Source organism: Paenibacillus sp. FSL H7-0940, from assembly GCF_037979415.1.
GTDB lineage: Bacteria > Bacillota > Bacilli > Paenibacillales > Paenibacillaceae > Paenibacillus > Paenibacillus amylolyticus.
In genome coordinates this window covers 5766859-5824529 of the sequence record NZ_CP150280.1, presented here as the reverse complement: position 1 = coordinate 5824529, position 57671 = coordinate 5766859, and the positions used below count along the sequence as shown (strand labels likewise).

The window sequence follows — 57671 nt, the reverse complement described above, 5'->3', positions numbered from 1 at the left end:
TTGATTCACTGTCAGATCATTAAGCACTCGATTTGCTTCATTCATCGCATCTTTGAGTGCTTCCCAGCTCTCTACCGTATATTCCGTTTCAGTTAGATTTTCACCCTTGATTCTATCATGTTCATTTTTCAGCACTGACGTGTCGACACCAGTACCAGGCTTTTTGGTAAGCCCCTTCCGGGCATCCACCAAATCCTGATAAGCCTTTTCTACTTGTTCCGGTGTTGCATTCTCGTCGTCGAACACGGATTCAGCAACTCCTAACGCTTCTTGCAGCGTTTGCCATGTTTCTGGTGTGTACTCCTCTTCGTCCAGTTCGCCTGATTCGATCTTACCGTTAATCTCATCGGCTTTAGCTTTCAACTTCGACTTATCAATAGCAACAACATAACTTTTCGAATTCGACTCTTCTGAATCTGAATAGGCTGGATTGTTCGTCTTCGCTGTTACTGTCACTTTGTAGGTGCCAACTTCTAGCGATGGTACCAATTGCGACAGGTTAAGCGCCATTCCGGTTACTTCCACCGTCCGCTTCCTGCCGTCTTCCAGTTCGATTGTTACTTCATATTTATCTGCATGCGCAACTGCTTCCCATGTCAACTCATCGTCGGTCAGTGTGACGTCCGGTACCGTCAAAGGAGTAGCAGCAGTTGCAATGGTAAAGTACGAGTTCGGACCAAAACTAGAGGTATTCAGGGTTAATTGGCCATTCTCAATTAAATGTAATGAGTTTGGATTACCAAATTTAGCATCATCGCTGATCACAACATATTGAGGCAACGCCGGGTTACCTCCCGTTTCGTCTACCTGAAGTGTAATCTGTGATTCAGTCCAGTTTGCTTTCTGTACCTTGTAGATACGCTCCATCCCAAGCATTTTTTTCTCATCTTTCGTAATCGGTGTTTTGAATTCAGTACTTGCTCCATTGTCACCAAACGTAAAGAAAGAAGAATCCTTTAAGAATTCATTTTTATTTGCAGAATTCGTATCCTCAACACTGTTGCCCAATGCAATCGTCAACGTAGATCCCAGTTCCTGCGCTTTGGCTTGTTTCTGCATCAATCCGCTCTGATCATCTCGACCGATGCTTGTAATGCGATGGGTATAGACTGCGTTCTCCTGGGCATCCCAGATCGTAGCCATGTTTGAATCGACATATGAATTTGCTGTCGTATGATCCATCGTGTAGCCATATTTGATCGCCAGATATGTGCTGACTTTTTGGCGTTCTGCGTCCGTAAGAGCATGGTCAAATACGATAATTTCTTCAATCGTACCCTGCCAATGTTCAATGCCCGTAGCTGCTGGGATCAGCTTACCGACTACTGCTCCGCCAGAGTTACCAGTATCCCATAGCTTAACATTATCTTTTCCCCAGTCATTTAGTTGCTGTACCTGCTTCATTTTACTGTACAATCTAGCTTGGTTTATACCAGTATCTCCGCCTGTCCAAGTAACAAATTGCTCGTTCGGGAAAGTCGTGCCCAAGAATCCTTCAGGGGTGTATAATGTTTGGTTTCTATCACTGTTAAATGTCGTCAAGCCGCCCCTTGTATTATTCTGAAGCATCCCCATACCCGTATAAGCATTCGGTGTTTGTACTCCCCATGAAATAATATAATTGAGGCCTCCCGTTTTATTGGTTTTGCTAACGGTAATGATCGATCTGGGGCTCTTCCCTTGAGGAAGCTTACTTACATCCAGATTCATAAAACTACTCGTGCCGTTATATTCCAATACCGGATTGAAATTGATATTATGATTTTTATCATCCCAATAGGTCGGTTGATTAGCTTCCGTACTTTGGGTTGCGTTGTTTATTTTACTGCCTTGATCTTCCCAGATACTCACCTTTTCGCCGCTGGCAACTCCGCTTACCCGCTCTGGTCGTAGCCATAGTGAAGGGGATCCAACTCCGCCCGGACCAACAGGAGTCTGGTTAGTCGCATCCGCTTGAGCCAAACTCATGGGCAACGTTCCAATCGCTAGAATAAAGGAAAGAACCAGCATGGAAATTCTTTGCCATGGTTTCTTCCGGATTTTTGCTGTGTACATAGTTTCCTCCTACTTAATATGTTATTTTTGGACTGCTTATTGACTCAAAACATCATATCTACCTTCATCTTGCTTATTCTACACATAGCCTCTTACCAAACTCTTACCAGACTCCTCGCTAACAAATACAACAAAAAACAGCCTTGCAAATGAAGCTGCAAGGCTGTATATTTCCAATTAACTATTCGAATTTTTCCATTGTTGGTACCATAACTCAACTTCCAGGCCAGGACGTATACCTGCCTCTTGTTCTAAAGCGATAACCAACTGATTATATTGAGCGACCACAGGATCTTTATTGCCTAATCGATCGTAGGTCTTCATTAAGGCCAGTCCGACTTCCTCCAATGATGGCTCGAATTGCTGTACCCGGTAATATAACGTGAGTGCTTCCGTATTCTGTCCCAGTTCGATGTAATATTGTGCGAGTTGCATGGCATGATTACGCCATAGCGCATGCAAGCGCTGACGCTCCAGTTCAGCCCATACGTAATCGTCCTCACCATAATATTTGCCTTCATATTGATCTGAGGTCTGCCGATGTTCAGTTATTGTAGACGAAGATAATAGAGGCAATCGGGTAAGACGACTCTCCCATTCTTCCGCATCAATCCTGAACTCACCCGTTTCCAATAGATAACCAAACTGTTGATAACGAATGACCATCTTGTCCTCACCCATAAATTCGTTCATCATGCTGCGTAAGCGATGGATCCCACTGTGCAGATTGGATATACCTCTCCGCTCATCCAACTCTGGCCACAACAGTTCAAGTAGCGTATCCCGCTTAATCGGTTTGTTCCGATGGTGGAGCAAATAGGCAAATAACTCTCTAATCTTGGTTGTTCTGAACTTCATATGTTTTGGTGGCTCATTGGGGTGCACTTGGACTTGGAGCATCCCCAGACAACGGATCAACATGGATGGCCCTTCTGTTATATTCAGACTTGCTGACACCGTTCGGCGTTGATACATCTTCATCGTTTTTTCCAAACGGTCACGCGTTACAGGCTTCATAATATAGTCCAGCACTTCAAGCCCATAGGCCGTCAGTGCATGTTCGTTATATGCGGTTGTGAAAATAACTTCTGTTCCAGGAGAAACCTCATGGATACGTTCGGTCGCCTCGATCCCGTTCATCCCCGGCATTTGAACGTCCATGAAGACGATTTCCGGCAGATGAATTTCGATCTGATCTATGGCTTCCTGTGCCGTCAGAAAAGAGCCGATAACTTCGCAATCCTCTCTCTCTAGCAACAGTTTGTTCAACCTGCTCAGAGCGAGATATTCATCATCTACCAAAATCACTCTCATATGCACAACTCCTCTGGCTCACTGATCACCCTTTAATCTATAATTTTACCATAAATCCTGACGTGGGACCGCTATCATTTAAATATAGAATCTATGTTCCGGAATTCAAAAAAATGTTCATCTTTGGCAGAGGGCATGCAGGAATTTGAAGTAAACTGTCGAAAACTAAAGTCTGCCATGAAACCAATAACCTATAAAAAGATACCCCGATATGTAGTGCTGTCGATTCTATTCCTGACTATTTTGCTTGGCTTTCGCTGGATATGGTCCGAGACTTTCACTATACCCGCACATCCTGAACCCATTGAAGGCTTGTTGGACCTTCGAGGCTGGGACCTCGCCAACACTTCACCCATATCCCTGGATGGAGAATGGGAATTTTATCCCCAGGCGTTAATCTCTAATCGTGACGCGAAAATAACGGATAACCTATCCACACGGATTCAAGTTCCTGGTGACTGGCGTAATGCATTACCACAATCCTCATCATCGTTCGGATATGGGACTTACCGTCTTCGCATACTTTTAGACCCATCTGTGGAGGAAGTCTCTCTCTGGGCTCAGAAAATCCAGACATCATCGATTATTGAGATGAACGGGACCATTGTTGCCGAATTCGGCCAACCTGCCACTCATGCCGAAGCCTATCGACCAGAAAGGACTGCATTTACAACTTCCTATGTGCTTGACGGTTCTACCGAACTCAATCTTTTGGTGCAGACAGCCAACTTTGACGATCCTTATAGCGGAGGGATCACACGCTCTCTCTATTTTGGTTCTCCAGAAGCCATTGGAAGTGAACGAGGACTATCCATTGACTTGCAAAAGATTACATTCGCTATACTGATTTTGCACAGCCTATACGCTTTTGTCATGTTTCTGTTTATCCGGAAGGAACGAGCTCTGCTGACGTTCTCGATGCTAACACTGGTAGCTGCCCTAACGGTCGCTTCCGACCATGACAATCTGTTATTAAGTTGGATTCCTCTCAACTTCACTTGGATCGTTAAGGCCAAAGCGTTGTCCTATCCGTTGTTCGCATTCTTTCTTTTACAAATGGCTAAAAGCTTCTCCCATAATCTACAATGGCGTAAACTGTTCCGTATCTATGCCAGCGTGCTTGGCGTTTACTGTTTATTTTTGCTCGTCGCACCAGTGACCCTGATCTATCATGTACTTGAGATTGGGCTTTCTGATTTCCTTTATCTGTTTGCCATCGGCTGGTCTGTGTACCTATTCTTCCGAATGGCAGCCGAGAAACGAAGCGACGCAAGCTTTTTGCTCTTTGCGGCTACTAGCAGCCTATCAAGCGTGTTATGGGGAATTGTGAACTCACATAGCGAAATTACCAACGTGTATTATCCGATCGATGTGATTGCGGCCATGTTTGGCTTCTCCGCCTATTGGTTCAGAAAATACTTCCGCAATTCAAGTGAGATCGAGAAGTTGTACGAACAGCTCAAAGAAGAGGATCGCCAGAAGGATCAGTTTCTTGTGAATACGGCTCATGAATTGCGTACACCGCTGCACGGGATCATCAATATCGCCGAGAGCATCGCGGTCCGTGAACGGCGTAAATCAGGTGGGCAGCAGGCAGAAGACATGAAGCTGTTAGTTACCATCGGCCGACGCATGTCCCAACTGGTGGATGACCTCCTGGATGTTATTCGTTTGAAGGAAAAACGTATTACGCTTCAGAAGAAACCTTTATCTCTTGCCTCTGTCATTCCAGGCGTGATCGGTATGTTCCGATTCATGGCAGAGGGCAAGCCCATCCATATGCAGGTGGATATTCCAGATTCACTGCCGTTGATTCAAGCCGATGAGAGAAGACTTGTTCAGGTGCTCTACAACCTGTTGCATAATGCACTCAAATTTACCGATGAGGGTACCATTACCGTGTCCGTTCGGGAACATGGAGAGTACGTCTTGATTCAAGTTTCAGATACGGGTGTTGGTATGAGTGAGGAGATACAACAGCGAATATTCGAGGCGTATGAACAAGGGACCCCAGAGGCCCGTTTAAGCGGAGGAATCGGCCTCGGTCTCAATATCAGCAGGCAGCTCACCGAACTCCATGGCGGCCAACTCACCGTGCAATCCGTATCTGGGCAAGGATCGACCTTCCAGATCTCGCTTCCACGGGAAGACACCGCATCGCTATCGGACCAGACTGAGCAGCAATGGGATGCTCACAGCTTCGATGAAATTGCGATTGCAGAGCCACAGCAGCAGACCGTCTCTCAAGATAAGACTGCCGCAAGAATTCTTGCCGTCGATGATGATCCTGTAAACCTGCGAGTACTGATCTCCATGCTGGCGAATGAACCGTATCATATTCAACCCGCGGCCTCGGCGCTTGAGGCACTCGAGTTACTGGATAAAGAGCCGTGGGACTTACTGATTGCCGATGTCATGATGCCTCATATGTCCGGTTATGAATTGACCGAGAACGTACGCAAGCGTTATTCGGTATCCGAGCTTCCCATCCTGTTGCTGACGGCCCGTAACGAACCAGCGGATGTATATGCCGGATTCATGGCCGGTGCTACAGACTATGTCACCAAGCCCGTGGATGCCGTTGAATTAAGGCATCGCATCGGGTCTCTGATCGTACTGAAACAATCCATTGATGAGCGACTGCGCATGGAGGCTGCTTATTTACAAGCACAGATTCAGCCCCATTTTCTTTTTAATACGCTCAATTCAATCATGGTTCTTAGTGAGATGGACACGGAGCGAATGCAGAAACTGGGCGATGCTTTTATCGAGTATCTTCAGACCAGCTTTCATTTTGTCAATTCGGAGAAAATGGTTGAGGTCACTCATGAGTTGGATCTCTCCCGCGCCTATCTCTACATTGAGAAAGAACGATTCATGAATCGGTTGAACGTCATCTGGGATATTCCCGATGATCTTGATCTATCCCTGCCGCCACTCACCATTCAACCGCTCATTGAGAATGCTGTTCGACATGGTATTCTCAGCAAAGTTGAGGGTGGAACCGTGCATATCCGAATCATCAACCAAACAGCGTCCACCTTGATTGAGATCGAGGATGACGGTGTGGGGATGCAGCCCGAGCAGATCGAACGGGCACTAGCGTGGCCCAAGAAAGGTCCCGGTGGAACTGGAGGCATTGGATTAACCAATACACATCGCCGGTTGACCCAGATGTACGGACAAGGTTTGACCATCGTCAGCTCGCCGGGCCAAGGTACGAAAGTTTCCTTTGTCATCCCTTTGGACCGCAGTTGAGAGCCTGAGCAATAAGATCGTTCTATAACTCTACAGCGGCATATTGTACGATCCATATCCGTTTGCTCTGTGTAAGGTCTACGGGGAGCGCTGTGATAGCGGATATGTTCAAGTTCAGGTTCAAGTTCAAGCTCAAGTTCAGGTTCTGACATACCAAATAAACCAAAAGAGAGCTAAGCACGGGTTTCGACCCGGCTTAGCTCTCTTTTCTATGACTTCATTATGATCTAATACGATAAACTAAACGTTATACGTGCATGACATGTTTTTCATCCGATAACCCCAGCGCCTTGGCTGTTGAAGAATGAACCTCTTTGAGGAGATCCAGATTCTCCACAAGGGATATACCGTAGGAAGGAATCATTTCCTTGATCTTTGGCTCCCATGCCTCCATATGCTGCGGGAAACACCGCTGAAGAATCTCAAGCATGACCTGAACTGCCGTGGATGCACCCGGTGATGCACCTAGCAGAGCCGCAATCGTTCCATCTGCAGACGTGACCACTTCCGTACCAAATTGGAGCGTACCCTTGCCACCCTGGACGGTATCCTTGATCACCTGCACACGCTGGCCCGCCAGAACCATATCCCAATCCTCGCTCTTGGCACCCGGAACAAAGTCACGCAATTCTGCCATACGTTGTTCTTTGGATAACATCAGTTGTTGGATCAGGTACTTGGTCAAAGAGATTTCTTTGACACCTGCTGCGAGCATCGTAAGCAGATTATGCATCTTAACAGACGTGATTAAGTCGGCATTGGAACCCGTCTTCAGGAACTTCGGCGAGAACCCGGCAAACGGCCCGAATAACAGCGACTTTTTATTGTCGATAAATCGAGTATCCAGATGCGGAACCGACATCGGCGGAGCTCCTACCGAAGCCTTGCCGTATACTTTGGCATGATGCTGTTCCACGACTTTTTGATTTTTGCACACCATAAAGATCCCACTGACCGGGAATCCGCCGATATGTTTACCTTCCGGAATGCCCGTCTTCTGGAGCAAATGTAGACTTCCGCCGCCCGCGCCAATGAAGACAAATTTCGCCTTATGGCGTTCGACTGCACCGCTCTTCAGGTTTTTCACGGATAATTCCCATTGTCCATCGCTGGTGCGTTTCATATTCTTCACGCTATGTTGGTAGTGGACGCCCACTTGTTGTTCCTTCAAATGTTTGATCAGCATACGCGTTAAAGCACCAAAGTTAACGTCCGTACCGGAGTCAATTTTGGTCGCTGCAACAGGTTCATTACTGGTACGATCTTTCATCATCAGCGGCATCCATTTCGCCAGCTCTTTCTTGTCATCCGAGAATTCCATGCCTGCGAACAGCGGGTGATTCGACAAGGAGTCATAACGTCTTTTCAAAAACTGGACATTGCTCTCTCCGTGTACATAACTCAAATGAGGAATCGGCATAATGAAGTCCCGCGGATTACGAATCAGACGGCTATTGACGAGATAGGACCAAAATTGCTTTGAGATCTGAAATTGTTCATTCACTTTAATCGCTTTGCTAATATCTACGGTTCCGTCTGGTCGTTCAACGGTATAGTTAAGTTCGCACAATGCAGCATGCCCGGTTCCGGCATTATTCCATTCGTTGGAGCTTTCCTCTCCTGCAGTGGCTAGCTTTTCGAAAACCTTAATATTCCAGTCTGGTGCCAATTCTTTTAGCAAAGTTCCCAAAGTTGCACTCATAATTCCGGCACCAATCAAGATAACATCTGTACTCGTTTGTCCCTGGCTCATGTCTACCGTCCTTATATCCTATATTTGCCAAAAGGATGTAAGCGTTATCGATTTGGCATTTGCAGCAAGCCCATTCTTGAACGGGATCGCACCTTCTCTGAATGATTATAACCTTGATCTAGTGTATCAATAATATAGAGCAATTTAAATATGCAATTTCAAGATATTTGCTATTCCATCAGTATACGCTAGTTTACATCGGAACGTTAGCCCGGTTATAGGCCTGAAAGATATATTTGTTCAAAACAAAGAAAGGAACCCGGTTTTAGGGGAACTTTGGTGATGAAATGGATGCACTAAAAGCCGCTCTCGAATCTCTTCGTAAGGCGGCTTCATATTTATAATTAACGATTACCACCCCCGGCGTCTCCGGGAGTACTCAGAAGATCGAAATTAATTCTTTCGTATACGGATGGCGTTCTTCAGCGAACAACGCTTCTGCGTCAAAGCGGTCAACGATCTGACCTTCCCGCATAACGATGATACGCTGGCTCATGCGATGTACCGCGGCCAAGTCATGCGAGATGAACACGTATGAAAGACCAAGCGATGTCCGCAGATCGGTGAGCAACTGCAAAACTGCTCCTTGCGAGATCACGTCCAGGCTGGCCGTCGGTTCATCCAGAACAACAACGTCAGGCTCAATGCCAATGGCACGCGCGATCGTGACGCGCTGACGCTGTCCACCACTTAACTCGTGCGGATATCGTCCAGCCATATCGCTTGGAAGCTCGACCGCTTCAAGCAACTTTTGGACGTAAGCCTCCTTCGACGTGTAGGTAAAGTGGGACAGCTCGGCGTTCCGTCCAAGTTGTTCGTACGGATCGATTAACGAATCGGCAATCTTGAGCTTCGGGTTTAGTGCTGCCATTGGATTCTGGAAAACAATCTGAATCTTCCGGCGATGTGGCCGCAACCTTCGGCCGCTCAGCCGTGCAATATCCTGTCCACCCAGTGTAATCGAGCCTGTATCTGCATCTTCAATCCGTAGCAGACAGCGGGCGAGCGTACTCTTGCCGCACCCGCTCTCGCCAACCAGGCCAAGGCATTCGCCGTGGTTCAGGGTGAAGGAAATATCGTTCACAGCCGGTCGGTCTGCACCTGCATACGTTCGGCTCAGATGTTCCACGTGAAGCACAGGATTGCCTGGGATGCTGAGCGATGAAGCATTGCCTGTACCCGTGGTATCTATATCAGCATCTGTATCTGCATGATCTGTTTCGGTAGTAGTTATGACTGTACTGTCTGTGTCTGTATGGTTTAAGTCTTTAGCAAAATCGTGGCTTCGCACACCAGATTCTTCTTCGGACTGCACGAGTCCACGGCGTTCAGCATCTGTGGTTTTCTTCATTCCGTTCCTGCCTCCTTCAATCCCGACTTCAGTGAGCGACTCAGAACGGGAGCCGCATCAATTAGCTGGCGCGTATATTCATGCTGGGGATGGTCAAGAATGCGATGCTTCCCGCCAGATTCGACGATCTGGCCTTCCTTCATCACAGCCAAGCGGTTGGCATAGCGACGTACATGGCGCCAATCATGTGTGATAAACAGAATGGCACATCCCGTCTCCGCTTGTTTGCGTGCCAGCAGTTCCAACACGCGATGCCCAGACACACTGTCCAGTGCCGTTGTTGCTTCGTCAGCAATCAACAGGCGAGGAGACAGCATCAGCGATGTGGCAATTGATGCCCGTTGAAGCTGTCCACCGCTCAACTGGAACGGATAGCGGCACAGCAATTCAGCGCCAAGGCCAACCGATTCCAGCGCTTCCTCCGCTCGTTTCTTGCGGATGGCAGAAGACTTTTCCCCGTGTACCTTCTGGTATTCATCAAAGTGCCCACCAATACTGCGAAAGGGCGTAAATGCTCCCTGATAGTCTTGAAAAATATATGAGATGCGGCTTCCCCGCAGGGCGCGCATCTCCTTTGGCTTCCGTTCGAGCAGGTTGCTGCCCTCGAACATGACTCGCCCCGACGCATGCAGGTTGGGCGGCAGCAGACGACCAATCGCTTGCGAGAGCAAGCTTTTGCCACTACCACTCTGTCCAACCAATGCCATGAACTCGCCTTCGCGAACAGCCAGAGAGACTTGATCTACAATCGTACGATCCCGACTGGAGATACTCAGTTCCTCAATGGAGAGAATCATGGCTGCACCTCTTTCTTCACGTCAAACCGGTCTCTTAGATAGTCGCCCAGCATGTTGGCAAGCAGCACTACCGAGACAATCGCAAGACCCGGATAGATCATCAGCTCCGGCCGAGACTGGAAGTAAGGCCGTGAGTCGTTCAGCATCGCACCCCATTCAGGTGTTGGCGGCTGTGCGCCAAGGCCAATGTAAGACAATGATGAGATGAGTAGAATGATTTTACCCAGATCAAGACTGGCCAGCACGAGCACATGGCCTGCGATATGTGGAAGCAGATGTTTTCTCATGATACGACCGTCAGACAATCCGTTGGTCCGGGCGATGCGGATGTAATCCTTTTGTGACTCCGATAAAACCGTACTTCGAACAAGACGCGCATAACTGACCCATTTCACGATCACAATTGCCAATACCAGATTGCCGATTCCCGCGCCAAGCAGGCCACTGAGCACAATCGCCACGATGGTATCAGGGAAAGCGAGAAAAGCATCAGCGATGCGCATGAACAGCTTATCGACCCAGCCACGTTTGTAACCCGCGATCAAACCAAACGGAATGCCAATCAGCAGGGCAGCACCGAGTGCCAGCAGGCTATAACCCAGTGTTTGCCCGCCGCCAAGCAGCAGACGTGTCAGTACATCGCGGCCCAGATGGTCGGTTCCGAACGGATGAAGAGCACTTGCGCCCTGCAATCGTCCGCGCAGATCCGTTAAGGTGTGATCATGTTTCAGAACTAAAAAGGCATATACGGAGGCCGCGATGACCAGAAGTGCAAACAGCAGACCAACGATCGCCTGCCAGTTATGTTTTTTAGATTTTGTAGGTGGAATGGGCAGGGAAGTGGTTTTCATCGGTGGGCCTCCTTTTCCTTGAGTTTCATTTCAGGATTCAAATAACGATAAGATAGATCAACCGCCGTATTCACGAGGAATACCACGATAGCCATGATCAGGATGTAACCCTGGATCAATGGATAATCACGCTGGCGGATGGCGTCAACGACAAGCTTGCCAATACCCGGATAAGCGAACAACACTTCAATCACAACAACTCCACCAATCAGGCTACCGAGACTGACACCGAATACCGTAATGACAGGGGGCAGACTGTGCCGAAACGCGTGAAGCATGAAGATCCGGCCTTCAGATAACCCTCTTGCCCGGGCGGAGCGAACGAACTCCTGGCTAAGAGAATCCAATAGGCTGGAACGCAAAAGACGCACATAAACGCTGGAGATGGCAAGTCCCAGCGTCAGAGATGGCAGAATAAGTGAAGTAAATCCATCCCGGCCCATGGTCGGCAGATTGCCAAAGCGTACGCCGAACATGTCGATCAGGATCAGACCCAGCCAGAAGCTTGGCACCGCCGCACCCACAATGGAGAGCATCCGGCTGCTGCGGTCAACCCAACTGCCACGATGGAGCGCTGACAGCGAGCCGAGCGGGATCGCTATCACGAGCATGACCAGCAGTGCGCCAATCGTGAGTTCAGCCGTAGCTGGCAGCGCACGCATCAGTGTCTGCATGACGGGCTGGCCTGTCGAGTACGATACGCCGAAGTCGAGTCGAACAAAATCGAGTAACCAGTTGCCAAACTGGACAGGAAGCGAATCATTGAAGCCCATTTCCTCGCGTACAGCTTCGACCTGCTCCTGACTAACAGATAGTTCGTCCACATTCAGGATCGTCAGCACGGGATCACCCGGAGCCAGACGAATGAACAGGAAACTCATAAACATAATGAACAATAGAAAGATAAATACCTCAAGAAACTTCCGAAGCAAAATGCGAAACATTACATCACATCCAGCTTATTGGTAATCATGTAATATTCACTGCGAGTGGTAACCCAGTTATTGATCTTCTTGCCGTTGTAGGCAACGATCGTACCTGGATGCAGCACGAATGAATTCAGTACGTTATCATGCACATAGTTGGCTGCCTTCTCGGCAAGCTCTGCGCGCTTCTCCGGTTCAACTGTGAGATTCAGTTCGTCGATGATCTTGGTCAGCTCTGGATCTTCCGATCCGCTGAAATTAAGGGCACCCTTCGGATGGTATGTTGCATTCAGGTAATAACCAGCATCTCCACGAGGGGCCGTCAAATTACTGTACGTTGCAATATCCCAGTCGCGATTAGACGCCATATAATCTTCTGGCGTGTCAATCTGGCGAATCTGCACGTCGATACCGATCTTCTTCGCATCAGACTGGAACACTTGAGCGATCAGTGGTAGATCGGCACGAGCTGAATATGTCAGCAGCGTCAGCTGCAATGGTTTGCCATCCTTGGTCATCACGCCGTTTTGCTGCGTGTACCCTGCTTCGCCCAGATATTTTACAGCGACATCAGCTCCGGATTCCGTTGCTGTATCCGTATAGGTTGGCGCAAATGGCAGTGATGGCAAGAACGGTCCGATAGCAGCTTCACCGTAGCCGAGCAGGATCGTGTCCACGATACCCTGACGGTCAATCAGCGCGTCCAGTGCACGACGAACATTGAGGTCCTTCATACTCTCCCGCTGCATGTTCATCGTTAGCTGATGCACGCGGAATGTCGATGTGGACTCAACCTTCATGCCGTCCAGCGCTTTGAGCGATTCGAGGCTTTCGACTTCCGGACGGTATACGATATCTACCTGCCCAGATTTGAGCGCTAGTGTGCGGGCATTGGCATCTTCATTGAATGAGAACGTGATGGAATCCAGAGGCGATGCTCCGTCCCAATATTCATCATAGCGATCCAGTTGCAGCTTGCTGCCTGGGGTAAAAGAGGTCAGTTTGAACGGACCCGTACCAATAGGCTTGTTCACAATGTCCGGCTCACTCACGTCGATAATCGCCGTGTTCGGATTCACCAGTTCCGAAGCGAACTCCGGGAACGGCTGAGTTGTGGTAATCTCCAGCTTGTCGCCCTCGGCTTCAATTGTATCAATCTTGAGTGCGTTCTGGATGGCTACATTCTCCTCAAGCGCCCGCTCAAGGGATGCCTTAACGGATTCACCCGTCATTGGCTTGCCGTTCTGGAAGGTCACATCATCTCGCAGGTCGATCGTCCAATGCTGACCGTCCTCGCTCTCCCAGCTCTCGGCGAGCCATGGAGCAACTGTCAGATTCTCTTCATCGAGACGAACCAGCGTCTCCGTAATGCCCGCGCGCAGCGGCACATAGCTGGAATCCACATGTGGATCTAGCGAACTGGTGGAGAAGTTATATAGGAAATGAACATTTTTATTATCGGTGGATGGTTGCGCAGCGGGACTGGACTCAGATGATCCGCAGGCGCTCAACAGTCCAGCGCTCAAAGCCAAGGAGACCAGCGCTAGCAGTGGCGTCTTTTTATTCAAGGTAATGCCCCTCTCTCTTAATCGTAATCATTATGATCTAAACAATGAGTATTATCATATCGTAATGATTACGTTTTGACAAGAGTTATATTGGTGTTAGAACGAGAAAGAATCCGACTCTCGGATGAGAGCGGATTCTTCATGTTTTTTGTTACATATAAATGATTGATTAGTGGGCATTTCCTTTGCGATCCGGGATTGTTTACAGGTAGAACCATGCAAGATTCCTCGAAGAGTTACAATCCAGTTTCGTAGTCTTCCAGCAAATGTGACCAGTAACCTCGATGTACTTTAAGGATTGGACAGAATAGAGCTTATGCGGAACATTTCAAATACAAAATTCGTTTAGGGACTATAGAGGGGGATTTTCATGAGAAGATATTCACTTATCGTCTTAATGATTGCTACAGTTATGATCCTGATTCTTAGCGGCTGCCAAAGTTCTAATCAGCCCGATCAATCTAGAGTAAGTAAAGTACTGAAGGAATTACACACCTTCTATCCTGGCGATATTACACAGGTTGATTCTATTGAAATGATGAGTGGCAGTGATGGTACTAAAAAAGTAACTACAGATCAAGTACTGATTCAGGAATGGATTGAAAAGGTACGTGATTTAGAAATCGTACTTGATCCGGACCAAGAAGATGCTACAGGGGTATTGTTCCATGTCACGATGTTTGAGCAGAGAAAAGAAGTGCTGTACATGACACCTACCGATATGAATCATCAGCCAATAGAGCCGCAGTTGGAATTGGCTGACCGAATGTCGGAACTTTATGATGCCATAGAATAAGAGTGTTCTTATATCCTGTATTCAAAGTGACTACATGCTTAAAAGTTCGATTTGAAATTATCCTTCGTAATCCACATTTTCAGCAAAGTAGGTTCTCTATGAGTTCAGTCGCTTTACATCGGTTAACTTTTCCTGAAGTAGTTGAATACTCGTACTCTGCAGTATGTCAGGATTCAATTCAGTAACAAAGTCCAGAAACTGATGCGCATTTTTCATAATTTCTTCTGTAAAGGAAGTCGAACTTACATTAACATCCTTCCAAGTTGAGTATCTAAATTCCTCAAGTGGTTCAGTAATAAATAGGTCCAGAATAACTTCCCGATCAATATCTTCTACTAAACTAACTTGTAGTTCCACTCCCTGCTGTTTAAACTCCAGCCACAAATTAGCACTATCAGGAATTCGATAAGCAACATATTGATGTATTCTAATCTTCTGGACTATAGTCAGTAAGTCCACAAACCATCTAATAAGTCTTTCATTACCAAATGGACAATCGTCAAAGAACATACCGTACTTACTTCCGTTAAAGTCCAATTCAATAATTCCCTCGATATCTTGTTTCGTTAGATCAAACTGCTTTGCAGACATTTGTTTAATTTCATCAAAGTTATCGATAGCCTTGAAAGATAAAGTGAACATAATCAGGGCACTCCCCCGCTCTGTAGTCGCTACTAACCTCAGAATATATACAGAATTGTAGTTTCACTAATAAATGCGCTAGGTAATATATCAAGTAAATTTTCAATTCTACCCGTCATATAATTTAACCCACTTCCGTTTAAATGTTCCTTTGCCCACTCACTTAATCGTTTTAACTCAACTACAGCAGCTTCTAATTGGTGAAAATATATTTTAGATCCATCCCGAATCAGGGCTATTCCTAATTAATGTATTGCTGCCTCCCAGTACTCATCGTAAAATTCCTGAGTAGCAATATTCTCACTGAGTGTAAGTTCACAATTCCGGTCTTCTATATCCCCGTTATATCTGTATAGACCTACGGACATTACTATCCCCCCCAGTTTGATCTACATGATCCTATTAGATGTCGCTAATATCTTGAACTGAAATATTTAAATGTCTCCAATACTTAAGAGGATAAGCTGAACTACCTACAACCATTTCGCCTTGTCTTATGATGAAACTCCCACCTCGTTCAAAGAATTTTATCATCGGTTCGTAGAGGTCGATGTATTGAATTGCTTCACCCACTCCTTGATCTGCTAATTCGGAAACTTCTAAATAACCGTAGCAAATTACCTTCACATAAGGTTTTCCTAGCGTGTCCAGTTTTGAACAAGCCCGATATACCTTTTCATCTATAGCTTTTCCAAGAATTTTAGCAAAACTAAATAGGGGATATTGATCTATTGAAGCATCCATCTCATTTAATAATTGATTAACGCGTCTAAGGTATTCTTTAATCAAAACATGAGAAGAAGATTCTAGTGAGCTATCTTCTGTATCCTCAAATGAAATAGACGATAAACGTCCAATAGCTTTGGTTAGTAGCTGCCCCATGTGTTGCTCTCCTCTCGATTAACTATTAAACCTATTTAGAGTTATGTACAAGGTAACGACTAAATAACGCAGCCCTGGCAACTGCGTTATCGTTTTAAAGTATGTTCTTTAATCTCAATCACTTTGTCCGAAATCCTCCATTATTTCTGCGGCTATAATACAACCAGCCAAGGACAAGAAAATAAAGTCCTAGACTGTCACCGTTTCTTGAATCTATCGTACCCGATAGTTAAGTCACTTATAACGAACTATACCCGCATGCCAATGATTCTTACGACAAGATAGCCGGCCATGGCTAGTTCTTCAATGCGTTGATTTCATCACTCATCAGTTGAATGAGATCTTCGCGAGCATCTATTATGGCCGGGTTATACAACTGAATGAAATCATTCGAGTCTATCTCTATATGGATCTCTTTCTGTTCTTTCCCCGCTATAGGCTTTTTAATCTGATTGCGTTCATAAATATACTCTTCTATATACTGTTCAGTCGATATTCTGCTAAGACTTGATTGGTACTTATCAATGGCTGCATCAATTTCTGGTCCAAACATTGCTTTGGCCATATAGAAAGATCCGTTTAACTCTATCGTTGTTCTGTCGAATTCGTCTGCATATTTATATGCCAACGGAAAATCTTTTTCCATTTTTTCATATAACTTCCCATTCTGCTCAGTCGTCAAACTTTTCCCGTAGGATTGAACGCTAAACGTTAATGCAATAAGCAACTTAGAGTGGATCAGCGACTGTTGCTTGGACATGTTTGCGGAAATGTCCTCAAATATAGCGAATTTCCTTTCGTCAATCTTATTTTTCAGATTATCTTGTTGCGTCGCTTTGTACTGTGTTTCCCATGAATTTTGTGTAGTCTCGGCAATTACCAGAGCAGAAATTATGGCCGTCAACATCCCTCCTAAGATCGTGATTAGATGCAAGATCAATGGATTTCGCTCTGTCCTCCCATTAACCTTGTTACCAGAAATTCTAGATCTACTTTTGTTCTCAGTGTTATTGCTTCGAATCATTCTTGATCTCCGACTCATGTTCTTCTCCTTTTATCTAGTTGTCTTATCAACAATAACAAACAGATTCCTATTCTTCACAGTCGTCGACACCTACGATACCCCTGAAGGAGAAATCGGAACTACTGTCGGTAGCTAATGGCGTTTTCAGTCTAACACTTTAATTTCCTAGTCTACAACTTTATTTTCTTCGAACCGCTGCAGCTGCCTAGCCATCTGCACCGCCTGCCGTCCGGGAACCAGGAATGTGATCGGGATCAGCATGTGCTACTTTCTCCGGATTGTATGCGGAGCTGCACCTGCGCTGCTTGGGCAACTTCACCAGTAGATAATTAGCAGGACTATTCTCGTATATATGTAACGTCTCAGAATAGTTCATTAATAATATATAAGAACTGAGACATGGAATGGAAATCCATGTTGTTCAGACTAAGATTATCAAAATTACAGCTAGTCATATACGATTGTTCCAAACACACACCAGTTAACTCATAATGTTGAAAATCAACTTCGTGTAATCGTAGCTTCTCACCTTCTTGAGCACTAGTCTCTACCCACTTTTTGTGAAGTTCAAATTTAAGATCTGAATTTTGTTTCATAACTTTAAAGGCCAACCTTTTTCAAAAAAAGTTCTAATAACACAGCGTACTCTTCCTGATCTTCTTCATCAGCCCATTCGAATTGAGAAAAACTACTCTTGATAGTCTGGAGTATTCTTTTTAATTGTGACAAGTCTCTGAAATTATTCGTTTCAATAGTATAAAGAAGCTTCAACAGATGTCCATCATACATCTCCCCAGCAAGAGGATCTTCTGATAAAATTTCTATAGCCTTTTCTATACCAAGATCTATAAGCACATGTTGGCCCAACATTCTACTAACATCTTCTAAGTCAATCTCATTCACGTTCTTATTAATAAGTCTATCGTACCAATGATCCAAAGGTGAATCAGACATATCAGTCTGAATATTTTGATCTATTGAATATATTTCTTTAATTAATTTACTCATTTATTTTGTTCAGCTCCTACATTTAAAAAGGCCTATCTACGATCTTATAGGACGCAGGTAGGCCACTTCATTTAAAAATCGCCTCGAAGGGCAAGGAAGTTATTAGTTTGCCCAAGCTTTCAAGCCTTCTTCACTAATATCTATAGGTGCCTGTTTTGACATGTAGTCAGCGTTTGCCAGAGGAAATGCATAGCCCCCAGCAATAATATCGCCATGCCGTCTTCTGAGGGTTCCTCCTCTTTCAATCAGAAGAATTAGAGGTTCGTACAAATCATGGAATTTCAATGCAATATCATTTTCAGTATCCTGCAAGTTTAACCACTCTAGATAGGCTTCACACGTTCCTTTCATAAACGTATTTTTTAATCCTGCCAACTCAGGACACTTTTCTGATAGACCCAGATCACTATCAAATCCAATTGCATGAGAAGCTTTAAAGAAAGGATACGGTGTTTCTAGATCATATAATGTAATTAGCACTGCTGCTCGTCTTATATATTCTTGTATTAGCGCCATATGTGAAGGCTCGTCTACAGTACCAGATAGATTCCAATCTATATTATTTATTCTTTCTATTCCTTTGAAAAAATAACTCATCATTGCCTCCACTTTTCCGATTTTTTGTTTAGTATTTTTGCGATTATTTAAATGGATCAAAGCCTTCAAATGTACCATACTCCGGTTGCTCAGGTGCCTTTCTGTGTGCGCCATCATTCGGAGGTTGATCAGTATACGTTCTCTTATCATCTGACCATGACTCTATACGTCTGTACGGAATTCCCTCCCTCATTAATTTTGCTTCAGTAAGTTCATGATCGGCTAATTGTTTAAACCAATCCTTCTGGGCTTGATTGAGTTCTTTCTTCTGAGCTAATTGCCATGCATATGCTATTTCATCGTCAGGTGAGAAATGTTCTTTTTTGATCAGAATGCCTCCTGCTTTCGGAATTTCATGTTTCTCTAAAAATAAATGTTTCTTTAAATTTGTAATGTCTGAAATATTTAAGCCAGTATTCTTAGCAACATCGGGAACATCCTCTAATTGCATATTCCTGATTTTATCATATGACTTCATACCATAATCTGAAATGCTATCTTCAAAGAGGATAAGTTCATCCAACTTGTTAAACGAAGAATTCGGCATGTCATCTTTATTGATTTTTACTACTTTATTATCATGTGTAACAATTTCAGAATAATTATCATATACAGTCACCTTTTTAGCATGTTTACGAATATCCTGTACATTATCTCCAGAGACTATTTTTCTTATCGCATTTTCAGTTTCAATGTTAGGTTTTCTTAATGCCTCTGTCTTACCATTCTTCGCCTTAGCAGCCTCAATATTTTGCTTAATCTTTGCCACAGCTGGATTAGAAGCAGGCAATCGGTAAGGCCCTTTACTGCCCGGCATACTCCCACGAACCATCTGAATCGCCATGAATATCTGACTAAACTTTAGAGAGGTCACCATCATCTGAGCATACTTATCTGATACAGGCTCTCCTGTCGTAGGATGAATCCCCATCTCAAACGCCTTAATCTGTAACGCAAAAATATCTTCCCCAGGCGGTTCAACGTTCACAGCTTGCATGCGATTAAAGTCCAGATTTCCCTGATCCCTCTGATAAGCCTGAAGAGCAGCCTGATCCGCAACACCATTCTCGTTGACAGGCATCCATACCCACTTACCGAACATATTGACTTGCGCCATCCGATAGCCCTTATCACCCGAACTTGAACCACCTGCTGATTTGGTCATCATAGCTACGGCGCCGACAGCTCCAAATGCACCACCCAGACTTACCTTTTGAGCATCTGCATCTTGGAAACGCGTGGCGATATCCTTCAATTCCTTCGATGTATTCACCATACTCTCCAGCGCTTTATCCAGTATAGGTCGTGACTGCTCGAACTCATAGTAAAATCGCTCCTGCGTCGCGCCCATCCACATCATCTGAACGAACATGATCTGTCTCGTCAGATCACTTCGTATACTCTCCAACTGTTGTCTAGCCTGATCCACCTGATTCGATACGTGATGTAGTTGTTCAGTGGTAACTTTGATTGTACTCATACGTTTCTCCGCTCATTCGAAATAGGATTATCCTATGTTAGCAGAAGTGTAATATGTAAACTATCCGGCTAACATCCTGATTTCACCATGGTAAAAACACAAGCTGTGCTCCTCATCGGTGCTATGGTCCTATATGCATATACCCACTTCAAGGCATATCCTACCATTTTCAGTAAATACCTTTCCTACTTCATTTCCTCCAGCATCACCCGATACCGCCCAATCTGCTCCGCTGTCGCCTCTTCCCGCAATGATTCCAACAATGCTGTGCACCTTATAAAATACCGATCCATCCCTAGCTTATACGCTAACCTAAGCGCCTGCAAAATGAATTCCACTGCCTCCTGTGATCTTCCCATCCACTGTTCATACAATGCCCGCTGATAACAGTAATGGTACATATCATCGTTGTTTGAAGAATTCATTTCTCCGCCATTGCCCTGCATCTGATCCTCGAACACATGTAAAACCCGATCAATCCGCCATCTATGCCGCACTGCTGCCTCCGTAATCACTTTCAGACCTGCCAGACATTCCTCTTGATGCTCAAGCAAAAAGTTCACAAACTCCTCCAGCAGTTCCACCTGCCCAGCTTCAATCTCAAGAGCATACCGATTCACCTGTGCCTTATGCCTGAACTCCTGCACCACCTGCATACTTACCTCATCCAGATCCTCCATCCATCCCAGTTCTGCATATTGATCGATACATGCCCTCGCCTGATCTACCTGTCCCATCTTCTGGTGAGCCATACCCCGCATTAAGTGACTGAACCCGTAATAGTAGACCAGGGGCTGCTCGATGTGTATATGTGGTGCAGGCACTCCCTTTGACCGATACTCCTGCCGCTCATCATGGATGGACTGCACACATTGATATAACATGTCCGCCCTCTCCATCACCTTGTTCCAATTTTCAAAAGCCACAGCCATGTCCAACATTTCAACAATGATGTCCGGTTTGAGTGATTTTAGGATAGAAGATCGCAAAAGGAGATCCTCCTTTGAAATTTTATAGACGAACACATTTGCTTACATTCCTATAAAGTGATGATCTCCACTCATTATACTACTTTAAATATGTAATTTACACCATTATTACTATATATTTTGACCTGACTTTTATGTACCAACTTATCTAAGCTTGATATGAGGTGGTTAAAATGTCAGAGTTGCGCCAATTAATCGGTACTCGGATCAGAGCCGTACGAAATGCAAAAGGCCTTACACAACAAAAACTGGCAGATATCGCAGGATTAGATTATAGATATATTGGAGCATTAGAAAGAGGAGAACGGAATTTCTCAATTGATACCTTGGAGAGAGTCCTTCATGCATTAAATATTTCAATCAGTGAGCTAATGTATTTTGAGGGTAAGAACGAGCTAAGCAATCCTGTACGTCAGGAAGCTATCGATGAATTTGTTAATATCACCAAATATCTAACTGAAAATCAGTTAGATATTGTTAGAAAGATAACCAAAGAAGTATTGTCAGCATTCAAATAAACTTATAAATTGCAATTAATTTTTGCCTATTTCTTATAAAGTGGGGAATCTATATAGATGTCTAAAAATAATCAAATTTTATTAGATGAAATAATAAAACAAGAGATGGAAGATACTGAAGAGGCTTATTCAATTAATAATTTTTTTGAATTCTATTCAGCCAATCAAATTTTAAAAGGTTATGATCTTAGTTATGATGAAATAGATTTTGGAATCTCAGGCGACAGTCACGATGGTGGGGCTGATTCGATCTTCCTGTTTGTTAATGGAGATTTAATAAAAGAAGATGAAAATATTAAAGAGAAATATAGAAAAAATATGGTTATCGAACTTGTGCTCATACAATCAAAGTATACAAATTCTTTCTCAGAAGAACCTCTGTTAAAGCTGTCTCGACTCTGCCGAAATTTGTTTAATTTCGATTTTGAAAGAAATGATTTTATTGGAAGATATAATGATAAAGTTCTAAATGCATTTGGGCTTTTTCGAGATACCTACTTTTCTTTGATTACTAAAAAACCAAAATTAAAAATTAGTTTTTATTATGTTTCTAAGGGTGTAGAAATTCATCCAAATGTTCAAAAACAAGCAGATGATCTGATTACAGATGTGAAAGAGCATCTAACAGACGCTTCTATTGAGGTTACTTTTATTGGAGCTGACCAATTGGTAAAACTAATACAATCAAGAACAAACGATGTGTATCGTTTGAAAGTATCTGAGAATCCTATGTCATCCTCTGGTCAAGTGTTTATTTCATTGGCCAATTTGGCTGATTATTTTAATTTTATTACCGACGATGACAATAATTTGATGAAACACATTTTTGAATCTAATGTAAGGGACTATCAAGGAAAGACCAATGTAAACAACGAAATTCAGGATACTTTAATAAACGTAGGAAAAGAAGAATTTTGGTGGCTAAATAATGGTGTTACTATAATTGCCTCAGAAGCCTCCGCACCTGGTGGCAAAGAGTTAGTGATACATGACCCTGAGGTAGTTAATGGATTGCAAACCTCAAGTGAAATCTATAAATATTACTCATCAAACCCGGAAGTTTTGCTAACAGAAAAAAGAAATTTACTGGTTAGAGTCATTGTCCCAGAAACAGAAGAGACAAGGGATAAAATAATAAGGGCAACTAACAGTCAAACACCAATTCCAAAATCCTCGTTAAGAGCAACTGATACTATTCATAGACAAATTGAGGATTTTATGAGACCACGTGGATTATACTATGACCGCAGGAAAAATTATTATAAAAATGAGGGAAGAAAACCAAAAGACATAATAAGTGTTTCTTTCTTAGCCCAATGCTTGATGTCTGTACTAACTCAAAAACCTGACTTTGCTAGAGCTCGCCCATCAACTCTATTAGAAAATGACGAAGCATATGGCAGTCTATATCACATAAATAATGATCTAAATACTTATTATATTTTAGCCTATGCTGGACGAAAAGTAGAACTCTCTCTTAAAGAAAAGGCAATACTAAGTTCTTCTGAAGCTAATGATATAAAATTTTACGTGCTCTATGCTTTATTGGCACAAATAGTCTCTACTGTTTACCCTTCAAATAAACTTATTTCAAACTTATCAAAAAATGATATTTCAAAGGATTTAGTTATAAGTACAATAGATTTCGTATATGACCTTTATAAGTCTCTCGGAGGAAATGACAAGTTAGCTAAAAGTGTTAAATTTACAGAGTCCCTAAAAGAAAAATTACGCGAAAAAAAACTTTAATCATTTAACTTTCGATAATATTACTAACGACAATTAAACCTCTTATATTACAACATAATTTTATTATCCTTTTTTTGTGAAAAATATGCGTTTCAACTCCACTTAAAACGTTAATAAAATAAGGCTTCCAATTGGAAGCCCTTTTTTATTTTTATTATGATTGTGCCAATCATAAATAAATTATATTTGAAAATGTCGTGGTGCAGTTTTCTCGGTTTGTGATATCCATTCCGACAATTCATCCAGCATTAATTTCACTTCATCATATGTCAGTCCCTCATCCTGAGCCCTGTACCATATTGAATAGAGAAATGATCCAAAATTTCTAGGGTAAGCAACACCGTCGTGTTCAAGTGCTCTTATTAACTCACCTTCTCCATTCATAGCACATTGCCCCTGGTATGATAGAGCTTTCAAAAACCACCCTTCCGCATTTCTAGTAATCTGATATCTATCATAATGTCCCCAACGACTGGTATAAATATTAAAATCAAATGTTTGCCCTAAAGTATGGTCAATAGGATCATCATTTGCTGAAATATTATCAAGATATTTTAATAAATCCTCCACTGGATGAATATGATTATAAAATTCGGGGTCTTCCGGTTGAAGGCCTCTATTCTCAATCATATATCTATGGTGCTTCGGTTTAGGAGTTAATTGTTGATGAAGTTGATGCGCAGCAACTTTCATTTCAAGAAATGCTTCATCAATAATTTCCCTATCCATTTCATTCCATTTTTTGGTGATGAGTAAGTTTTTTTCAATAGTGTTGCGTAACTGTTGCTGGTCTGCTGTTAGTTCAACTCGCATATAATTATCACTCCTATTCAAGAATAGTTTCTTCTTGCCACCCAGTTAGCAATAAATGAACCGTGAGAAAAAGGGTCGTATTTATTGGTACTATCAAGTGAAAATTCTATTTGCAGTAATTTATTCTCTTTATGAAAAAGTTTCTCTTTATGAATATATTCTAACTTTATCTCGTTTTGATTTTCATCAGTAAGTATGAGTGTAACTTGATGAAAATCAATAGAATAATCATTATCATTGATCAACCTTAGCATGACAATAAAACTAGAACCATCTGATTTAGGTAAAACATCATCTACTTCTACCCTTTCAGTAATATTCTTTTTTCTTTCTTCAGCAGCGTAATTATTTACTTTTTGAATAACTTCATCCCGTGCACTCTCCCAAATGCTATCACTTGGACGAACTAATTGAAGATGTTTCACAAGATTTTCTTTGAACTCACTTAAGCCTGATTTATCATTAATTTTAAAAGCCACGCGGCTAGGATCTATGGCACCTTTTACTAAATTAAAATTATAATTTGGAAGAAGTATAGTGGTGTAATATTGTCCTAATACCCATGTTGCTCCCATTTCATTCAAACAAGCAGCACTTTGATAGTACTCTTTTGAGAGTACAAATATTACCCATACCCTTTTCATTAATTTTTCTTTTAAAAATTCATATATATTATTATCTTGTGGGATTCCATAACCAGGATATGAGCTACAAACAATCTCATTAAATCCCACAACCTTAATCAGGTCTACAAGTTCTTTAACATATGCTCTATCGTGATGCGCATGACTAATAAATATCGTATCGTAGTCTGCCAAATAAATAACCTTCCTTCAAAAAAGAAATGCCTTATAAAGGCTTTTCTTAGGACTTTATAGTTGGGTAAATTCACTTACTGTGGATTCTTGTTTTCTTCAGGTTCTCCCCCCGATGATAATCTAAACTTTATTTCTTCCAAAATCATACCAAAAATAGTATCATTTAACCACTCTATTTAACATTTTCATTTCGTATTAATCTTTGCTAGTTAATTATAAAAAAAGACTTCTTCCCCGCTAAAACACCCCAAACTCAATCCGATTACGCCCATTCTGCTTCGCCTGATACAAGGCCTTATCCACCGCTGCGAATAACTGCGTCAAATACCCCTCCGGATTCTCCGGCACATGCACAACTTCAAAGTCCTCAAAGGATAGAATCCCAATACTAATCGTAATGGACACCTGCATAATCTCGTGATCCACCATAATGTGGTTGGACTCCACAGCTGTTCTCACACGCTCCGCGATTTGGTTCGCCAAGTCATGCTCCGTATGCGGAAGGTAGATCATGAACTCTTCCCCGCCATAACGCGTCAGGATATCCGTACTGCGAATCGATTGTTTGACCGCCTCCGCCGTGCGGACGAGCACCTCATCCCCGATGACATGCCCATAGCGATCATTGATCGCTTTGAAGTAGTCGATATCAAGCAGCAGGAGTGAGAATGGTGTTTTGTATTGAATATTGGTAATGACCTCGTGATTCAGATGTTGGGTCAGATAACGACGGTTGTAACAGTTGGTTAAACTGTCCGTCAGCGCGAGTTCCTCCAGTTTGCGATTGGCCTCGGATAACTCCTGACGGATCAAGTCTAGCGCCTGATTTCGCTCCTGTAGCGTTACGTTCTGGCGATTCATCTCTTTCACGTAGAAACGCTCCTGCGAGACATCCTGGAACGTGAGGATATGACCGATCGGCACAAGAGCCGAATCCACAATCGGAGACGATTGCAGGATATAGTGCCGGATATTGTTGTCCCGCTCCACGATCACTTCAATGTGAGAGAGGGTATTTTCTTTTTTCTTATAGTGATTCACGAACTCCCGACAGCTGCCCACAACATGAACAGACTCCAGAAAGGCTTCCAGATCAAAAGAATCCCCCACATGCAGATCCATAAAGGATCGAGAGGCTTTGTTCGCTTCAACAATGACTTCATTCTCATCCAGTACCAGGATGCCATATGGAATGGTATTGATTACGTCCTCATGCGCGATCGAGACCAGATCGAACACATTGTATCTTTTGATCACATAGACAAAGAACAGGTCCGATAGAAAGATCCCCAGCGAAGTCATGCCAGGAATGATCGGCAACCACCGGGCTAGAACGACATTCAGAATCGCATCAATCGTTGCAAAGACAGCCAAGACCAGGATGCCCCACAGGGTGATTCTCACCTGTTTTTTGATCATGGCAGAAGTCTGCGAAGAATACACCGCCCGGAATAGAACCACGAGAGAAGTCAAGAAATAGCTCACCAGAATAGTCATCACAACCCAGAACCAAAGGCCGTAATCCCGCTCGATGTACCCGCCCTCCAGTGGGATGACGAACTCGTTCCATGGATTAGCGACCACACCTATAGCCCCGATCACCGCAGGGACAAATAGCAAGAAGGTTCCTTTTGCACTCAGACGCTCTGAATAACCGGTAATAAAGATCGTCAGTAGAAGCCACCCGCTCCCAAGCAAGGAGACCGCAACGAAAGATAAGGTAACGTAGAACAATTGCAGACCGGAATCATCCGTGAGCGTACTCGCAAATTGACAGAAAGGCCAGAGCATCATCAACCCGTGAAATAAAAAGTACACTTTATGTAAGTTCGTAATTCTAACCGTAGCAAACACATATACACCTACACCAAACAATAGGACAAATAAAAAGAGATCATACCATACTAAAGGGTTCACGAATCTTCTCCTTCTTAGATGCTACAATGACAACGTGGTTGTTCATGATTCTATGTGATACTTATATATAACTTCAATAAACACCTATACAATTCTGCTACGCCAAACTTATTGGTTAATTTAACCATATCTTATCACACCACCATAAGGGTGAGTAGCCCATACACTGGAAGTCCGACCAACCTCTGATCGAAATGCTGATCTATTTCTGATTATTTATGAATGCCTTTGAAGGTTTAGAGTACAAACAGGAGAGGAGATCATCTGCTCGGGAGTTATTCAGCTATCATCAAGTGGTCGATATCGAGCCATCCGGCTACCGGACGGCCCTTGTATCATTCGGTTACTGCATGTAGAGGGAGATTGTCCGTGAATAGATCGGGGTTATGCTTGAGCATCTCCGTAATTACCTCTGCTGTCTTAGCCGCATCACACACTCTTACGACCGCATCGCCGAGCTTTCCTGTACGCATCGCTCCTTCGCGAACCAGTACCTCGTCTACTTTCCAGAAATGCTCCGACCATGGCAACCCACAATGTCTGCGGGATGGTACTGAAATCTGACTTCCATCCGGTAAAACCGTATACAGCATCTCATGCTCGTCCGTCATTCTGCCAGGGATGTCCACCCACTCTTCGACCCCGTGGATAAATGTATTCCGCTTCAAGTCAACGCCTACTAACAAGATCGTCGCTTTCCGATCAAGCAGTTTCCCCCATGCTGAACCTCTCGCACACGGTGTGTCGAAGAGATGATCGTCCTTCGTAAACGCCTCTGCGTCCCGTCCCAGTGCTGCTACCGAGTGCGTTGGGTGCCACGAACGAACTACGCCCGGACGTTTACGAAATAGTTCAGGAAGAATACCCACACAGCAGGAAGAAGTTTCCACGCGGAACACTGGATTATCTGCATTAATGGTAGACCATGTATGCGTGGGAAGCACCAACAACCCATCTTTCATATAGTCGCTAAAGGCATCCAACACCGTGTCTGCTCCACCTTCAACCTCCCCTAAACTCTTCATTGAAGAGTGAATGAGCAACGTGCCTTGCCCATCCAAACCGAGCTGCTTTAGTTGCTGCATCAAGCTATCTTTTGTATACATGTCCTTCCTCCTTCATTTCTTATCCCTTTTCGATGAAAAAGCAAAGCCTTGCTCAGCTTCACATCATGCTTCTCAGCATAACAAACAAAGGGCCGAGGGTTAACCCCCGGCCACAGAGAAAAAAATTGGTTGAGTTCAGGCAGTAGCTGCCAATCCACTTTTACTTAATAATAACGTACTCCAGATTCACTAGCTTCGCATACGTCACGATCTGATCTGTAGTCAGGTTCAAGGATACAACCGTATGGTGACCACCACCATTTTCGATCCATGCCTTCACTCCATCTTGGAAGTTCGGCTTCACGCTCCACAGAACACGTGCTACCGGCAGGTTAGGTGCTGGAACGGTTGGCTCAAATGCGGATACTTCGTTGATCAGCAGTTTGTAATGTGTACCGAAGTCTGCCATGGATACCACAACACCTTCGCCTGCTTTGCCGTCGAATACGAGACGTGCCGGATCTTCACGATCGCCAATACCCAGTGGGGACACGATGATTCTCGGTTTTGTGCTGGCAAGTGTAGGATCTACTTCAAGCATGTGAGATTGCAGGATCGCTTCTTGTCCAGCAGCCATCTCGTATGTGTAGTCTTCCATGAAGCCTGTGTTTTCGTTATGGGCCATAATTTTCAGCAAGCGATCCAGCGCAGCTGTTTTCCAGTCACCCTCACCGGCAAATCCGTACCCTTGAGCCATCAGGCGTTGTACAGCCAGACCCGGAAGTTGTTTCATGCCATGCAGATCTTCGAAGTTTGTAGTGAAGGCACTGTAACCACCTTCGTCCAGGAAACGTTTAATCGCAATTTCATAACTCGCTTGCACACGTACACTGGCTTCCCAAGCTTCCTTGCTGTTGGTGCCGTAATCGAATTCGTAGAGGTCTCCATACTGAGCGATCAGATCATCGATTTCCTGCTCTGTTACAGCGTTCACGTATTGCACGAGGTCGCCAATACCAAAGTAATCAACGGTCCATCCGAATTGGATCTGCGCTTCCACTTTATCACCTTCGGTTACGCCCACGTTGCGCATGTTGTCACCGAAGCGCGCTACTTTGATGTTAAAGCTCTCATTATAAGCTACCGCTACGTCCATCCAGTCAGCAACCTGTTGTTGCACTTCTGGGCGCTCCCAGTAGCCAACAACGATTTTATTTTGTTTTCTCAGACGGGCATTAATGAAGCCATATTCACGGTCACCGTGTGCCGCTTGGTTCAAGTTCATGAAGTCCATATCGATGGTTGCCCACGGAATGCTTTCGTTGAATTGGGTTGCCAAGTGCAGCAAAGGTTTTTGCAGCAATTTTGTACCACGAATCCACATTTTCGCTGGGGAAAACGTATGCATCCATGTGATCACACCTGCTACTTCGTCACGGTAATTGACTTCTTTCATCGTGCTCGTGATTTTATCTGCGCTTACCGCCAGATCCTGCAATACGAGCGGGTACGGCAGTACGCCACTTGCATTAAGGGCATCCGTGATTTTCTGTGCGTTGGCTTTTACTTCGCCCAGTGCTTCTTCTCCGTACAAGTGCTGTGAACCGACCACAAACCAGAACTCTTTTGCTGCTGACATATAATCATCCTCATTTCATTATTTTATAGTTGAACATTTGGGTTTACACTAGAACACTGCGATTGCAGTACCATCTTCCGATCGCTGGTTATCCCCGGATTTCTTTGATCAATTTTAATAAGGATGATATCCGGTTATAAAGGCGCAGTACATCCTTCCGAAGTAGCTTTCTTGCAGAAAGCTTTTAGCTTCGCTTCTACAGATTGGTTATGCACTCTCCGTTATCGTGTAAAAGTTTGATACAACTTCATTGGTAGTAGTAACAAACAACCTATTCGCTTGAATTATTATCAACCGATCGCTATATAACCTAATTACTTCTGTCCGTAATACGCGTCTTTTCCGTGTTTTCGCAGATAGTGTTTATCCAAAATGCCTTGCGGCAGTTCTTTCGCGAAGTTATTTAACTGCCGCGCGTACAGGTTCATTTTGCATACCTCTTCCAGCACGACACTGTTTACCACCGCAGACTTGGCATCTTTTCCCCACGTAAACGGTGCGTGACCATGGAGCAACACTGCCGGAACAGCCATAACATCAATCCCACGCTGCTCAAACGTTTCAATAATGACGCGTCCTGTCTCCGCTTCGTATCCACGATCAACCTCATCCTGGTTCAGGAAACGTGCACAAGGCACTGCTCCATAGAACGTGTCTGCATGTGTTGTACCCATTACAGGTACGTCCAGTCCGGCTTGCGCCCAGATGGTCGCCCACGTGGAGTGTGTGTGCACGATGCCACCAATCTCCGAGTAATGCTTATATAGTACGGCATGTGTTGCGGTATCCGAGGAAGGTCTCATCTCACCCTCCACCACGTTACCGTCCAGATCAACCACAACCATGTCGCTTGCTTTCATCGTATCGTAGCTGACGCCACTTGGTTTGATGACGAACAGACCACTTTCCCGATCGATTGCGCTGACGTTACCCCATGTGAATTTTACAAGTCCGTGCTTTGGCAGTTCCAGATTCGCCTGGAATACCTCTTCTTTCAGTTGTTCTAACATGTTATTCCCTCCCGTTCTCTACCAGATGATCTACAGCTGATTGCTCAATCGCAAGTCCACTCCGGTAGCGTTCGATAAATGCTTCGAACCCTTTCACATCCGATGCATCCGGCGCCACTTCGACACCCTCCACATCGTTAAAGACTTTCTGCTCCAGGAACACATCCAGGCTCTCCTCTTGATCCTTGTTGATCATGTACGAAGCCAGAAGCGCCATGCCCCATGCGCCGCCTTCACCAGCGGTAGACATTACCGACACCGGCACGTTCATCGCAGCAGCTACAATCCGTTGTCCAACGACAGGGGTCTTAAATAGGCCACCGTGAGCCAAAATACTGTCAATGGCTACATTCTCTTCCTCCGTCAAAATGTCCATACCCAACTTGAGTGCACCGAAGGCACTGAACAGATGTGTCCGCATGAAGTTTGCCAGATTGAAGTTGCTTTCTGGGGAGCGGACAAACAATGGACGGCCTTTCTCAAGTCCCGTAATGTTCTCGCCTGAGTAGTAACCGTAGCTGAGCAAGCCACCACCATCAGGGTCTGCCTCCAAAGCCTTGTTAAACAACACGCTAAACAACTTGGCGTTATCCACTTCATATCCCATTGCTTGAGAGAATTCACGGAACAGTCCAACCCATGCGTTGATATCACTGGAACAGTTGTTGGCATGCACCATCCCTACTGGACTGCCATCCGGCGTGGTGACCATATCGATCTCGGGATACACTTTGGACAATTCCTTCTCCAGTACGATCATCGCAAATACGGATGTGCCAACGGAGATGTTCCCCGTACGTTTTCTCACGCTATTTGTTGCCACCATACCCGTTCCGGCATCGCCTTCTGGCGGGCAGAGCGGAATGCCTGCTTGCAGATCTTCCGAAGGGTCGAGTAACTTGGCTCCCGCTTCCGTCAATTCACCTGCATTCTCACCCGCGAGATATACCTTGGGCAGAAGGTCCCCAACTTTCCACGGATAACCTTTGCCTGCGATCTGTCCGTCGAACTGTTGGATCATGGATGGGTGATAGTTATGTGTAGACTCATCAATTGGGAAAATGCCTGATGCATCGCCGATCCCAATCGCCTTATTGCCCGTCAGCAACCAGTGGATGTATCCAGCCAAGGTTGTCAGGTGATCGATCTGTGGCACATGCACCTCTTCGTTCAAAATCGCTTGATACAAGTGGGCAATGCTCCAGCGTTCCGGAATATTGAATTGCAGAAGCTCTGTCAGCTCCCTTGCAGCTGCTCCCGTCGTAGCGTTACGCCAGGTGCGGAAAGGTACCAACAGTTCACCCGCGCTATCCAATGCGATATATCCGTGCATCATGGCCGAGAATCCGATAGACCCGACCGTGCGCAGCGTAATTCCGTATTTCTGTTCCACATCTTGCTTCATCTCACGATAAGCCGTTTGCAGACCTGTGATGATATCCTCCTGGTTGTACGTCCAATATCCATCTTTCAGGAGGTTCTCCCATTCATAACTGCCTGACGCGATGGTCTCAAAACGCTCGTCAATCAACACCGCCTTAATCCGCGTTGATCCAAATTCAATTCCGAGCGAAGTAGCGCCCTTGGTAATGGCTTCTTTCAAGTCCAATTGACTCATAATCACGTGTATCCCCTCTCCGGTCGCGATTTCACATCCCAAAGGATGCATATATAAGGTGAAGCTTTTACTTATGGCAGTAGCTAATAATGAATTTTGTATAAATACTCCTGTTGTGTTTTCAAAGAATGCGCTTTCCTTTTCTGACAGCCTTAGTATATTTTTTGTACGTACATTTGTCAATAATATATAATAGTTATACTTACAAAGAGCACATATCGTGCTCTATTTGATCAATAAAAGGACTTAAATGGCTGTAAATTGTCTATGCTGTAAGGTACACCTCCATTCAAAAAGGCTGGATATGTACGGTTTATTTTGAAAAATGTTCGGTTTTATTTTCATCCTATCTGAATCATGCTAAAATATGTACGTACAACTATTTGAACAACAACGTTGATATAGATGAGTAACGATGAAAGAAGTGGACTACGTGAAGCCAAAATATCAGGTCATCATTGATGATATAAAGAGTCATATCCTTTCGGGGACATATAGCATAGGCGAACAGATCCCCACCGAGTTGGCATTACAGGAAAGCTACAACGTAAGTCGCCAGACGGTGCGGAAGGCTATTTTGGAGTTATCAAACGAAGGGTTTTTACGAAGCGAAAAGGGTTCAGGAACTTACGTTAGCAATCAGTATCGCTCTCGATCAGGCGGCAACACATCGAAGAAAACAATTGGTGTGATCACGACATACATCTCGGATTATATCTTTCCGTCCATTATCCGCGGTATTGAGAGTCGTCTAAATGAGGACAACTACTCGTTACTACTGGCCAGTACTAATAATGATGTAGCGCAGGAGAAAAAAGCCCTTGAAATGATGCTCTCCTACGGCGTGGATGGCCTGATTGTCGAACCGACCAAAAGTAATCTCTACAATCCCAACATTGCATACTACCTATCGTTCAAAGAGCAGGATGTGCCGTTTACGATGATTAATGCGTTCTATGAGGAGCTGGAAGTTCCGTTCTTCTGCCTGGATGACGTGCAATCCAGCTATCTTGCCACACGGGAATTGATCTCTAAAGGCCATACCCAGATCGGAATTATTGCCAAAATGGATGATCTACAAGGCAAATACCGGATGAAGGGGTACATCAAGGCGCTGGGTGAAGCGAAGTTACGGTTCCATCCTGAGCAAGTGCTTTCCTTTGATACCGCATCGAAACCAGAGTTATCCTCTAATGTAGCAGCGTATCTGGACGAAAACAGGGATTCGCTCACCGCAATCGTCTGTTACAACGATGAGGTGGGACTGGAGGTCGTGAACGCCTGCAGGCAACTCGGCATCTCGATCCCGGATGAGTTATCCATCATTGGGCAGGACAATTCGTACATCGCCAAGAACGCCAACATCAGGCTTACAACGCTAACCCATCCCCAAGAGCAAATGGGCCGCGATGCTGCCGATTGGGTGATCAAGAATCTGCAAGGCAAAAAGGATATGCCCACGAACACCTACTATCAGCCGGTGCTGGTTGAGGGAGAGACAGTGAAGGAGATCGAAGTGGAATAATATTGTTGTGGGACAGGCGTTAAGTTGTTACCGAGCGTTTCTGTCCGACATACTTAAAGAAGGCCGCGAGAATATCCGCGGCCTTCTTTGTTTTGTTCAATATAATGAGGGATTAACCTTTTCGTATTTATACATATACATCTTCTCTAATCGAAACTACTTCGACTGATCCGCTTCTTCGCTTACCAGACTTACAATGACGCCTTTTTTCTTCAGGTTCTCTACTACCTGCCCAGCACGATCATTCAACGGATTGTTAGCCAAATATACCTCTGTTAGATGTGGGATGGTTTCGAGCACTTCAATATCCTCAATGAGGTTATCTTCTACATAAAGGTACTCCAAGGTCGGATGATTTTTTAAAGGAGTTAGATCCTGAATTTTATTACGATTCATAATGACCCATTCCAGCTTTAACTTCTGAAGAGGACTCAGATCAGTCACCTGATTACCGCTGGCGAATAGACTGGTCAGCTTACGCATATTTTTTAATGGAGCCAGGCTTTTTATTTTGTTATTGTCCATAACTAGATTTTGCAGATTAGTCAGACCTAAAAGCGGAGAGATATCTGCAATCTGATTGCCTTCAACAGCTAAGAACGTCAATTTCTTTAACTTGTTGAGTGGCTTAATATTTTTTATATTTTGACCAGGCAAGAATAGGTCCGTCATATTAACGGCATGTTCAAGACCTTGCAGGTTAGAAATCTTACTTTTTAATTCCATAGCATATAGGGATTTTAATTTTTTCAAATCGGCAGCCTTTATTTCCTTCTTAGCCGACATCTTCAAATCTGCTCGAATAACTTTGGCCAAGACCGGGTCCTTAATAAGCGACGACGCAGCCAAAACGCTCGTTGCCGGTAATAATACAAAAACCAAACAAAGTACGATCAACTTTTTGATGATTTGATTATGCATGTAGAATCTCCTTACATTATTTAATAATACAAATATACCATGATCTGGAATGTAATACATGGATATTATTTTCATCCTAATTTAATAAAAAGAACGGATAATGGACTACTTCATCAAGGAATGTAACCCTCTGTGCTTCATACCGGAAAACTTGTGGCTGAGGGTAAGCCCGCAGAGGTGATAACCGCCCCACAGGTAAAAGACATTTTCGGATTGGAATGTACGGTCATAGAAGATCCCGTCTCGGGATCACCGATAGTGGTGCCTAAAGGGCGATATCATGCGAGATAGCAAATAGCGGCAGTTGCGACAAAGATCCCTTTGTCCTAACTGTCGCTATTTTATTTCGTCCACCACACCTCTTCCTCAGTCATGCCGCTTCCCTGATCCGTTATTCTCATCTCTACCCATGGCTTCACTCTCTTGGCTGATATAGGTTCTGATCAAACATCCACTCAAAAGTGAGGATACACCAAAAAGCCATACGGATGATGGTCCGTACGGCTTTTTAGCGATTTTTTCTTATACATAAACACATGCGTAAATGATGAATGACGCTGCAAATGTTACTTCCAAAGCTCTTCAGCAATTTCCCTAATGAAGGAAAGCTTGCGCCATTGCTGTTCCTCGGTCAGATGGTTGCCTTCTTCCGTAGAAGCGAAGCCGCATTGCGGGCTCAGGCAGATTCGATCCAGATCGACATATTGTGTAGCTTCCTCAATCCGTTTCAGGATATCTTCCTTGTTCTCCAACTCTCCAAATTTGGAAGAGAAGAGGCCAAGTACAACCTGCTGATTGTCCTTCAGGAACCGAAGTGGCTTGAAGTCACCTGCCCTTTCCGTATCAAACTCCAGGTAGAAACCAGAGTAGTTATCGATGCTCAGAAGTGTCTGCGCAATCGGCTCATAACCGCCACCGACTCCTGCAAATGTCGAAACATAATTACCGCGGCAGACATGAGTGGTTACCACGAGGTCTTCCGGCAGGCCAGATACCACTTCTTCGTTCAGTTTTGCAAGTTCGTTTGCGTACTCTTCCACATTAACGCCAATCTGCTCCATCACTGTGATGAACTGTTGGTCACACAATGCACCCCACGTGCAATCATCAATCTGGATGCTGCGGCAGCCGGCTTCATAAAAAGCCAGGATGGATGCTTTGTACGCCCCAGCAATGTCCGAGAGAAGCTCTTGGCGGTTCGGATAGATGGCCTGTGTGCTTTCCTTATTATCTGCCCGGTCCAATTCGAATAGGAACTGGGCTGCTGCTGGAATGGACTGACGGGCAACAACGTCTTCCCCAGCCGCTTCTTTCAAGAAGGCATAATGCGCTACAAATGGATGACTGCTATAGCTGATTTTGCCGCTCAGACGAGCTGTTTCCGGTCTGGATGTCGCACCGTTGAATCGGTAGCCTTCCTCAATGATCGTCCGCTCTACACCATCCAGTCCCCAGAAAAAGTCCAGATGCCACCAAGAGCGGCGGAATTCGCCGTCCGTTACAGCCTGAAGTCCAACCTCTTTTTGCTTCTGTACAAGTTTCACAATCTCGGCATTCTCCACTTCATTCAACTGTTCCGTGGTAATTTCGCCGTTTTGGTATTTTAATCGGGCATCCTTCAACGCACTGGGGCGCAGGAAACTGCCCACAATATCATATCGAAATGGAGTAACTGTTCGTTGTTTAGGTTCTGTTTGTACGCTCATAGTTTAATCTCCCCGTTTATCATTATAGAATTAAATATAACATATCCGATCGGAATAGCTGTTCTACGAAAGAGCTATAGCCCGCTATAGGTATTGGCTATAGCGGGCTATATATAAGGAGACTCAATATAAAAATCATGTATTCCATCTTACCTGACCGGATACCCGGTACAGGATCTCAACATCTATGTTCTCAAGTCAACGTAAGAACGATCTGATCCCCGGAACGGGTGATTTTGTAGATCCCCTCCTGCATGTCGATGCCATAATGCTTTTTCAGCAACCACTTGGCGTTGAGATCCGTCTCCACAACCACTAGATAATCGTAGCCGCTCAGAAGGTTATCCATATTATCCTCATAGAACAACACAATTCCGTCCACATGAGGAGCATACAAGAAATACTTCCCTACATATTGCATGTAATAGTTCGTGACCTGTTGGTCCCTGTCTGAGGCGTAGAAGAGATATCTATTATTATCCACCTGCCCACCTGGGTACCACCGATCACCGGTAACCGCATGAATCTTGTAAGGGAGCGTTGTATCGTAGGTTTTGGCAATCGAGACGATCCCGTTGTATTCCGACAAAAGGATGGTGGCCGCAACCGCCATACAACCGATAATGCCTTTTTGATAATGACCTTTTGTCTCAACGGTCTTAAATGATTGATAATCAGGCACTTCACCGATCCGATAGTGAAATGATCGCTCCAGGTCGATCGCAGCGCACAACACCAGCCCACCGGCGAACAGTACCACGATACTGGACGCATAACGCTCAAATCCAGCCAGGACAATTGCTTCATCCAATGGCATGGAGAAGAGATACAACGCCAGAATACCCGCATAGTACAGTAACAGAACAACGTCCAAAGCAATTAATGCTTTCCACAAGTTCCACTTCTTCTTGAGCACCACGATGGCAAATACAGATGCTGCAATCGCGATAAGCTGGAAAATAACAATGCCGATCACTGGCCGTGTCGTCAGATCCGTACTGGCCATTAGGAAAGTCCAAAGAATCTCCTGCATCTGCTCTGGCGTTTTGCCAGCCTGTATCCCCGACGTAGCCACATCGAACTTGTTATCAATCCCTTGGAACACCGTTGCCATTCGCCAGCTCCAGCCGAAGTAGGGAATCAGCGCACCGCAGATCGTACCCACTACAGCGAGCGCTGTTTTCCAACTGAACTTTTGTTTATGTTTTAGCCATGAGTACAATAGGAAAATCAGACCGATCGCGGCGAAAATAATACCCGTGCTTTTGATGATGGTCAGTAATCCCGCAAGCGGAAGAACAACAATACATGCCTTTTTGATCTCATTACGATATTGGTAAATCACTGCCAGGATCGCGAGTGCGTAGATCGGAAGCAAGAAATCCACGAGCAGGTTAGTGATCCGAATCGTAAGATTGAAAAACGAAAGTGTAGATAACCCGAGTCCAAGAAAAGCATACAGAAGAAAGCGTTTCTTCTCCGAAACGATGCCAAACATGGCATAAAAACAGGAAAAGATAAGCAATCCCTGTGCCAAGAGCATTACGGACTGGGAGTGCCCCATGAAGCGACAGACATAATAAATAAACGACGAAGTCCCCAGCGGATAGTTTTTAAAATCAATCAGGTTGGAGTCTGGCGTCGGAAAGGCATCTGTACTCAACATTTGCTTCAATACGATAGCCCAGTGGGAGAAATTATCGTAATGTGGTAATTGGTTCTGAAAGAGCACCAGCAAGAAAACAAAAGTCCCTGCCATGAATGAAAATTGGAATATGGAAAAGGACAACCGTAATGATGCCCCTCGGCGTAGCCTGAGAAACAACATTCCCCCATATAAAAGCAAACCTGCAATCAGGATGAAAAGGCTGCCCGTAAAGAGCTGCCCTGCCAAACCACTCAGAAAAACAAAGCAGGCAATTGAGGAAAATACGAATACAGGGATGAATTCCCAACGTAGTGAAAGTGCCTTCCGTACAAACTGCATATAACCAAGAAAGGAGAATATCAATAAAACTCCCATCACAAAATGAAGCACAATGAGCATCTCTATCTCTCCTAACCCTCTCTGGTGGCACGATCAGAATGTGGCTGAATCAAATCAGTCAGCAATTGGTCGATCAGGCCCTTCTCCACAATATCATCGATATTCTCCACCGAGAGAAGCACTTCGCGCTCACGAGCTGTCGTTTTTCCCGTATGTTGCAAAATGACTTCAATATTACTCTTCGTATAAAAAGTAACGACCGCTCCTGCCGCAATATCACCATGGAAACCCGTCGCGGAGAAGAAACGATAATTGAAGCTGCGCAGCGTACAGCTAGCCTCATTGGTGAAATGAACTGGAAGCTGAAGGGAAAGCCGCGGCATTTTTCGCTGATCCGATCTGGGTTGAACAATCCGTTTTTTCACATTACGTAACATATCGTCATAAGCCGTGTCCCACAGATTCATCTGTTCTGGCAACGAGTGTTTACGGTCGTAGATGATTTGCATGTATTGGCGGTTATCATTCTCATCAATCGGCTGAACCGTTGCGGAGTAACGCCAGCCCTCTCCATCCTGTTTCACATAAACGATGACTGCATCGAGATTGGCCTCATACCGGTCGGTTTTGACAACCAGAGAGATGATCTTCTGCTCAGCCAAATAAATGGGATATGGGACATAGAAGGCAATACCTTGCTCAGATACATCGACCGTCTTAGCCTGATAACGCAGATTGTTGGCTTGGTCGTGAATCGTGACATCTTCCTGCGCCCGAATCCGTTCTGTCTCCCGGTACGCACGGCGGCCAACCATGAAGAACAGGGCATAACACAGCGCAATCATGTTATGAATCAGCCAGAAAATAATAATACTGCTGAAGAACAGCGCAATGCCGTACTTGCCATTCACATACCGAATCACGGCTGCAATGGAAAGCAACAGCAAGAAGATATGCGGAAGTGCATATAACAGAGCAGACATCCATTGTCGACCGCTTGCTCTGCTTTTGTTGGTGACTTTGAATTTTTTCTCACGAATACCCAGCGTCTCCAGTAGAACCGGCCAGATCAGATAAGGCATGAATATGGTATCGATAACCTGACTCCATCGCTGATTCCGAATATTGCTGGACAGATATCGCATGGATACACTATAGAAGAAATAAGATGGAAGCCAGAATATTAAGATTTGCCAGAAGGTTGTGTTCACAATCTGGAAGTCAAATAACGCAAACAAAATAGGTGCCAAAATGAAAATCAACCGATTAAAGAAGGACCACCAGTATAAGAAACTGCTTAAGTAGGTCACTCTCGTCCAGAAAGGAAGCTTGCCAGATAAAGGTGCACGCGTATTCTGCAGGCTCTGAATGATACCCCGTGCCCAACGAATTCGTTGTTTAATCATGCTCTTCACTGTTGTTGTTGTCTGCCCGGCAGCTTGAACCTCTTGAGTCGCATAGGTAATATAACCTTCCTGCTGCAAGCGGATGCTTGTCTCAAAGTCCTCGGTGATTGTATTGAGCGGAAAACCTCCGATGTCTTCCATGCCCTGCCGGGAAATGATCGTATTACTTCCTGTATAGGCTACCGCATTGGAGGCATTACGCAGGATGTTCACTTCTCTGGAGAAGAAATCCTGTTCATTCGGAATACCTTGCTCTGCATACAGGTTAAACTGGAATAGATCCGGATTGTAGAAGCTTTGCGGGGTCTGTACCAGACCAAGCTTGAACTTAGGGTCCATCTCGTCCTCTCGGCGAGGACGCCATACCTCATTCTCCTTAATAAACGTGGAGAGCATGAAATAGGGTACCGTTTTCATCAAAAAGGTGTGCTGCGGAATCATATCCGCATCAAACGTTGCAATGAGCGGCGAAGAGCTTTTGCTCAGTGCATTGTTCAGATTACCAGACTTGGCATCCTTGTTTCCGGGGAACCCCAGATACCCCACGCCAAACTGTCTGGCAAGCTCCTCCACCTCAGTTCTTGCTCCATCGTCACAGAGATAGATATGAACCTTCTGCTTGTCCGGGTAATCCATGAACGTACAGGCATTAACGGTTTTATATAACAGATCAACAGGCTCATTATGCGTAGCAATAAATACATCCACATCCGGATAATACTCCGGCGGAACGATTGGAAAGTCGAGCTGTGTACGTTCTTTTTGCATCTTTTGAAAGAATAATTCAAAGGTTGTCAGTACGGTGACCGTTTCAGCCACAATCAGCAGCATACCAAAAATGACGTTCAGAACGCCCTCACCCCATGGCAACGTAAAGAACGTACGCCATACCAAATAAATCGACATCAGGATCATCGTGATGACAAAAAAGATATTCTGCCTTTTTTCGTTTTGCACTACAACTGCTTCCTCCTTGCTGCAAATACCCATCTTCGCTGCAATTGGAAACTGAGCAGGAACAGCAAGGCATCACAGACGAATTTCGCCAATTTCTCATCTACGAAGAGAACGGTATGGAATATATATACACCGGTACTGGAAAGCAAGATCACTACTCCGCATAACGTCAGATAGCGCCATAGACTTCCCTGGCTATCCTCCTTGCGGAATACAAAGTGTCTGTTCAGTACATAGTTGACCACAATGGAAATAACTCTCGCAATCACGGTTGCAAGCAGAATTCTTAAATAGTGTTGCTCACCCAATACGGGCCGTAACGCATCGATCAAAAACCAGGCAATGCCCAAATCTATAACAGAACTGGCCACCGATGATGAAATGAACCGCAGGAAATTGGAGAACAACACCCCCATGACCCGAGCACTATCCTGGATCGCTTTAAAATGAGTGCCTGCATTGCCATTCTCATAAATGACTTGGATTGGCATCGTATGAATCGGTATGCCAGACTGAATGCACGAGATGAGCATCTGCAGCTCATATTCAAATCGAGTGCCACGAACATCCTGCATAAACGCAAGTAACCCTGGACCGAAGGCACGAAGCCCAGTCTGGGTATCTGACAGTTTTTTACCATACAGCATGGCAAAAATAAAGGAGGTCATTCGATTGCCTAACAGGGACTTTGGAGGTATGTTCCCCTCGCTGAAATTCCTTACCCCGAGCACCAACGAATTCGGATGAAACCTTGCTTCTTGGGCTATGCGGTATACATCTTCAGCTGCGTGTTGTCCGTCTGAATCAGCGGTTACGACGAAGGAAGATACGTCGAATTGCTTCCCAATATACTCAAATCCGGTCTTGAGTGCCGCACCCTTCCCCTGATTTTCCGCATGTGTCAGCAGAGCACAACCGTTCTCACGAAGCTCCTCGAAAATCGACTGGTAGGCCTCACCAGATCCGTCGTCTACAATAACAATATTAGTAAATCCATACTCTCGCAATTGCCGTACATAGGCTGGAAGTCTCTCATCCGGTTCAAGTGATGGAATGAGGATGATCGTTTCGCCGTTTTGTCTACCTATAATCATCCTGATAAGCCTCAATTCGACATATTTTCACAGATTCTTTTTTGAATATTGTGAGTATAACATCGAAAAGGCATACAGTAAACGAATAACTTGTATATATATTGGTAAAAAAGTTGCACTCTTTTATAAGCTAGTTTATAGGCGAAAAATACTAGTTGAGGGTTAGTCTAGCACTACTCGAACAATTGCACATTCGGCTCTCGTTTCAGCACATGTACCAGCATGGCATGCAGTTGTCCACGGTGGTGATAGAAGTGCCCTTGCTTATCCAGAAGCCACTCGAAGCGTGAATGAACGCCTCCCCAGAATGCAGTCATTTCTCGCAAAAGTTCATCTTCTGTCTCCATCGACCGATTGGACATGCATCGACTTATAAATCTGGACGAATGGCCACTTATGCGGATCACGAATTTGAATTAGAATTACCGTAGACGATTGAAAAAGGCTGTGATTCCAATGTTATTCGAAAGAGACAAATGGTTGCAGTATGGCATTCTGCGCGATGAGCCCTCTCTCTCTGAACGATTGCCAGAGACACAGTTGCTTGAGAAGGATACGCTAACGAAGATGCTTCTTCAGTATCCCAGCGTTGTACTGAAACCTCGTAATGGCAGTTACGGAAGGGGTATCCTGTTCATTAAACGAAGCGGTGCAAATGCTTATCGTATTCAAAATGAAAATAACACAGTCACCATGAGAGACAACGAGCAGTTACTCGAATGGTTCGAACAAACAATCAAAAGTGATGAATATATTGTCCAAAAGCGTCTGCAGCTTGCTCAAATTAAACACAGGCCGTTCGACATTCGGATCATGGTTCAGCGCAAAAAGAGTTCCTCGTCCACTTGGAACGTGACAGGTTCCTATGCTAAAGTCGCTGCACAAGGATACCAAGTCACCAATGTGAATAACCGCCCCCTTCCCGTTTTTAAAGCACTGAGACTAGCTCGAATTGGAGATCGGCGCTTACTTGTCAGAGCGGAACAAGTTGCACGAGTAGCTGCCAAACGATTGGGAGAGCATTACCCTATGCTTAGACAAGTCGGGTTCGATATAGCCATCGACAAGAAACGGCGAATTTGGATTATCGAAGGCAATTATCAACCAGCCTTACGGCCTTTCCGACTTTTGAAAGATTCCTCGATGCACCGCAGAATATTATGGTACAAAGAACATTAAAACGAAAAAAGACGACCTGCCTGCTAGCCCGGCAAGTCGTCTCTTCATGTTTCGTGCCTAATCTCGATATTAACCCTCTTCGGTTATTTCCGGCATTTTCTAATCGCACTTGTAACACGTGTCACTCGGAACTGATTTACCCCTACCTGTATAATGGCGAACTGGCTGTACGAAGTACCAGAAGAGGTATACGGTTCAGCCTCAATATTTCCACTCGGTGTTCTAACCGTCGCGGTGATTCTAGTTACCAGGCACACACCACGGTCGGATGATCTCCAAGTCTCGTCACGCTGAACACTATATCTATCGTTGCTACAAAAAATGGATGCATACTCCACTACTCCACTCGCATTAAACGAAGTCGAGTTATAGATCTGAACAGGGTCATAACCACTAGGTGCTCCAGGTCTTCTATTTCCCATTCTCAAAACCTCCTTTTTATTGATAATCTATTAGATGCAATTAAATAGTTTTGGTGAGGTATAAATGTGGACAAGGCAGAAAAAGTGTGTTTGTCAGAGGGTCGCAGACACAAAAAAGAACCACCCTTTACTGTACAAAGGTGGTTCGAGAATTATAGTCCTATTATCATAATCATCTTATTCAGCCAATTGAGCCGAAACGGTACATTATAGAAGGTCAAAACTCCCTAAATTGCAGATGCTTCTATTCTGCCGCCTCCGCCAACCATGCTTGCATAGCCGGAGATTCCGCCCGATTCAAACGTAAGGCAATTTCGGTATTGATCTCATCCGGCGGCATGACTTCAACAAGGGCACATACGGACTCTCGCGATTGATTTAAGACAAATACGCCTTCATCATCGAGCATTTTCATCGCCAGCTCCATGGCGTTCAGCCTCACATCCAACTCGCGCTTCCAATCATCATTCTCCAGTTCCGCAATGAAAGGACGCTCGTTATATCGTTGTTTGACATCGGCAAAGTAATCATCCCCAAAACAACAATAGGGCGAATCCGCATACGACCATTTGATGAGATCCGCAATCGTGGATACCGGCGTATCACTTTCCTCTGCTTGTCTAGCCGATTCCAACGCCAAAGCTTCCCACGACCATGCAGAGATACTTGGCGCATGTCCTTCGCCAGTAGTGTATAACGTACAATAATAGTAACGTTCACCATTTTCAAAAAGAGTACAAAAAGACTTTCTGGCGGCAGCAGCGATCTCTATGGCCAGTGTCTCTATTTCTTGCATTGGCTTCATGAATAGAGTTCCCCTTTCCATTCGTTGATCATTTGCCCCTTCGATATGAATTGGCTATTTGGACTAGATACCAGACACCTGCACCCACAAGGGCAGCAAACACCAGATTGATACAGCCGAACACGATGAGTGACTTTGCTTGGCCTGGACCAATCCGGAAAGCGGTAACAAGCTGGAAGACAGCCGGTAGCAAAAATGCCAGCCAGGAGATGGTTATAAGCTTTTCTGTTCTGAAACTCCACCACACTGCGGAACATGAGGCAACTAGCAGTACCCAGGTACAGATAAGCTTTAGGGCGAACATCATTTCGTCCCCCTCCTATTTGCCATGAATCACAAGTCCATATTTACTGAATATCCACGATTGGCTCAATTCGTGCATTGCATCATTGCTTATACGCACAGAGGGCTTTTGCTCCTTCATCGCATCTGCATCAAGGGCTGAGAAGCGAAGGAGTTTAGTCATTTTTTTGATAGAGTCTCTTATTTCATCGAAAAATGCATAGGTCAGCGGCTTATGGTCCCGGATATCCTCATATATATAGTATTTTCCTTTTTCATCTTCCAAGTTAACTTGAAAACCTTTCGGAAATGAAAGCAAGATACACGGCAGTTCATCCTCTGCCCATTGTCCGTGATATGGAAAAGAAACCCCTTCATTTCTCACAAAAAATCCTGAACTTTCCTGATCTGATGCAATAGAAATAGAGTAAACAAAGAAGGGATGGATGTCATCTCTCTTTTCTCCTGCCACAAAATACTGATAGAACGTCTGATACTCCTCGTACACCTGATTATAATCATGCTCTGTTCGGGCAGCATTGGTACGATAGAATTGCGCTTGCCGATGCTCCAAAAGCTGCAAAAGGCTTTTAAACTCTTCAGGAGTGATGAAGAATCTCAGTTTATAGAATCCGCTATTCTTTAATTTGTCCATTTTTTTTCGCTCACCGCCCTGTTTAGAAATGTTATGCCAATGACCTTAGCGGGTCAGGTTCAGCTATATATGTATCTTATTTCCATTATAGTGATTACCTTTCCTGAGTCTACCTACTTTACACCTGAATTTTGCGAATGAACTTTGAAAGGGTAGCGAAATATCAGGATCATTGCGCCTGTACACGAGCAAAAGACATACGCGAGGTGAATTCCAGACTACCCGCCTTGTAAGGATGGGAGCACGCCAACATCTCATAATCAGCACAAATTAGCCATACGGATGATCACCCGTACGGCTAATTTTGACTTATTCAGCTTTAAAAATTTGGAATTGTTAAGGTTTAACTACAGAGAGTAGAGACTCATTCCCCTCAGAGATCACCGTCACATCTGGTGCAAACGTAGCATCACTTACATGTAACGTTTCTCCAAGTTCCATAGCACTAATGTCAAATTCAATCGACGTTGGCAAGTGTCTCGGCAATGCCTCCACTTCAATAGAAGATAATTGAACTTGCACGACTCCGCCCTGTTTTGTACCAATCGGTGTGCCGTTGAACTTGACAGGAATTTTAGTACGCAGGATCTCATTGGTCTGCACCTGCTGAAAATCCACATGAAGTAAATCCCGTGTAACTGGATCACGCTGGAGATCTTCCAACAATACAGTCAATGAGTCTTTCTCTTCAAACTGCAGTTCGATAAAACCAGACGTACCCTGCTTCAACCATTTTTGAAATTGTATTGTTGGAATATGAATCATTTCATTCTCCGTATTTTTGCCAAACACAATACCTGGCAAACGCCCGGATTTACGTAAATCCCTAAGTCGGGATGTATTTAATGGAATGCGGTTCTCCGCTTGAAAACTAGTAGTCATGCTATGTTCGCTCCTCTTTATTAAATGATATTTTCACATTTTTCATACTCATCCAACCATCCCCTGTTGGGGCTAAAGAGAGAAACATAGCATCACCACCTCCATATACGATCCAATTAATTTTAAAATACATTTAATGTAAGCACCCATAATATACATGAAGGCACTCTACTCCGAAGAGTAGAATGCCTATGGGATGCTTCAACCCTATCATAGAAACATAGATTTGTCGATTTAACCCGCCATTTCCCATTTTGACGACTGGAACAGGCCTTCATGTCCATGAGCACCTTATTTCGGGGACAAGAAAAATCGCGTCCTCTAAGGAGAGAACGCGAAATAAAGCAGATTGATTTTGTTTTTCAGCATCGTCAATTAACGCTTTCGAGCCACCACCGCTAACCTACCGTTTTCGGTCGAATACTCGCATGTGGACAGCACAATAAGCTTGTCACCATACTGTGCTGTTACACCTGTGTCATAAAGAGAGCGTTGTTTGATATTCTGAACATATGAATCGAACTCGGCGGGCGTATTTACATTCTCAATCTGGTAGTATTTAAACACGTCGTCCGATTTGCGATAAACTTTTGACAGAATAACGGCAACAATCTCATACTCTTCCTTTTCATAAAGCGTGCTGAACTGGAACGTCGCATGTTCTTGATAAAAGCTTTCGTTCTTGTACTTCATTAAATCTTTAAACATCCAACCACTTTTCATGTGATGACCATGAATCAGCAAAATGTCCGAATGGTTGGTCGTACTAGACTCGTCCAAAAAAGGAAGACCGCCTTGGTTTTCATTTTTATCAAAATCATGATTGAGATAGTACTCCGAATCCTGTGGGCTCTGCATGACTGGGTACTCAATTCGGGTACCGTCAATCTTCAGCCAGCCGACGATGTCTGAGTTCCTCTCGTAAAGATCTCGAAATTCGGGAAGCTTAACCGGCTCATTGCCTTTATTGAACAAAAGGGAGGGGAATGCATCCCCTCCACCTTGTTCTGAACCTTCTTTCCAAACCTTTGTTAACTCTTCGATTTTCTGCTTCTCGGCATAATCTCGCAAGAAAGTCCTCGCAAGACTGACAAGTGAAAATACCAACACAAGCAAGGAAACAGCGATAAGAATTTTTTTAGTTTTGCTCATTTTCTTACCGCCTTCCCTTCCATTACTGGATGTGCTTTTTCTTCTTGTACCCGAGCAGACAGAACCCAATCGTCATTAAGGACATCAGCGCCAAAACCATATACAAGAATGGCGATTCACTGTTATCTCCAGTTTTCGGAGCATCGTCCAACTCGTTGCTATCGTTCTTAAGCTGATCGTTACCATTGCTTGGTTCAGGCGTTACGATGCCTGGTTCTGGCTTTACAGTGCTCGGATCTGGCGTTACGGTGCCTGGATCTGGCGTTACCGTGCCTGGACCTGGCGTTACCGTGCCTGGATCTGGCGTTACGGTGCCCGGATCTGGCGTTACCGTGCCTGGATCTGGCGTTACGGTGCCCGGATCTGGCGTTACGGTGCCCGGATCTGGCGTTACCGTGCCTGGATCTGGCGTTACCGTGCCTGGACCAGGCGTTACGGTACCTGGACTAGGTGTTACGGTACCTGGACTAGGTGTTACGGTGCCGCCTCCGTTGTTACCATTGCCGCCGGTGCCGCCACCAGAACTAATCGGCTTCATTGGCACATCGTACCTGACAATGTCAAAATCGACTGAAATGGTACCACTTGTGTGCGTTTCGTATCCGTCTTTCGTTACGATCAGATAGTAATCCGCTTCAGGAAACACCATGTACGCATAGAAGCCATCTGCATCACTACTCTGCTCCGGGCTCTCGTTGTCGTACGGCGGGAAATTTGGAACCTTTGGAAGCGTTACTTTCGTACCCGGAATGCGGCCGTTATCTCTATTCCGCTGCGTATCCGCATAATACAGTGTAACTTTGGCTCCATCAATTTTCTTGCCAGTGACGGCATCTCCTGTCGTTTCATCATAGACCGTACCGTAAGGGTCGACTAACTCCTCTGAAATATTCAGCTCTCCGTTAGCTTTAACGTCAAGTTGCGCCACTTTGAGGAGCAATTCCTCGCCGGTCTCAGCTTGATAGCGAACTTCCATTGTGTACTTCTGCTCGCTTAGCCCTTCCACAGAGAACGTTCCATTCGTAGCCATAGGGAATGCTTTAGGTTGGCCGTTTTCCTTAACATAATTGCCATCCTTGTCTTTCAAATAGATATGCATCTGGCTAGTCAACAAATCATTGAATAGCACTGTTGTTCCATCCAGTTGTTTGAACAGAATGATCCCCACGGCCGTAATGTCCGCTGGAACAGTCTCGTCCGTTACACTGCTGTTCACTTTTGCTTTCTGCGTAAATTCAACAGGTGCATCCTTACCGCCTACCCGATACAATTTCGTATATCTGATCGTATAATCGGTATCCGCTACGGCTGGAATTGAATATTCACCCTTCTCGTTCGTCTGCGTCTGAATCTCTTCGCCTGTCTTCAGATCAGTTACCGTAATCGGTGCATTCGGAATGACTTCTCCTGTGTTATTGTTACGCAACACGCCTTCCAGATACGGTCGGGTATTGGCAAAATGTGCTTCAGATAATTTTTTCTCTGGAATAGTGCCCATGTGAATGAGACTCTCTGGATCAGTCACATAGCCATCTTCCGTATAATCATCTTGGGTCACTTTATACTGAAGATTGGTTGGAAGCCCTTGGACAATGAGCGTCTGTCCATCTGTAAGCTCAAAGCTCTCACCGCTCTTGATCATACCCTTACTGCCGTCTGATTTCTCATAGACGTAGGATTCGTCCGATCCCTCGCCGGTGAAGGCAACCGTGTACTTAAACAGCTTCTTCTTGTCTTCATCTTTGCCTTTAACTGTGTTGCTGATTAATAGGCCGCCCTTCAAGACTCGCACGTTCGTGAACGGGGCATCTTCATCAATGCCTTTCATGACTCCGGTATAGTACCGTTCCTCAGGAGTAGTCATGTATTCATCGGTTGGGTAATCTTGTTGGGTAACTGTATATTTCAGATTCTTAGGCAGACCCAAAATATCCAGTGTCTCTCCATCCTTGAGGCGGAAAGTACCGCCGGACTTGATCGAACCTGTGCTGCCGTCCGTCTTCAAGTAAGAGTAACTTTCCTCTTTGCCTGTATCCTCAAAGTTGACGGTGTACTCGAACTCCTTCGTGTTATCGCCGCCGTTGCCCATGACCGTATTGCTGATGGTCAGCTTGTTAACGGTCCGTTCATTGATGAAGTCCGCTTTGTGATCACCTTTATTCACGATTGAGCCAGACAGCTCTCTCGTACCCGGTATCGTCGTATAACCGTCAACGGATGTATAATCAGCCTCGTTTACGGTATAGACCAGATCCGCAGGCAAGGCTGGGAACGTCACAGATTCCCCGTGCTTAAGGGTAATCTTGCCTCCGCTCTTGATCGTGCCGAACGTATCATCCGACTTCTTATAGGTATACTCTCTGTCCTTACCTTCGCCGGTGATGGTCACGGTGTACTCGAACTCTTTGTCCGGATCACTGCCGTTGCCTTCCACCTTATTGGTAATGGTCAGCTTGCCTTGGGCCGGTGTAGGCACGATCAGTGGATTATCAGAGGTTAATTTCACCCCGTCAACCCAGATGGGCTTCCCTGGCGTATTCCCTACATATACTTGGTATACTCTTGTAGTTGGCAGCCAAGTATTGGTGTCAATATAAGTTTCTTTCAGCTCATAATACCCTGGATCAGGGAATAGCAGATTAAGTTTCCCTCCGCTATCGGTTTTTCCTTTGGTGATTATAGTTCCGCCGTCTTTCTTATAGAGTGTAAACTCTACGTCTTTTAGCGGATTGCCATTGGGATCTACCTTTTTCAGAGGCAACAGAGCATTGGAACTTGAACTGCCAGCCACGTCCGAACTGTCCAGCGTACTTTCGCTTCTGGCACTGACAGATTTCAGATTGTCATCGCCCTCCAGTTTTACCTCGTTGCCCATTGTGTCTCCAGCTTTCGCTTTAGATGGATCAACTTCTGTTTGGTACACAAACTGGTAAAGCTGATTAGGGTCGTCCATTTTAAATGTTAGAACCGTAGCGCCACCCGTGCCTGGTGCAGCTTCTACTTGAACTTCAGCATTCGGGTCGCTGAGGTCCAGTGCTGCGCCCTCTCGTTCAAGAGTGCCGCTTGCGGTCAATTTAGCAGGATAGACTGCCATACTAGGTGATGTCAGCACAAGCTTTCCGTTTTCTTCATAACGCAAATTCATGCCTGCACCCAAGGTATCCTGCAAATAAACACCCTGCTTCATGTTAAATGGCGGGGTATAGTTCACCGTCCATTCCAGCACTCCTGGAACTGGCTTAGTTACCGACTTTCCAAGGGTCTGAATAGGTACAATAACTTTGCGCTGTTCGGTGACAACCTTCTCCACTCCACCCCATGTCATATGAAGGTCGGCTTTGTTATACAGCACCTGTTTGTCCGTGCCGTTGATGGTGTATTCCTCTAAATACTTCTGCAGAGCATCATTGGAAGGTCTTGCCTTCACCAGAATAATATAAGGACTTTCCAACTTGGAGAAGGTGAAAGTACCCTCGTTTCCAATGTGTGAAAAATGGACTACATGAGAACTAGTACCTGGTTCAATTAGAGTTCTAGCATCGTTTCTAACACCATATTCTGTTCCTGCACCATTGTCCGAAAATCCTTTCCAAAGCTCAAAATCCTTAGTTTCAGAGAAAGGAACAAATTCCCACCCTTCGGGAAGTGTATCCACTAGCTTAATATTACTAATGACTCGATTACCGCCATCCTTAGCCATTTCTTCTGTGTTATATCCAGGCATATTTACCCCTAAACGGAATGTGACCGTTTTGGTTGTCCTGTCATAGCCAGAAATTGTCCATGCTTCATTGCTATCATTTCTAATGTAACTGCTAACGTTATTCGGCGTCACATTGTCAAAAGTACCATCTACTTTTAATGGCCTCGAAGCAAAGAGCATATCCTTGTTCAACATATGCAGGTGTAGGTTGGCGCTGTTATCTGCTTTTTTTACGGTTTCGCCATCAATGAGCAAAGCCCGATTCGAGCTTATTTTCCCTGCGTTAATATCCTGTCTGAAGAGAATGTTCGGGTTGGTCTCAAGTGCACGGAAGCTGAAGGATGCCGCTTCTTCGGTGTATCCGGTCACCTTGATCAAATCCGCCACCACTTTACCGTCCACGGTTAATGGAATAGCTTTCATCGTCAATCCGGTTGCATTCGACTTCAGAGTTCCCGCTTTGTACTGCTTCCAAAGCTGCGCAGAAGTGATATTTGCTTTAATTTTCGCAATTGTCTCCGCACTCACCTCGCTGGTTTCATCTACAGCGTTGTCCAAGACGTTCAAGTCACCGCCATGCACAAGGACATCGTATACTACCGCGTTAGGTAAGGCATACTGTGGTGCTAGATTAACGGTCCACGTGATACTGCCCAGGTTATAATCCTCGGTTGATACTGCGCCTGTTTTTGTAAACGTGTGTGCGCCAATGCTGACGACTGCCTCATCTGTCACCGCAATAGGTCTTTTACCCGTCATTACATCGTTGTTCTGTATAACCCCTGGTGTATCCAAATTCCAGTTGGCACGAGGGTCAATTTGGAAGCTGGAACCACTTATCGCCTTGCTTTTAATCAACAATTCGACTTTTCCGTTAATATCCCCGAAGGAATACACGCCGTTTGAATCTGGTGTAATTGGCGTTTCTTCAGATACAGCGCCATCTACCCATGTCTGCCATGCAGCCGATTCAAATTCCAGCCCAGCCGGTAATACATTTGTGATGGTAAAGTCCTTTAACTCTTTTTTATTATATTGGTTAACCGCGATCTTCCATGTAATGGTTTCATTCGCATGGTCATACGAAGCGCTGGCTTGAATCCAGTCGGGAGCAAAAGAAATCTCCTGACCTGCCTGTACCAACATGTTGTTGTCCTGTCTCAGTTCCACTTTGCCATTCATGTCCCGGTAGCTGCGACCAAGATTGTTTGGCGGATTCCGATGTTCGTAATAATAAGCTTCCTTTGGAATCCATGTTTTATATTCAACCTTTGGATCTAGACCTGTTCCCTGCGGAAATATGTAAGTCAACGATCCGTCGGCCCCAATGACTGGCGTTACATTTTGGCCGTTTACTTTGAATGAACCCTCCTTATAGATACCACGGACATTTCCAAAACCCGTATTATAAGTGGCTGGATTCGTATAGAATGTCTTCCCGTCTAACGGCAATTTGACTGTTTTATCAAACTGATCGAATGCAGAGACGTTTGACTCCCAAGTAATTGCACCTTCAACCAATTGCGCTGGCTGAATCCCGCGGTAACCATACTGATCCCACCTGATCATTCCAGGCGAGCTTAAAGTAATGTTATACTCTGCTGTAACATCTGGGTTCTCTAGCTGATATGCACCACCAAAGATGTTGATCGGCTTTTTATCGCCATACGCTAGTCCCGTTATATCTGCATTGGCAGTAGATTCAAAGCTGAAGGCAATACCTCGTCCAACACCATTGAAAAAATTATCTTCACCGTTAAATACAATCTTGATGCTATTTGGAGTGAAATAGGCGGTGCCCAGCTGTTTTGTACCTGATTCCGTCTGTGCATTCAAGGTTTTAGTAGCTGTTGGCAGCACCACTTCCTTGAAGTAATCTTCTCTTTTCAGCTCGATCCAGTCACCCTTTTGGATGTATTTCTCAGGATCTGCATTAGTGGGATTTGGGTCATCACCATTCACTGGTACCTTGAGACCTTCCGATTTGAGCGTAAAGGGCTGTCTACCCTGAATAATACCGTTTGGATTAATAACAGCATTCCCCTGCGTCACTTCCAGCGGAAAGGTTGAATTGGATTCCATAAATACCGCTGTTTTGTCCGTTGGGACTGCCACCATCGCTACGAAATTATTCGGTGCATCGTACACTGCCTCAGGTACCGAAAGTGGTTCGTCGGCACTCGGTGAGTCAGATTCAATGACGGCTTCCATTCCGGAATCGGTTGGCACACTCTCCGCATATGCGGCGGTAGAGTATATCACTGTCTGCAAGACGAGCAACATTGCCAGAAATAAAGACAATATCGGTTTACCTATATTGCGTTTTTGTTTCAAACGAAAATCTCCTCCACTTCTAAAATTTTTGCAGCAACCAGAAACTTTTTCCCTTTTCTTTGGCCATTCCATCCTTACAACAGAAACTGATAAAATTCATCAAGTTCATATGGCTTGCCTTACCATTTTACTGTAGAGCCCTTACCAAATTCTGAACACTAAACGGTAACCAAACCATAGAGCCAATTCAGACATAGATTTCTCCATAGAATCGTGGATTTTAAGCATAAAAAAAACATCCTAAATTGGGATATGGCATTCTCTTGGATAAACCCTTTTCACCAATTAAAGAACTACTTGATGAGAGGGTTTATCCGTAGAGGAATGCTCATTCGCCCGATAGGATGTGTTTCTCTGTTTTAATATAAAGTTTGAATAAGTTCTACATTATGAAGCTTTTGCTGCAACAGCTTTTTCAATTAATGCTTTTGCATCGTTAGTAGTCAGACCTAGTTTAGGTTGAAGTGATTTTTTATCTGTTCCAGCAAAAATACCTTTGTCAATCAGTTTTGCCATAGGTTTAATTGCATAGGCAGACACGGATTTACCATCTTCGAAACTAGCAATAATTGTAGCAGCGTCTTTATCAGTCGCTTGATCTTTTACCAATTTAGCAAGAATGGTAGCAGCTTCTTCACGCGTGATATCCCGATCAGGATAGAAGTTTCCACCAAAACCTTGAATGAATCCAGCATGCATAGCTTCAGCAATCGCATCTGCATATGCAGCATTAGCGGCAACATCCTTGAATGCAGGTGCTGTAGCTACTTCGTTAAGTTTCAACATGTCGACCAGAGCACTTACAAATTCAGCACGAGAAATGACTTCTGTTGTTACAGGTGTTTCTGTTGGCTCAGTAGATGCAGCCAGGTTTGTGATACGTCCTTCATTTTTAGCTTCGATGCTACCGCCCTTATACGTGTCTACGATGTATTGGTAGAATACATCCAGATCGATAGGACCTGCCAGGGATGATTTAGCATCCAGCAGCACTTTATAGTTATCTCCACCTGCAGCCATAAAGTTGTTAACTACAGCCGTATATGTTTTTGCAGGATCAATCGTTGTTCCATCTTCCAGACTAAGACCAGTAACGCGTTCTGCGACTGGCTTATTGAAATCTGCAGTGTATTTCAAACCAGAGATTTGGAGTGTTTTGGTATTAGGTGTACCGTCAGCATTGGTACCCCATTGCTGCTGCAACAAGGTTTTAACCTGTTCGCCAGTCAGCTCAAGTTTTACTAGAGTATTACCAAACGGTTGGATTTTGGCAAGATCAGCAAAGGTCACATCGCCTTGTGGCAGATCCGCACGAATACCGCCTGGATTCATAAATGCAAAGTCAGCAGCACTGGCCTTATCCCCAAAGTCTGCTTCACGCATTGAATCTGCAATGAGGTTACCTAGAGGGGCTTCGTTATTATAAGCATCTGTACGGGTAACAGAACCATCCGTTGTACCTACTGGCTTCGTCAGCTCAGGATGCTTGTCTAATGATTTTTTAATAATAGCTAAAGATTCAGGGTCTTCTTTTACACCCTCTTGGAAAGTCGTTGTAACAGTCGCTGATTTTTCAGTTACATCCCCGGTGGCAGGGTCAATCATCAGTTTGATATCTTCAAACGCCGTACCATAGGAATAAGCTTGAACGATCAACTTTCCATTCACTTCACCGTTAGCCAAAGCATGATTGTCACCTGCAACGATAACGTCAACTGGGGAGTCCGCTGGTAAAGCTTTTGCCAGATCAGCTGCTTCTCCAGTGGTTACGCCTTCTTTGGTTGTTGCTGGATCATGTGCCAAAACAATGATCGTTTCTACACCTTGGTCTTGCAATTCTTTGGCATATTTATTAACGGCTTCCACTTCTTCTTCTGCGCTTAAGAAACGTACGCCAGCTGTCCCAGATGGAGATACTTTGGCAGGTGTTGATTTCGTCACTAGTCCGATAAATCCAATTTTGACTCCGCCCACTTCTTTAATCACATACGGCTTAATCAATGTTTTTCCTGTGGCAGTTTCAATCACGTTTGCATTGACGTAATCAAATTTTGCACCGGCATGTGTTACCTTACCTTCTTTTGGATCAAGGCCACCAAAGATCTGTGCCTTTAAAGCAGCGACACCTTGGTCGAATTCGTGATTCCCTAAGGACCCTACATCGAAGCCCATCATATTCATCCATTCCATGGTAGGCTCGTCACGATCCAAAGATGAGGCTGGAGCAGATGCACCAACAGAGTCTCCATTATGGAAGAGTAGGGAGTGTTCATATTTGGCTTGAGCTTCTTTGAGATAGGTTGCTAGAATTGGAGCCGTTCCTGCCTTCTTATCACCCACAATTGATGTGGTATCTAACTGACCGTGGAAATCATTGATTCCAATCAAGTGTACTTCTACATCGTTACCTGCGGCAGAGACAGAACCTGCTGCGCCCAATAGTTGCGTGAGTAATAGTGCAGCGGTAGCTACACGCAGTGTGCTTTTACCCAAAACTTTTTTCCAAAACATGAATGAAAAAACCCCTCTCCAATTTTAGATCCTGAGATATTTTACCATAGTTTAATTCATAAAAATCATTAAATATATAAAATGGGTGTAAAAAGTTGAGAGATTGATAGAGGAGATGAATACCTATATCTCGATCTGCACCAAAATTAGTGTTTAGCTTCAATTTATTCAATCGAATAATAGGTTTTTTTCTAGCTCAGGAGACGAGAAGTTATAACGCATTGGTTGTAAGTAATAGATTCAAAATTTCATATAGAAAAATATGGCTTTTATATTTTTTGTTGCTATAATGGAAAATAAAGTATGCATTTTCACTTGATGATATAACTCCTCTACTACAGAACACTTAGCTTCCATCTCCTAAAACACACACATCCCATTACATAATATGTATCAAAGATTTTCACACTTCTATTAAAGGAGGTGACCGTTGGGAGCATTTTAGATCTTAGTTCCCGTTTTACACCAGATGGGGACGTGTTACCTCACCGCTCCTGACTGAATGCTACGCAGAAACATGCAATAACTGTAAGGGTTTGTTGTTCTATGCATTTAACTGTAACCATTATAAGAAAAATAGGAGCGTGTCCAATGAACAAACGACTTTTTCCCAGATCTTTTCGAGTTCTTATGGCTTGCTTGTTAATTCTTGCATTTGCCGTACCAGCAACGGCTTCTGCTGGCTATCTTGGAGATAAGCTCACGATCGGCCAAAGCATGGCAAAGGGTGACTATCTCACCTCCCAAGATGGCAGGTTCTCAGCCATCTGGCAAAATGACGGGAATTTTGTTATCTATCAAAATGGTTCTTCTCTCTGGAGTAGCGGAACTAGTAATAGTGGGGCTCTTTCATTCAATTTTGAATCACAGTACGGGAAACCTGTCATGTATAAATATGGCATGAAATATCAAGACGTTTACCAATATGGTTATCGTTATGGTTTCAACCCGGCTACAGGTAAATTCGAATATTACACCGGTTGGGGATGGGATAAAGTTTTGATGATCGATACTTCTGTACAGGTAGCTGCTTGGTCTCCCAATACCACCTCATGGATTCCAGGTCATCACGGGAGCAGCTTACCGGCTAACACAACAGGTGATACACTGGTCATGCAAAGTGATGGGAATTTAGTTCTCTATAACACAACCCTGACCAATAGCAATTATCCGAACAGTTGGATTCCTGTCTGGGCTTCCAATACGGGCGGGCATTAAAATTAGATGGAGAGCCGCATGCTGTGTGGCTCTTTTTTTGTTTATCAGGAAGATATCATTGATATTGTTCATATTGCTGTTGAATAGACAGCGAAGGCTGTAATCCAAGTTCATGAAGCAGTAATTGCGTATATTGCTCATAGTGGTTATGTAGTGATTTTCGATCTCCCATGGCTCCCAATATACTTAATAACAGCAATGTTGACTCTTCCTCAAACTCATTGCGGGATACAATTCTTCTGGCAATGCGGGCTGCTTCATTATATTGATTCCGTTCCAGCAACCAGCTTGCAAGACGCTTGGCATAGGAAACGTACAAAGTTAACAATCTCTCACGTTCCCCTGTCGCCCAATCAAAAGATTTACCCTCAAACAACTCGCCTAAGAACTGTTTCTCTAACGCTATGGCCGCTTTTTCATTAGTTATATTGAATTCGAATAACTCCAACATGGTCTGTTCGAATCGAATAAAATCAACATCGGCTTGATCTAAATCTACCCGATATTGCTCTT

44 protein-coding genes and 1 pseudogene (2 of these 45 only partly in view) are annotated in these 57671 nt (G+C 44.4%); 8 read left to right on the top strand and 37 right to left on the bottom strand.

Annotated features, from left to right (window positions below; genetic code table 11):
* Together MHB71_RS25745 and MHB71_RS25740 are read right to left on the bottom strand one after the other, a co-directional pair.
* Positions 1-2055: the 5' portion of an S-layer homology domain-containing protein gene (locus MHB71_RS25745; protein ID WP_340028020.1), read on the bottom strand. 1752 nt of this gene lie to the left of the window's left edge; the window shows 2055 of its 3807 coding nt (coding positions 1-2055); it begins with the start codon at positions 2053-2055; its stop codon lies beyond the left edge, outside the window.
* 177 nt (positions 2056-2232) lie between these two features.
* Positions 2233-3369 carry a response regulator gene (locus tag MHB71_RS25740; RefSeq protein ID WP_340028019.1) on the bottom strand — a complete coding sequence of 379 codons (1137 nt, stop codon included), beginning with the start codon at positions 3367-3369 and terminating at the stop codon, positions 2233-2235.
* A 177-nt stretch (positions 3370-3546) separates the two neighbouring features.
* Here MHB71_RS25740 and MHB71_RS25735 point away from each other — a divergent pair, with 177 nt between their 5' ends.
* Positions 3547-6627 carry an ATP-binding protein gene (locus MHB71_RS25735; protein WP_340028018.1) on the top strand — a complete coding sequence of 1027 codons (3081 nt, stop codon included), beginning with the start codon at positions 3547-3549 and terminating at the stop codon, positions 6625-6627.
* A gap of 247 nt (positions 6628-6874) precedes the next feature.
* Here MHB71_RS25735 and MHB71_RS25730 read toward each other — a convergent pair whose 3' ends face one another.
* The 6 genes from MHB71_RS25730 to nikA form a co-directional block, all read right to left on the bottom strand.
* Entirely contained in the window at positions 6875-8380 is a 1506-nt protein-coding gene (locus MHB71_RS25730; RefSeq protein ID WP_036671812.1) for a malate:quinone oxidoreductase, read from the bottom strand.
* 379 nt (positions 8381-8759) lie between these two features.
* Entirely contained in the window at positions 8760-9731 is a 972-nt protein-coding gene (locus MHB71_RS25725) for a dipeptide/oligopeptide/nickel ABC transporter ATP-binding protein (RefSeq protein WP_340028017.1), read from the bottom strand.
* Positions 9728-10528: an ABC transporter ATP-binding protein gene (locus MHB71_RS25720; protein WP_340028016.1), complete on the bottom strand. Its 801-nt coding sequence runs from the start codon at positions 10526-10528 to the stop codon at positions 9728-9730. Before MHB71_RS25720 ends, MHB71_RS25725 begins: the two co-directional genes overlap by 4 nt.
* On the bottom strand, positions 10525-11379 hold the full coding sequence (gene nikC, locus MHB71_RS25715) for a nickel transporter permease (protein ID WP_340028015.1): 855 nt from the start codon (positions 11377-11379) through the stop codon (positions 10525-10527). Before nikC ends, MHB71_RS25720 begins: the two co-directional genes overlap by 4 nt.
* The gene (nikB, locus tag MHB71_RS25710) at positions 11376-12323 is read right to left on the bottom strand and encodes a nickel ABC transporter permease (protein ID WP_340028014.1); all 948 of its coding nucleotides are present in this window, start codon (positions 12321-12323) and stop codon (positions 11376-11378) included. Before nikB ends, nikC begins: the two co-directional genes overlap by 4 nt.
* Positions 12323-13873, bottom strand: a complete 1551-nt coding sequence (nikA, locus tag MHB71_RS25705; protein ID WP_340028013.1) for a nickel ABC transporter substrate-binding protein — start codon at positions 13871-13873, stop codon at positions 12323-12325. Before nikA ends, nikB begins: the two co-directional genes overlap by 1 nt.
* A 370-nt stretch (positions 13874-14243) precedes the next feature.
* Here nikA and MHB71_RS25700 point away from each other — a divergent pair, with 370 nt between their 5' ends.
* Positions 14244-14669, top strand: a complete 426-nt coding sequence (locus MHB71_RS25700; protein WP_340028012.1) for a hypothetical protein — start codon at positions 14244-14246, stop codon at positions 14667-14669.
* A gap of 96 nt (positions 14670-14765) precedes the next feature.
* Here the strand turns inward: MHB71_RS25700 and MHB71_RS25695 are convergent, their stop codons facing one another.
* From MHB71_RS25695 to MHB71_RS25665, 7 genes are all read right to left on the bottom strand, one after another.
* Positions 14766-15311 (bottom strand): hypothetical protein, encoded by a 546-nt coding sequence (locus MHB71_RS25695; RefSeq protein WP_340028011.1) that lies wholly within the window; start codon positions 15309-15311, stop codon positions 14766-14768.
* Positions 15312-15713: 402 nt separating this feature from the next.
* Entirely contained in the window at positions 15714-16193 is a 480-nt protein-coding gene (locus MHB71_RS25690) for a hypothetical protein (protein WP_340028010.1), read from the bottom strand.
* A gap of 295 nt (positions 16194-16488) precedes the next feature.
* Positions 16489-17100: a hypothetical protein gene (locus MHB71_RS25685; RefSeq protein WP_340028009.1), complete on the bottom strand. Its 612-nt coding sequence runs from the start codon at positions 17098-17100 to the stop codon at positions 16489-16491.
* A 717-nt stretch (positions 17101-17817) separates the two neighbouring features.
* Positions 17818-18225, bottom strand: a complete 408-nt coding sequence (locus MHB71_RS25680) for a contact-dependent growth inhibition system immunity protein (protein ID WP_340028008.1) — start codon at positions 18223-18225, stop codon at positions 17818-17820.
* A 102-nt stretch (positions 18226-18327) separates the two neighbouring features.
* Positions 18328-18891, bottom strand: a complete 564-nt coding sequence (locus tag MHB71_RS25675) for a hypothetical protein (RefSeq protein WP_340028007.1) — start codon at positions 18889-18891, stop codon at positions 18328-18330.
* Positions 18866-20302 (bottom strand): WXG100 family type VII secretion target, encoded by a 1437-nt coding sequence (locus MHB71_RS25670; RefSeq protein WP_340028006.1) that lies wholly within the window; start codon positions 20300-20302, stop codon positions 18866-18868. Before MHB71_RS25670 ends, MHB71_RS25675 begins: the two co-directional genes overlap by 26 nt.
* 185 nt (positions 20303-20487) lie before the next feature.
* Positions 20488-21291, bottom strand: coding sequence for a DNA-binding protein (locus tag MHB71_RS25665; protein ID WP_340028005.1), 804 nt, complete (start codon positions 21289-21291; stop codon positions 20488-20490).
* A gap of 173 nt (positions 21292-21464) precedes the next feature.
* Between MHB71_RS25665 and MHB71_RS25660 the strand changes: the two genes are divergently transcribed.
* Together MHB71_RS25660 and MHB71_RS25655 are read left to right on the top strand one after the other, a co-directional pair.
* Positions 21465-21809 carry a helix-turn-helix transcriptional regulator gene (locus MHB71_RS25660; RefSeq protein WP_340028004.1) on the top strand — a complete coding sequence of 115 codons (345 nt, stop codon included), beginning with the start codon at positions 21465-21467 and terminating at the stop codon, positions 21807-21809.
* 57 nt (positions 21810-21866) lie between these two features.
* Complete coding sequence (locus tag MHB71_RS25655) at positions 21867-23558, top strand: AIPR family protein (protein WP_340028003.1); 1692 nt, start codon at positions 21867-21869, stop codon at positions 23556-23558.
* A gap of 180 nt (positions 23559-23738) precedes the next feature.
* Here the strand turns inward: MHB71_RS25655 and MHB71_RS25650 are convergent, their stop codons facing one another.
* From MHB71_RS25650 to MHB71_RS25620, 7 genes are all read right to left on the bottom strand, one after another.
* Positions 23739-24371, bottom strand: a complete 633-nt coding sequence (locus MHB71_RS25650) for a hypothetical protein (RefSeq protein WP_340028002.1) — start codon at positions 24369-24371, stop codon at positions 23739-23741.
* A gap of 17 nt (positions 24372-24388) precedes the next feature.
* Complete coding sequence (locus tag MHB71_RS25645; protein WP_340028001.1) at positions 24389-25189, bottom strand: toll/interleukin-1 receptor domain-containing protein; 801 nt, start codon at positions 25187-25189, stop codon at positions 24389-24391.
* Positions 25190-25426: 237 nt separating this feature from the next.
* Complete coding sequence (locus MHB71_RS25640; protein WP_340028000.1) at positions 25427-27106, bottom strand: diguanylate cyclase; 1680 nt, start codon at positions 27104-27106, stop codon at positions 25427-25429.
* A gap of 335 nt (positions 27107-27441) precedes the next feature.
* Positions 27442-28212: an AAC(3) family N-acetyltransferase gene (locus MHB71_RS25635; protein ID WP_340027999.1), complete on the bottom strand. Its 771-nt coding sequence runs from the start codon at positions 28210-28212 to the stop codon at positions 27442-27444.
* Between the two features lie 160 nt (positions 28213-28372).
* Positions 28373-29791 (bottom strand): L-arabinose isomerase, encoded by a 1419-nt coding sequence (gene araA, locus MHB71_RS25630; protein WP_017691494.1) that lies wholly within the window; start codon positions 29789-29791, stop codon positions 28373-28375.
* Positions 29792-30105: 314 nt separating this feature from the next.
* Positions 30106-30801, bottom strand: a complete 696-nt coding sequence (locus MHB71_RS25625; protein WP_036611813.1) for an L-ribulose-5-phosphate 4-epimerase — start codon at positions 30799-30801, stop codon at positions 30106-30108.
* 1 nt (position 30802) lies between these two features.
* A complete protein-coding gene (locus MHB71_RS25620) occupies positions 30803-32419 on the bottom strand; it encodes an FGGY-family carbohydrate kinase (RefSeq protein ID WP_340027998.1) in 1617 nt (538 codons plus the stop codon).
* 433 nt (positions 32420-32852) lie between these two features.
* Between MHB71_RS25620 and MHB71_RS25615 the strand changes: the two genes are divergently transcribed.
* Positions 32853-33944: a GntR family transcriptional regulator gene (locus MHB71_RS25615; protein ID WP_340030224.1), complete on the top strand. Its 1092-nt coding sequence runs from the start codon at positions 32853-32855 to the stop codon at positions 33942-33944.
* Between the two features lie 156 nt (positions 33945-34100).
* Here MHB71_RS25615 and MHB71_RS25610 read toward each other — a convergent pair whose 3' ends face one another.
* Entirely contained in the window at positions 34101-34865 is a 765-nt protein-coding gene (locus tag MHB71_RS25610; protein WP_340027997.1) for a leucine-rich repeat domain-containing protein, read from the bottom strand.
* Positions 34866-35009: 144 nt separating this feature from the next.
* On the opposite strand from MHB71_RS25610, the pseudogene MHB71_RS25605 reads away from it, so the two are divergent.
* Positions 35010-35156, top strand: a pseudogene (locus tag MHB71_RS25605) (ABC transporter ATP-binding protein); the annotation flags it as partial.
* 275 nt (positions 35157-35431) lie between these two features.
* On the opposite strand, the gene MHB71_RS25600 reads toward MHB71_RS25605, so the two are convergent.
* The 5 genes from MHB71_RS25600 to MHB71_RS25580 all read right to left on the bottom strand — a co-directional run bounded on the left by MHB71_RS25600 (position 35432) and on the right by MHB71_RS25580 (position 42377).
* On the bottom strand, positions 35432-36571 hold the full coding sequence (locus tag MHB71_RS25600) for a 5-methyltetrahydropteroyltriglutamate--homocysteine S-methyltransferase (RefSeq protein ID WP_340027996.1): 1140 nt from the start codon (positions 36569-36571) through the stop codon (positions 35432-35434).
* 193 nt (positions 36572-36764) lie between these two features.
* On the bottom strand, positions 36765-38618 hold the full coding sequence (locus MHB71_RS25595) for a hypothetical protein (RefSeq protein WP_340027995.1): 1854 nt from the start codon (positions 38616-38618) through the stop codon (positions 36765-36767).
* An 11-nt stretch (positions 38619-38629) separates the two neighbouring features.
* Entirely contained in the window at positions 38630-40921 is a 2292-nt protein-coding gene (locus MHB71_RS25590) for a glycosyltransferase family 2 protein (protein WP_340027994.1), read from the bottom strand.
* The gene (locus MHB71_RS25585; RefSeq protein ID WP_340027993.1) at positions 40921-42015 is read right to left on the bottom strand and encodes a bifunctional glycosyltransferase family 2/GtrA family protein; all 1095 of its coding nucleotides are present in this window, start codon (positions 42013-42015) and stop codon (positions 40921-40923) included. The genes MHB71_RS25590 and MHB71_RS25585 overlap by 1 nt, the downstream gene beginning before the upstream one ends.
* A gap of 173 nt (positions 42016-42188) precedes the next feature.
* Entirely contained in the window at positions 42189-42377 is a 189-nt protein-coding gene (locus MHB71_RS25580; protein ID WP_340027992.1) for a hypothetical protein, read from the bottom strand.
* A gap of 94 nt (positions 42378-42471) precedes the next feature.
* Between MHB71_RS25580 and MHB71_RS25575 the strand changes: the two genes are divergently transcribed.
* Entirely contained in the window at positions 42472-43194 is a 723-nt protein-coding gene (locus tag MHB71_RS25575; protein ID WP_340027991.1) for a YheC/YheD family protein, read from the top strand.
* Positions 43195-43277: 83 nt separating this feature from the next.
* Here the strand turns inward: MHB71_RS25575 and MHB71_RS25570 are convergent, their stop codons facing one another.
* The 8 genes from MHB71_RS25570 to MHB71_RS25535 form a co-directional block, all read right to left on the bottom strand.
* Complete coding sequence (locus MHB71_RS25570; RefSeq protein WP_051449797.1) at positions 43278-43616, bottom strand: hypothetical protein; 339 nt, start codon at positions 43614-43616, stop codon at positions 43278-43280.
* A 244-nt stretch (positions 43617-43860) separates the two neighbouring features.
* Positions 43861-44421, bottom strand: a complete 561-nt coding sequence (locus tag MHB71_RS25565; protein WP_340027990.1) for a DUF4303 domain-containing protein — start codon at positions 44419-44421, stop codon at positions 43861-43863.
* A gap of 28 nt (positions 44422-44449) precedes the next feature.
* Entirely contained in the window at positions 44450-44728 is a 279-nt protein-coding gene (locus MHB71_RS25560; protein ID WP_100526859.1) for a hypothetical protein, read from the bottom strand.
* Positions 44729-44740: 12 nt separating this feature from the next.
* Positions 44741-45358 carry a hypothetical protein gene (locus MHB71_RS25555; protein WP_340027989.1) on the bottom strand — a complete coding sequence of 206 codons (618 nt, stop codon included), beginning with the start codon at positions 45356-45358 and terminating at the stop codon, positions 44741-44743.
* Between the two features lie 336 nt (positions 45359-45694).
* A complete protein-coding gene (locus MHB71_RS25550; RefSeq protein ID WP_127547476.1) occupies positions 45695-46240 on the bottom strand; it encodes a 50S ribosomal protein L25 in 546 nt (181 codons plus the stop codon).
* Positions 46241-46615: 375 nt separating this feature from the next.
* On the bottom strand, positions 46616-47392 hold the full coding sequence (gene srtB, locus MHB71_RS25545) for a class B sortase (RefSeq protein WP_340027988.1): 777 nt from the start codon (positions 47390-47392) through the stop codon (positions 46616-46618).
* A gap of 22 nt (positions 47393-47414) precedes the next feature.
* Entirely contained in the window at positions 47415-53429 is a 6015-nt protein-coding gene (locus MHB71_RS25540; protein WP_340027987.1) for a carboxypeptidase regulatory-like domain-containing protein, read from the bottom strand.
* Between the two features lie 387 nt (positions 53430-53816).
* Positions 53817-55940: a 5'-nucleotidase C-terminal domain-containing protein gene (locus MHB71_RS25535; RefSeq protein ID WP_340027986.1), complete on the bottom strand. Its 2124-nt coding sequence runs from the start codon at positions 55938-55940 to the stop codon at positions 53817-53819.
* A 591-nt stretch (positions 55941-56531) separates the two neighbouring features.
* On the opposite strand from MHB71_RS25535, the gene MHB71_RS25530 reads away from it, so the two are divergent.
* Complete coding sequence (locus tag MHB71_RS25530; RefSeq protein WP_076320161.1) at positions 56532-57158, top strand: hypothetical protein; 627 nt, start codon at positions 56532-56534, stop codon at positions 57156-57158.
* Between the two features lie 55 nt (positions 57159-57213).
* Here MHB71_RS25530 and MHB71_RS25525 read toward each other — a convergent pair whose 3' ends face one another.
* Positions 57214-57671: the final stretch of a response regulator gene (locus MHB71_RS25525; protein ID WP_340027985.1), read on the bottom strand. The gene runs 658 nt beyond the window's last position; only the last 458 of its 1116 coding nucleotides appear in the window; its start codon lies off the right edge, out of view; it ends in the stop codon at positions 57214-57216.

What these genes read in the sequence shown, in the direction of transcription:
- MHB71_RS25690 (WP_340028010.1), bottom strand. Translation starts at nt 16,193, where the DNA reads ATGGGGCAGCTACTAACCAAAGCTATTGGACGTTTATCGTCTATTTCA.
- MHB71_RS25635 (WP_340027999.1), bottom strand. Translation starts at nt 28,212, where the DNA reads ATGTATACAAAAGATAGCTTGATGCAGCAACTAAAGCAGCTCGGTTTG.
- MHB71_RS25600 (WP_340027996.1), bottom strand. Translation starts at nt 36,571, where the DNA reads ATGAGCGTACAAACAGAACCTAAACAACGAACAGTTACTCCATTTCGA.
- MHB71_RS25655 (WP_340028003.1), top strand. Translation starts at nt 21,867, where the DNA reads ATGTCTAAAAATAATCAAATTTTATTAGATGAAATAATAAAACAAGAG.
- MHB71_RS25720 (WP_340028016.1), bottom strand. Translation starts at nt 10,528, where the DNA reads ATGATTCTCTCCATTGAGGAACTGAGTATCTCCAGTCGGGATCGTACG.
- MHB71_RS25575 (WP_340027991.1), top strand. Translation starts at nt 42,472, where the DNA reads ATGTTATTCGAAAGAGACAAATGGTTGCAGTATGGCATTCTGCGCGAT.
- MHB71_RS25555 (WP_340027989.1), bottom strand. Translation starts at nt 45,358, where the DNA reads ATGGACAAATTAAAGAATAGCGGATTCTATAAACTGAGATTCTTCATC.
- MHB71_RS25560 (WP_100526859.1), bottom strand. Translation starts at nt 44,728, where the DNA reads ATGATGTTCGCCCTAAAGCTTATCTGTACCTGGGTACTGCTAGTTGCC.
- MHB71_RS25670 (WP_340028006.1), bottom strand. Translation starts at nt 20,302, where the DNA reads ATGAGTACAATCAAAGTTACCACTGAACAACTACATCACGTATCGAAT.
- MHB71_RS25725 (WP_340028017.1), bottom strand. Translation starts at nt 9,731, where the DNA reads ATGAAGAAAACCACAGATGCTGAACGCCGTGGACTCGTGCAGTCCGAA.
- MHB71_RS25695 (WP_340028011.1), bottom strand. Translation starts at nt 15,311, where the DNA reads ATGTTCACTTTATCTTTCAAGGCTATCGATAACTTTGATGAAATTAAA.
- nikB (WP_340028014.1), bottom strand. Translation starts at nt 12,323, where the DNA reads ATGTTTCGCATTTTGCTTCGGAAGTTTCTTGAGGTATTTATCTTTCTA.
- MHB71_RS25700 (WP_340028012.1), top strand. Translation starts at nt 14,244, where the DNA reads ATGAGAAGATATTCACTTATCGTCTTAATGATTGCTACAGTTATGATC.
- MHB71_RS25580 (WP_340027992.1), bottom strand. Translation starts at nt 42,377, where the DNA reads ATGTCCAATCGGTCGATGGAGACAGAAGATGAACTTTTGCGAGAAATG.
- MHB71_RS25570 (WP_051449797.1), bottom strand. Translation starts at nt 43,616, where the DNA reads ATGGGAAATAGAAGACCTGGAGCACCTAGTGGTTATGACCCTGTTCAG.
- MHB71_RS25735 (WP_340028018.1), top strand. Translation starts at nt 3,547, where the DNA reads ATGAAACCAATAACCTATAAAAAGATACCCCGATATGTAGTGCTGTCG.
- MHB71_RS25550 (WP_127547476.1), bottom strand. Translation starts at nt 46,240, where the DNA reads ATGACTACTAGTTTTCAAGCGGAGAACCGCATTCCATTAAATACATCC.
- MHB71_RS25625 (WP_036611813.1), bottom strand. Translation starts at nt 30,801, where the DNA reads ATGTTAGAACAACTGAAAGAAGAGGTATTCCAGGCGAATCTGGAACTG.
- MHB71_RS25620 (WP_340027998.1), bottom strand. Translation starts at nt 32,419, where the DNA reads ATGAGTCAATTGGACTTGAAAGAAGCCATTACCAAGGGCGCTACTTCG.
- nikC (WP_340028015.1), bottom strand. Translation starts at nt 11,379, where the DNA reads ATGAAAACCACTTCCCTGCCCATTCCACCTACAAAATCTAAAAAACAT.
- MHB71_RS25595 (WP_340027995.1), bottom strand. Translation starts at nt 38,618, where the DNA reads ATGCTCATTGTGCTTCATTTTGTGATGGGAGTTTTATTGATATTCTCC.
- MHB71_RS25730 (WP_036671812.1), bottom strand. Translation starts at nt 8,380, where the DNA reads ATGAGCCAGGGACAAACGAGTACAGATGTTATCTTGATTGGTGCCGGA.
- MHB71_RS25585 (WP_340027993.1), bottom strand. Translation starts at nt 42,015, where the DNA reads ATGATTATAGGTAGACAAAACGGCGAAACGATCATCCTCATTCCATCA.
- MHB71_RS25610 (WP_340027997.1), bottom strand. Translation starts at nt 34,865, where the DNA reads ATGCATAATCAAATCATCAAAAAGTTGATCGTACTTTGTTTGGTTTTT.
- MHB71_RS25650 (WP_340028002.1), bottom strand. Translation starts at nt 24,371, where the DNA reads ATGCGAGTTGAACTAACAGCAGACCAGCAACAGTTACGCAACACTATT.
- MHB71_RS25685 (WP_340028009.1), bottom strand. Translation starts at nt 17,100, where the DNA reads ATGTTGACGGCCATAATTTCTGCTCTGGTAATTGCCGAGACTACACAA.
- MHB71_RS25680 (WP_340028008.1), bottom strand. Translation starts at nt 18,225, where the DNA reads ATGAGTAAATTAATTAAAGAAATATATTCAATAGATCAAAATATTCAG.
- MHB71_RS25535 (WP_340027986.1), bottom strand. Translation starts at nt 55,940, where the DNA reads ATGTTTTGGAAAAAAGTTTTGGGTAAAAGCACACTGCGTGTAGCTACC.
- MHB71_RS25530 (WP_076320161.1), top strand. Translation starts at nt 56,532, where the DNA reads ATGAACAAACGACTTTTTCCCAGATCTTTTCGAGTTCTTATGGCTTGC.
- MHB71_RS25660 (WP_340028004.1), top strand. Translation starts at nt 21,465, where the DNA reads ATGTCAGAGTTGCGCCAATTAATCGGTACTCGGATCAGAGCCGTACGA.
- srtB (WP_340027988.1), bottom strand. Translation starts at nt 47,392, where the DNA reads ATGAGCAAAACTAAAAAAATTCTTATCGCTGTTTCCTTGCTTGTGTTG.
- MHB71_RS25565 (WP_340027990.1), bottom strand. Translation starts at nt 44,421, where the DNA reads ATGAAGCCAATGCAAGAAATAGAGACACTGGCCATAGAGATCGCTGCT.
- MHB71_RS25740 (WP_340028019.1), bottom strand. Translation starts at nt 3,369, where the DNA reads ATGAGAGTGATTTTGGTAGATGATGAATATCTCGCTCTGAGCAGGTTG.
- araA (WP_017691494.1), bottom strand. Translation starts at nt 29,791, where the DNA reads ATGTCAGCAGCAAAAGAGTTCTGGTTTGTGGTCGGTTCACAGCACTTG.